This window comes from Bacillus sp. Au-Bac7 (assembly GCF_021341655.1).
Lineage (GTDB): Bacteria > Bacillota > Bacilli > Bacillales > Cytobacillaceae > Niallia.
In genome coordinates, this window is record NZ_JAJTTG010000007.1 from 1 (window position 1) to 57671 (window position 57671).

Annotated in this window: 57 protein-coding genes, 7 tRNA genes, 1 riboswitch and 1 other annotated feature (1 of these 66 running past the window's edge); of the genes, 54 read left to right on the forward strand and 10 right to left on the reverse strand. The window is 39.5% G+C overall.

Translation table 11 applies throughout. The annotated features are described in order from the left end of the window. Nucleotides 1-28 precede the first annotated feature (28 nt). The 7 genes from LXM54_RS18915 to LXM54_RS18945 all read left to right on the forward strand — a co-directional run bounded on the left by LXM54_RS18915 (nt 29) and on the right by LXM54_RS18945 (nt 672). Nucleotides 29-101, forward strand: a tRNA-Thr gene (locus tag LXM54_RS18915). A 14-nt stretch (nt 102-115) separates the two neighbouring features. Then, nucleotides 116-190: transfer RNA gene (locus LXM54_RS18920), tRNA-Glu, on the forward strand. Nucleotides 191-193: 3 nt separating this feature from the next. Next, nucleotides 194-269, forward strand: a tRNA-Val gene (locus LXM54_RS18925). Nucleotides 270-299: 30 nt separating this feature from the next. Further along, nucleotides 300-375, forward strand: a tRNA-Thr gene (locus LXM54_RS18930). 28 nt (nt 376-403) lie between these two features. Next, nucleotides 404-487: transfer RNA gene (locus tag LXM54_RS18935), tRNA-Tyr, on the forward strand. Nucleotides 488-523: 36 nt separating this feature from the next. Next, nucleotides 524-598, forward strand: a tRNA-Gln gene (locus tag LXM54_RS18940). Between the two features lies 1 nt (nt 599). Next, a tRNA-Lys gene (locus tag LXM54_RS18945) sits at nt 600-672 on the forward strand. Nucleotides 673-787: 115 nt separating this feature from the next. On the opposite strand, the gene LXM54_RS18950 is transcribed toward LXM54_RS18945, so the two are convergent. Continuing rightward, nucleotides 788-961 carry an aspartyl-phosphate phosphatase Spo0E family protein gene (locus LXM54_RS18950; RefSeq protein ID WP_192486552.1) on the reverse strand — a complete coding sequence of 58 codons (174 nt, stop codon included), beginning with the start codon at nt 959-961 and terminating at the stop codon, nt 788-790. Nucleotides 962-1366: 405 nt separating this feature from the next. Here LXM54_RS18950 and sigW point away from each other — a divergent pair, with 405 nt between their 5' ends. From sigW to LXM54_RS19020, 14 genes are all read left to right on the forward strand, one after another. Further along, a complete protein-coding gene (gene sigW, locus LXM54_RS18955) occupies nt 1367-1930 on the forward strand; it encodes an RNA polymerase sigma factor SigW (protein ID WP_192486551.1) in 564 nt (187 codons plus the stop codon). Between the two features lie 17 nt (nt 1931-1947). Then, a complete protein-coding gene (locus LXM54_RS18960) occupies nt 1948-2592 on the forward strand; it encodes an anti-sigma factor family protein (protein ID WP_192486550.1) in 645 nt (214 codons plus the stop codon). Nucleotides 2593-2810: 218 nt separating this feature from the next. Continuing rightward, entirely contained in the window at nt 2811-3632 is an 822-nt protein-coding gene (gene cdaA / locus LXM54_RS18965) for a diadenylate cyclase CdaA (RefSeq protein ID WP_192486549.1), read from the forward strand. Further along, a complete protein-coding gene (locus tag LXM54_RS18970; protein WP_233316813.1) occupies nt 3629-4948 on the forward strand; it encodes a CdaR family protein in 1320 nt (439 codons plus the stop codon). Before cdaA ends, LXM54_RS18970 begins: the two co-directional genes overlap by 4 nt. A gap of 42 nt (nt 4949-4990) precedes the next feature. Next, nucleotides 4991-6343 carry a phosphoglucosamine mutase gene (glmM, locus tag LXM54_RS18975; RefSeq protein WP_233316814.1) on the forward strand — a complete coding sequence of 451 codons (1353 nt, stop codon included), beginning with the start codon at nt 4991-4993 and terminating at the stop codon, nt 6341-6343. Between the two features lie 460 nt (nt 6344-6803). Then, the gene (glmS, locus tag LXM54_RS18980; protein WP_233316815.1) at nt 6804-8606 is read left to right on the forward strand and encodes a glutamine--fructose-6-phosphate transaminase (isomerizing); all 1803 of its coding nucleotides are present in this window, start codon (nt 6804-6806) and stop codon (nt 8604-8606) included. Nucleotides 8607-8848: 242 nt separating this feature from the next. Next, the gene (locus LXM54_RS18985) at nt 8849-9901 is read left to right on the forward strand and encodes an iron-siderophore ABC transporter substrate-binding protein (protein WP_233316816.1); all 1053 of its coding nucleotides are present in this window, start codon (nt 8849-8851) and stop codon (nt 9899-9901) included. After that, nucleotides 9894-10934: a FecCD family ABC transporter permease gene (locus tag LXM54_RS18990; RefSeq protein WP_233316817.1), complete on the forward strand. Its 1041-nt coding sequence runs from the start codon at nt 9894-9896 to the stop codon at nt 10932-10934. The genes LXM54_RS18985 and LXM54_RS18990 overlap by 8 nt, the downstream gene beginning before the upstream one ends. Continuing rightward, a complete protein-coding gene (locus LXM54_RS18995; RefSeq protein WP_233316818.1) occupies nt 10931-11968 on the forward strand; it encodes a FecCD family ABC transporter permease in 1038 nt (345 codons plus the stop codon). The genes LXM54_RS18990 and LXM54_RS18995 overlap by 4 nt, the downstream gene beginning before the upstream one ends. Next, a complete protein-coding gene (locus LXM54_RS19000; protein ID WP_233316819.1) occupies nt 11968-12771 on the forward strand; it encodes an ABC transporter ATP-binding protein in 804 nt (267 codons plus the stop codon). Before LXM54_RS18995 ends, LXM54_RS19000 begins: the two co-directional genes overlap by 1 nt. 171 nt (nt 12772-12942) lie before the next feature. Beyond that, nucleotides 12943-13626 (forward strand): DUF2278 family protein, encoded by a 684-nt coding sequence (locus LXM54_RS19005; RefSeq protein ID WP_233316820.1) that lies wholly within the window; start codon nt 12943-12945, stop codon nt 13624-13626. 12 nt (nt 13627-13638) lie between these two features. After that, on the forward strand, nt 13639-14520 hold the full coding sequence (locus tag LXM54_RS19010) for an aminoglycoside 6-adenylyltransferase (protein WP_233316932.1): 882 nt from the start codon (nt 13639-13641) through the stop codon (nt 14518-14520). 109 nt (nt 14521-14629) lie between these two features. Next, a complete protein-coding gene (locus tag LXM54_RS19015; RefSeq protein WP_233316821.1) occupies nt 14630-15328 on the forward strand; it encodes a YjjG family noncanonical pyrimidine nucleotidase in 699 nt (232 codons plus the stop codon). Between the two features lie 128 nt (nt 15329-15456). Then, nucleotides 15457-16104 (forward strand): SDR family oxidoreductase, encoded by a 648-nt coding sequence (locus tag LXM54_RS19020; RefSeq protein ID WP_233316822.1) that lies wholly within the window; start codon nt 15457-15459, stop codon nt 16102-16104. 38 nt (nt 16105-16142) lie between these two features. On the opposite strand, the gene cysI is transcribed toward LXM54_RS19020, so the two are convergent. Continuing rightward, nucleotides 16143-17867 carry an assimilatory sulfite reductase (NADPH) hemoprotein subunit gene (cysI, locus tag LXM54_RS19025; protein ID WP_233316823.1) on the reverse strand — a complete coding sequence of 575 codons (1725 nt, stop codon included), beginning with the start codon at nt 17865-17867 and terminating at the stop codon, nt 16143-16145. A 22-nt stretch (nt 17868-17889) separates the two neighbouring features. Beyond that, nucleotides 17890-19707 (reverse strand): assimilatory sulfite reductase (NADPH) flavoprotein subunit, encoded by a 1818-nt coding sequence (locus LXM54_RS19030; RefSeq protein WP_233316824.1) that lies wholly within the window; start codon nt 19705-19707, stop codon nt 17890-17892. Between the two features lie 291 nt (nt 19708-19998). On the opposite strand from LXM54_RS19030, the gene LXM54_RS19035 reads away from it, so the two are divergent. The 11 genes from LXM54_RS19035 to LXM54_RS19085 all read left to right on the forward strand — a co-directional run bounded on the left by LXM54_RS19035 (nt 19999) and on the right by LXM54_RS19085 (nt 28691). Continuing rightward, a complete protein-coding gene (locus LXM54_RS19035) occupies nt 19999-20907 on the forward strand; it encodes a LysR family transcriptional regulator (protein ID WP_233316825.1) in 909 nt (302 codons plus the stop codon). 134 nt (nt 20908-21041) lie between these two features. After that, a complete protein-coding gene (locus LXM54_RS19040) occupies nt 21042-21629 on the forward strand; it encodes an ECF transporter S component (protein ID WP_233316826.1) in 588 nt (195 codons plus the stop codon). 91 nt (nt 21630-21720) lie between these two features. After that, entirely contained in the window at nt 21721-22143 is a 423-nt protein-coding gene (locus LXM54_RS19045) for a CBS domain-containing protein (RefSeq protein WP_233316827.1), read from the forward strand. Between the two features lie 194 nt (nt 22144-22337). After that, nucleotides 22338-22451: riboswitch (SAM riboswitch) on the forward strand. A gap of 93 nt (nt 22452-22544) precedes the next feature. Further along, a complete protein-coding gene (locus tag LXM54_RS19050; protein ID WP_233316828.1) occupies nt 22545-22694 on the forward strand; it encodes a YezD family protein in 150 nt (49 codons plus the stop codon). 100 nt (nt 22695-22794) lie between these two features. Continuing rightward, nucleotides 22795-23511, forward strand: a complete 717-nt coding sequence (locus tag LXM54_RS19055) for a phosphoadenylyl-sulfate reductase (protein ID WP_233316829.1) — start codon at nt 22795-22797, stop codon at nt 23509-23511. Nucleotides 23512-23529: 18 nt separating this feature from the next. Further along, nucleotides 23530-24606, forward strand: a complete 1077-nt coding sequence (locus LXM54_RS19060; protein ID WP_396953819.1) for an inorganic phosphate transporter — start codon at nt 23530-23532, stop codon at nt 24604-24606. Between the two features lie 78 nt (nt 24607-24684). Continuing rightward, nucleotides 24685-25833, forward strand: coding sequence for a sulfate adenylyltransferase (gene sat / locus LXM54_RS19065; protein WP_233316830.1), 1149 nt, complete (start codon nt 24685-24687; stop codon nt 25831-25833). Nucleotides 25834-25850: 17 nt separating this feature from the next. Then, nucleotides 25851-26462: an adenylyl-sulfate kinase gene (cysC, locus tag LXM54_RS19070; RefSeq protein WP_233316831.1), complete on the forward strand. Its 612-nt coding sequence runs from the start codon at nt 25851-25853 to the stop codon at nt 26460-26462. A 111-nt stretch (nt 26463-26573) separates the two neighbouring features. Further along, nucleotides 26574-27347 carry a uroporphyrinogen-III C-methyltransferase gene (gene cobA, locus LXM54_RS19075; protein WP_233316832.1) on the forward strand — a complete coding sequence of 258 codons (774 nt, stop codon included), beginning with the start codon at nt 26574-26576 and terminating at the stop codon, nt 27345-27347. After that, nucleotides 27347-28105, forward strand: a complete 759-nt coding sequence (locus tag LXM54_RS19080) for a sirohydrochlorin chelatase (protein ID WP_233316833.1) — start codon at nt 27347-27349, stop codon at nt 28103-28105. Before cobA ends, LXM54_RS19080 begins: the two co-directional genes overlap by 1 nt. Beyond that, a complete protein-coding gene (locus LXM54_RS19085) occupies nt 28086-28691 on the forward strand; it encodes an NAD(P)-dependent oxidoreductase (RefSeq protein WP_233316834.1) in 606 nt (201 codons plus the stop codon). Before LXM54_RS19080 ends, LXM54_RS19085 begins: the two co-directional genes overlap by 20 nt. 69 nt (nt 28692-28760) lie before the next feature. On the opposite strand, the gene LXM54_RS19090 is transcribed toward LXM54_RS19085, so the two are convergent. The 3 genes from LXM54_RS19090 to LXM54_RS19100 all read right to left on the reverse strand — a co-directional run bounded on the left by LXM54_RS19090 (nt 28761) and on the right by LXM54_RS19100 (nt 35463). Continuing rightward, nucleotides 28761-29942, reverse strand: a complete 1182-nt coding sequence (locus tag LXM54_RS19090) for a DHH family phosphoesterase (protein ID WP_233316835.1) — start codon at nt 29940-29942, stop codon at nt 28761-28763. 123 nt (nt 29943-30065) lie between these two features. After that, the gene (ileS, locus tag LXM54_RS19095; protein ID WP_442780512.1) at nt 30066-33155 is read right to left on the reverse strand and encodes an isoleucine--tRNA ligase; all 3090 of its coding nucleotides are present in this window, start codon (nt 33153-33155) and stop codon (nt 30066-30068) included. An 83-nt stretch (nt 33156-33238) separates the two neighbouring features. Further along, nucleotides 33239-33484, reverse strand: a binding site (T-box leader). An 86-nt stretch (nt 33485-33570) separates the two neighbouring features. Further along, a complete protein-coding gene (locus LXM54_RS19100; RefSeq protein ID WP_396953817.1) occupies nt 33571-35463 on the reverse strand; it encodes a terpene cyclase/mutase family protein in 1893 nt (630 codons plus the stop codon). Between the two features lie 148 nt (nt 35464-35611). Here LXM54_RS19100 and LXM54_RS19105 point away from each other — a divergent pair, with 148 nt between their 5' ends. After that, on the forward strand, nt 35612-36493 hold the full coding sequence (locus LXM54_RS19105; RefSeq protein WP_233316838.1) for an SMP-30/gluconolactonase/LRE family protein: 882 nt from the start codon (nt 35612-35614) through the stop codon (nt 36491-36493). 34 nt (nt 36494-36527) lie between these two features. On the opposite strand, the gene LXM54_RS19110 is transcribed toward LXM54_RS19105, so the two are convergent. Further along, complete coding sequence (locus LXM54_RS19110) at nt 36528-37991, reverse strand: SulP family inorganic anion transporter (protein WP_233316839.1); 1464 nt, start codon at nt 37989-37991, stop codon at nt 36528-36530. Nucleotides 37992-38143: 152 nt separating this feature from the next. Here LXM54_RS19110 and LXM54_RS19115 point away from each other — a divergent pair, with 152 nt between their 5' ends. From LXM54_RS19115 to LXM54_RS19125, 3 genes are all read left to right on the forward strand, one after another. Then, entirely contained in the window at nt 38144-38683 is a 540-nt protein-coding gene (locus LXM54_RS19115; RefSeq protein WP_233316840.1) for a recombinase family protein, read from the forward strand. 22 nt (nt 38684-38705) lie between these two features. Next, nucleotides 38706-39242 (forward strand): GrpB family protein, encoded by a 537-nt coding sequence (locus LXM54_RS19120; protein ID WP_233316841.1) that lies wholly within the window; start codon nt 38706-38708, stop codon nt 39240-39242. Between the two features lie 111 nt (nt 39243-39353). Continuing rightward, nucleotides 39354-40379 (forward strand): DUF3231 family protein, encoded by a 1026-nt coding sequence (locus LXM54_RS19125; RefSeq protein ID WP_233316842.1) that lies wholly within the window; start codon nt 39354-39356, stop codon nt 40377-40379. Between the two features lie 45 nt (nt 40380-40424). On the opposite strand, the gene LXM54_RS19130 is transcribed toward LXM54_RS19125, so the two are convergent. After that, nucleotides 40425-41162 (reverse strand): MurR/RpiR family transcriptional regulator, encoded by a 738-nt coding sequence (locus LXM54_RS19130; RefSeq protein ID WP_233316934.1) that lies wholly within the window; start codon nt 41160-41162, stop codon nt 40425-40427. Nucleotides 41163-41389: 227 nt separating this feature from the next. On the opposite strand from LXM54_RS19130, the gene LXM54_RS19135 reads away from it, so the two are divergent. The 3 genes from LXM54_RS19135 (at nt 41390) to LXM54_RS19145 (ending at nt 43410) form a co-directional block, all read left to right on the forward strand. Then, entirely contained in the window at nt 41390-41689 is a 300-nt protein-coding gene (locus LXM54_RS19135; protein ID WP_233316843.1) for a PTS sugar transporter subunit IIB, read from the forward strand. Nucleotides 41690-41819: 130 nt separating this feature from the next. Then, nucleotides 41820-43160 (forward strand): PTS sugar transporter subunit IIC, encoded by a 1341-nt coding sequence (locus LXM54_RS19140; protein WP_233316844.1) that lies wholly within the window; start codon nt 41820-41822, stop codon nt 43158-43160. A gap of 4 nt (nt 43161-43164) precedes the next feature. Next, nucleotides 43165-43410, forward strand: coding sequence for a hypothetical protein (locus tag LXM54_RS19145; RefSeq protein ID WP_233316845.1), 246 nt, complete (start codon nt 43165-43167; stop codon nt 43408-43410). 102 nt (nt 43411-43512) lie between these two features. Here the strand turns inward: LXM54_RS19145 and LXM54_RS19150 are convergent, their stop codons facing one another. Next, the gene (locus tag LXM54_RS19150; protein ID WP_233316846.1) at nt 43513-43983 is read right to left on the reverse strand and encodes an Lrp/AsnC family transcriptional regulator; all 471 of its coding nucleotides are present in this window, start codon (nt 43981-43983) and stop codon (nt 43513-43515) included. Between the two features lie 198 nt (nt 43984-44181). Between LXM54_RS19150 and LXM54_RS19155 the strand changes: the two genes are divergently transcribed. Both LXM54_RS19155 and trhO read left to right on the forward strand, forming a co-directional pair. Continuing rightward, complete coding sequence (locus tag LXM54_RS19155; protein WP_233316847.1) at nt 44182-45120, forward strand: DMT family transporter; 939 nt, start codon at nt 44182-44184, stop codon at nt 45118-45120. A 202-nt stretch (nt 45121-45322) separates the two neighbouring features. Continuing rightward, nucleotides 45323-46303, forward strand: coding sequence for an oxygen-dependent tRNA uridine(34) hydroxylase TrhO (gene trhO / locus LXM54_RS19160; RefSeq protein ID WP_233316848.1), 981 nt, complete (start codon nt 45323-45325; stop codon nt 46301-46303). Nucleotides 46304-46342: 39 nt separating this feature from the next. Here the strand turns inward: trhO and LXM54_RS19165 are convergent, their stop codons facing one another. Beyond that, on the reverse strand, nt 46343-47032 hold the full coding sequence (locus LXM54_RS19165) for a metal-dependent hydrolase (RefSeq protein WP_442780513.1): 690 nt from the start codon (nt 47030-47032) through the stop codon (nt 46343-46345). Between the two features lie 412 nt (nt 47033-47444). On the opposite strand from LXM54_RS19165, the gene LXM54_RS19170 reads away from it, so the two are divergent. From LXM54_RS19170 to tuaE, 13 genes are all read left to right on the forward strand, one after another. After that, nucleotides 47445-47891 (forward strand): hypothetical protein, encoded by a 447-nt coding sequence (locus LXM54_RS19170; protein ID WP_233316850.1) that lies wholly within the window; start codon nt 47445-47447, stop codon nt 47889-47891. A gap of 181 nt (nt 47892-48072) precedes the next feature. After that, nucleotides 48073-48681, forward strand: coding sequence for a sigma factor-like helix-turn-helix DNA-binding protein (locus tag LXM54_RS19175; RefSeq protein WP_233316851.1), 609 nt, complete (start codon nt 48073-48075; stop codon nt 48679-48681). Continuing rightward, the gene (locus LXM54_RS19180) at nt 48678-48836 is read left to right on the forward strand and encodes a YvrJ family protein (RefSeq protein WP_233316852.1); all 159 of its coding nucleotides are present in this window, start codon (nt 48678-48680) and stop codon (nt 48834-48836) included. The genes LXM54_RS19175 and LXM54_RS19180 overlap by 4 nt, the downstream gene beginning before the upstream one ends. Beyond that, nucleotides 48833-49072, forward strand: coding sequence for a helix-turn-helix domain-containing protein (locus LXM54_RS19185; protein WP_233316853.1), 240 nt, complete (start codon nt 48833-48835; stop codon nt 49070-49072). The genes LXM54_RS19180 and LXM54_RS19185 overlap by 4 nt, the downstream gene beginning before the upstream one ends. Before the next feature lie 157 nt (nt 49073-49229). Next, on the forward strand, nt 49230-49553 hold the full coding sequence (locus tag LXM54_RS19190) for a PadR family transcriptional regulator (protein ID WP_233316854.1): 324 nt from the start codon (nt 49230-49232) through the stop codon (nt 49551-49553). Then, entirely contained in the window at nt 49546-50097 is a 552-nt protein-coding gene (locus tag LXM54_RS19195; protein ID WP_233316855.1) for an HAAS signaling domain-containing protein, read from the forward strand. Before LXM54_RS19190 ends, LXM54_RS19195 begins: the two co-directional genes overlap by 8 nt. Further along, a complete protein-coding gene (locus LXM54_RS19200) occupies nt 50097-50897 on the forward strand; it encodes a DUF4097 family beta strand repeat-containing protein (RefSeq protein WP_233316856.1) in 801 nt (266 codons plus the stop codon). The genes LXM54_RS19195 and LXM54_RS19200 overlap by 1 nt, the downstream gene beginning before the upstream one ends. A 141-nt stretch (nt 50898-51038) precedes the next feature. Beyond that, nucleotides 51039-51614 (forward strand): TetR/AcrR family transcriptional regulator, encoded by a 576-nt coding sequence (locus LXM54_RS19205; protein ID WP_233316857.1) that lies wholly within the window; start codon nt 51039-51041, stop codon nt 51612-51614. 58 nt (nt 51615-51672) lie between these two features. Beyond that, nucleotides 51673-53100 (forward strand): lincomycin efflux MFS transporter Lmr(B), encoded by a 1428-nt coding sequence (gene lmr(B) / locus LXM54_RS19210; protein WP_233316935.1) that lies wholly within the window; start codon nt 51673-51675, stop codon nt 53098-53100. A gap of 292 nt (nt 53101-53392) precedes the next feature. Beyond that, entirely contained in the window at nt 53393-54049 is a 657-nt protein-coding gene (locus tag LXM54_RS19215) for a sugar transferase (RefSeq protein ID WP_233316858.1), read from the forward strand. A 256-nt stretch (nt 54050-54305) separates the two neighbouring features. Beyond that, on the forward strand, nt 54306-55514 hold the full coding sequence (gene tuaC, locus LXM54_RS19220; RefSeq protein WP_233316859.1) for a teichuronic acid biosynthesis protein TuaC: 1209 nt from the start codon (nt 54306-54308) through the stop codon (nt 55512-55514). Nucleotides 55515-55516: 2 nt separating this feature from the next. Further along, complete coding sequence (locus tag LXM54_RS19225) at nt 55517-56452, forward strand: NAD-dependent epimerase/dehydratase family protein (RefSeq protein ID WP_233316860.1); 936 nt, start codon at nt 55517-55519, stop codon at nt 56450-56452. A gap of 29 nt (nt 56453-56481) precedes the next feature. Next, a protein-coding gene (tuaE, locus tag LXM54_RS19230) for a teichuronic acid biosynthesis protein TuaE (RefSeq protein ID WP_233316861.1) crosses the window boundary here: on the forward strand, nt 56482-57671 show its 5' portion. 277 nt of this gene lie beyond the right edge of the window; the window shows 1190 of its 1467 coding nt (coding positions 1-1190); its start codon is at nt 56482-56484; its stop codon lies off the right edge, out of view.

The window sequence follows — 57671 nt, forward strand, 5'->3', positions numbered from 1 at the left end:
ATGATTTTGAGTTATATGTTAGCAATTTGCTTCCATAGCTCAGCAGGTAGAGCACTTCCATGGTAAGGAAGAGGTCACCGGTTCGAGCCCGGTTGGAAGCTTAAAAAACAATAAAGGCCCATTGGTCAAGCGGTTAAGACACCGCCCTTTCACGGCGGTAACACGGGTTCGAATCCCGTATGGGTCACCAAATGGAGGATTAGCTCAGCTGGGAGAGCATCTGCCTTACAAGCAGAGGGTCGGCGGTTCGATCCCGTCATCCTCCACCATTTATAATATAATACAAGATTAAGATATGTGCCGATGTAGCTCAATTGGTAGAGCAACTGACTTGTAATCAGTAGGTTGGGGGTTCAAGTCCTCTCGTCGGCACCATTTATGAAACAATTCTTTCCAATATTACGGAGGGGTAGCGAAGTGGCTAAACGCGGCGGACTGTAAATCCGCTCCTTCGGGTTCGGCGGTTCGAATCCGTCCCCCTCCACCATTTTACAATTGGACATTAAGTCCTTTTATTTATTTTTGGGCTATAGCCAAGCGGTAAGGCAACGGACTTTGACTCCGTCACTCGTTGGTTCGAATCCAGCTAGCCCAGCCAAGAGCCATTAGCTCAGTTGGTAGAGCATCTGACTTTTAATCAGAGGGTCGCAGGTTCGAATCCTGCATGGCTCATCTGTAAAAACCAAGCATAAATTGCTTGGTTTTTTTTATGTTTTCTTATTTCAAAAAAATATGTAAGACATCAATTATGAGTAACTGTAATATGCTGTATAATGATTAAATTTCATTAATAATTTTCTTTCCAACTTGCTTTCATAAAGCTGTCGTACTTGTTTAACAACACGTCTAATTTAGCGCTTAAATCAATCACTTTAGGGTGCGAAAAAGAAGTGCGAGTTGCTAAATTAATCATCTGTTCACGATGTTCCTCAATATCTTTTAACAACTTTTGCTCACACATTGGCTTCACCCTCATTCATTAGTTAGTCTTCATTTTATCTGAAAAGAATAATATTGTCATGATTTTAACATAATATACCTAATTTTTATAACCAAATAACAAAAATTTTAAACATAACTTGTCATAATTTGTTAAAATAGTAGTAAAGTCATTCAAAAGTAGTAAATATACATATTATAAAAAAATGTGAAAAATAAATCTCCTGATAGTTGGACGGTTAAGCCTTTAGATAGACAACTTGACTATAATTATAAGTAGAAGTCACTAAACTCTTTTTTTTTGTACACAAATATGAGCACAGATTTATTTTAAGCAGATTTAGGAGGAATTTTTTAAAAAAATGAAACCTTATTCGCTATCGATACGTATTAATCGATTAGCCGCATTTAGAGCGGAGGTAAATAGATGGAAGCATTAGTTAAAAAGAGAATTAAGCAAGTAATAAAAGGGGATCAAAATGCCTTCGGTGACATAATTGACATCTACAAAGATAAGGTGTTCCAAATATGTTATCGGATGCTGGGGAATAGACATGAAGCGGAGGATATTTCACAAGAAGCCTTTCTTCGAGCATATGTTAATATAAACAGATTTAACATGGACTTGAAGTTTTCCACATGGCTTTATCGCATTGCAACTAATTTGTGTATTGACAGGATCAGAAAGAAAAAGCCAGATTATTATTTGGATGCTGAGGTACCTGGTACAGATGGTTTGAACATGTACTCGCAAATCTCTTCAGATTCGAGATTGCCAGAAGAAGATGTTGAAAGTCTTGAATTGCAAGCTTCAATACAACGTGAAATATCAAAACTGCCAGAGAAGTATCGTTCTGTAATTGTGCTAAAATACATTGAAGAACTGTCTCTGAATGAGATTAGCGAAATTCTAGAACTTCCTCTGGGAACGGTAAAAACTCGCATCCATAGGGGTAGAGAGGCTTTAAGAAAGCAATTACGGCATGTCTAATAAGAAGGTGAAATAATATGACTTGTTCATCAAAGGTTATAGAATATATGCATGAATATCTTGATGAGGAAATATCAGAACAAGATAAGCATCAGTTAAAAAAACACTTGGATGAATGTGAAGATTGTGCAATTCATTTTCATGAATTGAAAAAGACAATTGCACTTGTACAAAGCACATCTCATATACAGGCTCCAGTTAATTTTACGGAGAATGTGCTGGCACTGCTGCCGAAGGAAAAGAAGCAGGCTGTCTTTAAAAGATGGGTGCGTAATCATCCCATGTTTGCTGCAGCATCTTTATTTATTGTATTAATGATTTCAAGTCTCCTTTCCGCTTGGAATGAAAACCATGAATTTTCTGTTTCAAAACAGCCTAATTTGGTTGTTGAAAATGATACGGTTATTGTTCCTAAAGGAGAGGTAGTTGAGGGAGATATCGTAGTCCGAAATGGAAATATTAAGATAGAAGGACAAGTGAAAGGCGATGTCACCGTTATAAATGGAGAGAAGTATATGGCTTCTGCGAACCAGGTTACAGGTGAGATTGAGGAAGTTAATGAAGTCTTTGATTGGCTTTGGTACTACATCAAGTCAACATTCGATGATATCACGGACATATTTAAAGGTGAAGAAGCAAAGAATAGCCTCCCTGCATATTAATTGCAGGGATTTTTCATTCCTAACACTGATAAAAACGGAAGAAGCATCATATAATAAAACCAAGAATTTTCCAATGGTTTATAGAAACATCCTCCTGTTTTTTAAAATTAGTATGTCCTGATTGGTATTAAACACAAATGTGATATAATATGATAATTGTAGGTAAATAAAACAAGCAGCGATTGCTTATGAAATATATATGCTTTGGAGGAAGGAAAATGTCGTTTGCAGATTTCCCTTTTTTAAAATATTTAGCGAATACCGTAGACATTCTCCTTGTGTGGTATGTCATCTATAAAATCCTTATGATAGTAAAGGGTACAAAAGCTGTCCAATTATTAAAAGGAATCTTTGTTATCCTAATCGTGAAGCTGCTGAGTGATTATTTCAACTTGCAGACAATGGGAACAATGATGGAGCAAGTGATTCAGTGGGGAGCACTAGGGCTCATCATCATTTTCCAAGGAGAACTGAGAAGGGCACTCGAACAGCTTGGTAGAGGAAAGTTCTTTTCGCGAAGCGGAATACCGGAAGACCAAGCACAGCAACATGTGGTCGAATCCATTGTAAAAGCTGTTGATTATATGGCAAAACGGAGAATTGGTGCGCTTATCTCCATTGAAAGAGAGACAGGCATGAATGACTATATTGAAACGGGGATTTCATTAGATTCCAAAATATCTTCTGAGCTTTTGATTAACATCTTTATCCCAAACACTCCTCTGCACGACGGTGCCGTTATTTTGCAAAAAAATAATATAGCTGCAGCTGCCTGTTATCTTCCTTTGTCTGAGAGTCCTTTCATATCAAAGGAGCTGGGCACAAGGCATAGAGCTGCACTTGGCATCAGTGAGGTAACGGACAGCATTACTATTGTTGTTTCTGAAGAAACTGGAGCTATTTCTATTACCAAAAATGGCGACCTCCATCGAGATCTTAAATTGGAAGCATTTAAAGAACTATTGTCCAGTGCATTAATTGCACCTTCTGCCAAACATGCTTCCTCTGTTAAGTGGAGCTGGAAGGGGAAGAATAAATGAATAAGTTATTTGACAGAATCGGAGAAAGCAATTGGTTTATGAAGGTAATTGCCTTCGCTCTTGCGTTGCTATTGTTTTTATATGTATATGATGGAAATGATAACTCTAATGATGTGAATGTCCCAGGAACAGAGGATACTGGAGTAGTAAAGGATATGCCTGTAAAGGTCTACTATGATACAGAGAATCTTATCGTATCCGGAGTGCCGGAAACAGTGGATGTTACGCTGACAGGACCCACAGTCCATTTACAATCGGCAAGACTGCAAAAGAATTTTGAAGTGTATGTTGATTTGACTGATGCAGAAATTGGCACGAAAAAGGTTACCCTTCAGGTCAAAGATCTTTCTGATAAACTGAAAGCCGATATTGATCCTGACACTATTGAGGTAACTTTAAAAGAGAAAGTAACAAAAGAAGTAAGCGTAGAAGCTGAGTATAACAGCAGCTTGATTGCTAAGGGGTATTCAACTGGCTCGGCAACTGTCAGTCCTTCGACTGTAAAGGTTACAGGAGCTAAGGATGAAATTGAGAAGATAGCCTATGTCAAAGCAAATGTAGAGCTGGAAGAAGGAACTAGTAAGGATATAAGCCAAAAGGCCAAAGTATCTGTTTTAGATAGCAGTTTAAATAAATTGGATGTCGAAGTGGAACCAGAAACGGTGGATGTGAATATCCCTGTAACAAGAACAAGTAAAACAGTTCCAATCAATATTGTAGAAAAAGGTGATCCGCCATCCAATATTACCATTGACTCTATTACTTTAAACAAAACGGAAGCGACAATTTCCGGTCCAGAAGATATACTAAAAGAAGTGGACAGTACAAGAGTTGAAGTGGACTTAAGTGATATAGATAAGGATTCAAATATTGAACTTCCTGTAATTATTTCAAATGGCGTGACGGCTGTAGAACCGGAGCTTGTAACGGCCACTGTTAAAGTGACAGTTGGGAAGGATAGTGCAGATTCAGAGCAATCTTCCTCCTCAAGCGAAGATGATTCAGATGAAACAGCATCTGCAGAAGAACCGAGCACAAAAACAATCAGCGGTATACCTATTAACATACAAGGTCTGGGTGATGAGCTTGTGGCAGAAATAACAGACCCTGCTGATAAAAGCGCAAGTCTCGATGTAACTGGAGCAGATGAGATTGTTAAAGGCTTAGCAGCATCAGATTTTTCTCTGTATCTAGATCTGACCGGGATGTCTGCTGGTGAACATGAAGTACAGATAACGGTTGAAGGTCCTGATGAGATCAGCTGGGAGCTGGCAAAAGAGACAGCAAGTGTATCAATAACGGAAAAAGACGCTTAACATGGATAAAGATTTATATTAGTTAGAAGGAGCGATTTAGGAATGGGTAAATATTTCGGTACGGACGGAGTACGAGGAGTAGCAAATAGCGAACTGACACCTGAAATAGCATTTAAGCTTGGGAGATTCGGTGGTTTCGTCCTGACAAAAGATCAAGATCGGCCTAAAGTACTGATTGGCCGTGATACTCGTATTTCAGGCCATATGCTGGAAGGAGCCCTAGTAGCAGGATTGCTTTCCATCGGTGCGGAAGTAATGCGCTTAGGTGTTATTTCTACACCTGGGGTATCCTATTTGACAAAAGTTCTGGGAGCACAGGCCGGTGTAATGATATCCGCTTCCCATAACCCTGTTGCCGATAATGGCATTAAGTTTTTCGGTCCAGATGGCTTTAAACTTTCAGATGAACAAGAATTAGAAATAGAAGCATTGATTGATCAAGGTGTTGACTCATTGCCAAGACCAACTGGAGCAGATCTTGGACAAGTTAATGATTATTTTGAAGGTGGGCAAAAATACCTGCAGTTCCTGAAGCAAACTGTTGATGAAGAGTTTGACGGCATTCATGTTGCGCTTGACTGTGCACACGGAGCAACATCTGCTCTTGCTATGCATCTTTTTGCTGATTTGGATGCTGACATTTCAACAATGGGAGCATCTCCAAATGGATTAAATATAAATGACGGGGTAGGCTCTACTCATCCAGAAACTTTGGCGGAATTTGTGAAGGAAAAACAAGCGGATGTTGGTTTAGCTTTTGATGGGGATGGCGATCGCCTAATAGCTGTTGATGAAAAAGGTGAGATCGTTGATGGCGATCAAATCATGTATATTTGTGCTAAATATCTGAAAGAAACTGGCCGCCTTAAACAAGATACAGTCGTATCGACTGTAATGAGCAATTTAGGCTTTTATAAGGCGCTGGAGCAGCATGGAATTAATAGCATACCTACAGCTGTCGGTGACCGCTATGTAGTGGAGGAAATGCGTAAAAATGGTTATAATCTTGGCGGAGAACAGTCAGGCCATATTATTTTCCTTGATTTTAATACAACTGGTGATGGTCTGTTGACAGGTCTTCAACTTGTAAACATTATGAAGGCAACGAAAAAGCCGTTATCAGAGTTGGCAGGAGAAATGAAGAAGTTCCCGCAAAAGTTAGTGAACATTAGGGTGACTGACAAGTACCATGTGACAGATAATGAGCAGGTGAAGGAAGTCATCAGTAAAGTGGAAGAGGACATGAATGGCAACGGCAGAATTTTAGTTCGTCCTTCTGGAACGGAACCGCTTGTCCGCGTAATGGCAGAGGCTCCAACAAGCGAATTATGTGATGCATATGTTAATATCATTGCTGAAGTAGTAGAGAAGGAAATGGGCTTGAAAGAGCAGTAAGCAAGGTATTGTCACATTTTTTTAAATACTGAATAGGATAGAGGGTAAAGAAAATTCACTGGTTGAATCTTTCTTTATCCTCTTTTTTCATAAAAGTAAAATACCTTAACTATTAGTATTTGACGGATTATTTGAAAGTAAGGTATGATTAACTTGCTTTTGTGAAAAAAAGCAATATAAGAAAAGGGAGGGAGAAAAAGAAAGTAAAATTTCATAAAGCGCCTGAACTAGCAGTGGACGAAACTTATGCTAGTTGACGAGGAGGAGGTTTATCGATATTTCGGCGGATGCCTCCCGGTTATAGCAAATCGTGAGCTTTATTTTAAAACATTAAGGTAACTTAATGGACAAAGAATAGGGCATGCTAACATAAAGATTAATTATAAACATTACAGAGATAGGGGAGCAAGTTTGTCCCCTAAGAAGACTTCTTGCTCCCCTAGAACGGAGGAAAAGAAGTATGTGTGGAATAGTTGGTATTATTGGAAACCAGGATGCAAAAGAGATTTTATTAAAAGGGCTTGAAAAGCTTGAATATAGAGGATATGATTCTGCAGGTATTGCCTTAAGCAATGCGGACGGAGTACAGGTATTTAAAGAAAAAGGCAGAATTGCAGATTTGCGCAGCATTGTGGATGAAACAGTGTTTGCTGATACAGGAATCGGCCATACACGCTGGGCAACACATGGTGTGCCAAGCAGATTGAATGCACATCCGCATAAAAGTGCGTCTGGTCGTTTTACCATTGTTCATAATGGAGTAATTGAGAACTACGATCTGTTAAAAAAGGAATACTTGCCAGAAGTTGAAATGAAAAGTGATACAGATACAGAAGTAGTTATTCAATTAATTGAACAAATTGTTGAGAGCGGCAAAGATGTTAAAGCAGCATTTGTGCAAACGTTGAAGATGCTAAAAGGTTCTTATGCTTTTGCTCTATTGGATGAGCAAAACAAAGATGTAATTTATGTTGCTAAAAACAAAAGTCCCCTTTTAGTCGGATTGGGAGAAGACTTCAACGTAGTAGCGAGCGATGCAATGGCAATGCTGCAAGTGACAGACCAATATGTTGAACTAATGGATAAAGAAATTGTTCTAGTTTCAAAGGACAGAGTAGTAATTGAGACTTTAAACGGAGAAGTTATTTCCCGGGAAGCTTATACAGCTGAATTGGACGCAAGTGACATTGAAAAAGGAACTTATCCTCATTACATGTTGAAGGAAATTGACGAGCAGCCGCTTGCTATTCGTAAAATCATTCAACAATACAGAGATGAAGATGGGAAGCTTACAATTGATCCTGCTATAATAGATGCAGTAAAAGCAGCAGATCGCCTATATATCATTGCAGCAGGAACTTCTTATCATGCAGGTCTGCTAGGCAAACAATTTATTGAAAGCTTAGCTAAGATTCCGGTAGAGGTTCATGTAGCTAGTGAATTCGGATACAATATGCCATTGCTTTCTGAAAAACCATTGTTCATTTTCATTACGCAAAGTGGTGAAACAGCTGATAGCAGAGCTGTGCTTGTGCAAGTGAAGGAGCTTGGTTATCCAGCAATCACTATCACAAATGTTCCTGGTTCTACACTGTCTCGTGAAGCAGACCACACATTGCTGCTGCATGCAGGTCCTGAAATCGCGGTTGCTTCCACAAAGGCATATACTGCGCAGATGGCAGTATTGTCTATACTTGCTGAAGTAACAGGCAGAAGCAAGGGCTATGACAGCAGCTTTGACTTAGTGCATGAGCTAGGCATCATTGCAAATGCAATGGAAGTTGTCTTTGAGCAAAAAGACGAACTTGAAACGATTGCTAGAGAATATCTATCTACAACAAGAAATGCATTCTTTATTGGCCGCGGAATTGATTATTATGTTGGTCTAGAAGGTGCGCTTAAGCTTAAAGAAATCTCTTACATCCAGGCAGAAGGCTTTGCAGGCGGGGAATTAAAGCATGGTACGATTGCTTTAATTGAAGAAGGAACGCCAATCATTGCTTTAGCAACACAGGAAAGTGTTAACTTGAGCATACGCGGAAATGTTAAAGAAGTGGTAGCACGCGGTGCTAATCCGTGCATCATCTCCATGAAAGGCTTGGAGATGGACGGCGACCGTTTTATCGTTCCGGCTGTGCATGAGTTATTGACACCCCTTATCTCTGTATTACCGCTGCAGCTTATTTCTTATTATGCAGCACTTCATAGAGACTGTGATGTTGATAAGCCGCGTAACTTGGCTAAATCTGTTACAGTTGAATAAATAGATAAAAGTAAACCCTATAGACTAATTTGTCTATAGGGTTTATTTATTTTAAAAATCTAGTAAAAGGGCCTGCTTGAATTTGGTTCAAAAAGAAACAATTGACAGAAAAATAAAAAAGAATTATTATTATTGAGAATGATAATCATTGTAAAATGTGATGAATATGACTTTTTCAATAATTCTTGATCACTTTTTGCTCTATTAAACTTTCATAATACATAATAAGAGGGGACCTAGATATGCATATAAAACGCAATAAGTCATTTCTTCAGTTACTATTATTTTCAATTATTGCAATCTTAGTATTAGCAGGTTGTTCTAATTCATCATCAAATGATTCTGATAATGAGGAATCTGCTTCTTCCGATTCAGATTCCCAATATCCGATTACAATAAAACATGCTTTAGGTGAAGCAGTTATTGAAAAAAAACCAGAACGTGTTGTTACTATTCAATGGGGAAATCAAGATGTTGCTTTAGCTCTTGGTGTAGTGCCTGCAGGATTCTCAGCAGCAAACTTTGGGGTACAGGATGACAGTGGTCTGCTTCCATGGACTGCAGAGAAGCTAGAAGAGCTTAATGCAGAAAACCCTAATGTTTTCCAAGATACTGACGGTCTTGATTTTGAGGCTATTTCAGATGCAAAACCAGACGTTATTCTTGCTGCTTACTCTGGTATTACGCAAGAAGATTATGATACCCTTTCTGAAATCGCTCCCGTTGTTGCATACCCAAAAGCAGCTTGGGCTACAACATGGCGTGAACAAGTGGAACTGAATGCAACAGGTATGGGAATGAAAGAAGAAGGCGAACAGCTTATTACAGATGTTGAGGATATGATTAAAGAGAAATTGACTAAATACCCTCAAATTGAAGGTAAAAAAGTAGTTTGGGTAAACTTCTCAGCTGATGACTTATCTAAGCTTCATTTATATACACCGGTTGACTCCCGTGTTGCTTTCTTGAAAGAACTTGGACTTGATTATCCAGACAGTGTTAAAGATTTAATTACAGACCCTAACAGTTATTCTCTAGAGTTAAGTGCGGAAAATGTAGAAGCACTTAATGATGCTGATGTAATTGTAGGTTACGGTAACGACGATTTATATAACGCAATTAAGGCAGACCCATTACTTGGAAACATCCCTGCTGTAAAAAGAGGTTCAGTAGCATTTATTGCAAGTGATACACCATTGGTTGCAGCGGGAACACCAACTCCGCTTTCAATCGAATACACTATTGATGAGTATTTAGAGCTAATTGGCGGAGCTATCGATAAGATCAATGAATAGTTTCTCCGCTTCAAAAGTTAAACAGATGGACCTGCATGTTCCCAGAAACTTTAAGCTAGTTATTGTTTTGTCCATTATATTATTAATCGCCAGTATTATTGCTTCTCTCTCCTTTGGGGCTCGTGTGGTCAGCTTTCAAGACATAATGGACGGATTGTTTAGTCAGAATAAAGATTCCTTTGCGGCAAATATTGTGCGTAAGCGTCTGTCCAGAACGATTTTTAGTTTATTATGCGGAGCTGCATTAGGAGTATCTGGAGCGCTAATGCAAGCTATTACGCGCAATCCGCTTGCAGATCCTAGCATACTTGGAGTAAATACTGGAGCAGCATTATTTGTTGTTTGTGGACTGGCATTCTTTAATATTAGTACAGCAAATCAATATATATGGTTTGCTTTAATAGGAGCAGCATTAACAGCAGCATTTGTTTTTGGAATTGGTTCAATGGGACGAGGGGGAGCAACACCAATAAAGCTTGTATTGGCGGGAGCTGCAACAACTGCAGCTCTCTCTTCCCTTGTAACGGCTATTTTGATACCTAATTCTTATGCTATGGATCAATTCAGATTCTGGCAAGTAGGCAGTGTTGGTTCAGGAACTTGGGATTCTATTACAACATTTCTTCCTTTTCTGGCAATTGGTCTAATCATCGCCTTTATTTCGGCACCAGCATTGAATGCTCTTGCACTAGGAGACGATGTTGCATCAGGACTTGGCGTCAGACCAGGACTTTTACGTCTTGGGGCGGCTGTTGGCGGTGTGATATTATGTGGAGCAGCTACTGCGTTAGCAGGTCCAATTGGCTTTATTGGACTTTTATCTACACATGTTATGCGGCTAATACTTGGTCCAGATGTACGATTTACCATTCCGATGTCCGCAATTGCAGGGGCAATTATATTAACGTTCTCTGATGTAATTGGACGTCTTGTTGCCAGTCCTGGAGAACTAGAAGTTGGTGTTGTCACTGCATTTATAGGGGCACCAATACTCATCATATTAGCAAAGAAATCGAAAGTGCGGTCATTATGAAAAATCAATCTAGTGAAGTTAACTTTATTATGACAGGCATCCGCAAAAGACGGCGTCGATGGATACAAGTTACTAGCTTACTGCTTCTGCTGACTTGTATTCTTTGCTGCGCAATGCTTTTATTGGGTAACACAATCTATCCCATCCAAGAAGTTATTCGAACACTTTCAGGGGAAAAAATTGCAGGTGTTTCTTTTGCAGTCAATACGATACGTTTACCAAGAATGGTTGCAGGTCTTTTTGCAGGCTTTGCCTTTGGTGTTGCTGGCTATATATTTCAAACAATGCTGCGCAATCCACTTGCAAACCCAAATGTTCTAGGAATAACATCTGGCTCAAGTGCTGCAGCTGTTCTGTGTATCACTATGTTTCATACGAGCAATGCAGTTGTGTCTATTGCTTCTGTTATTGCAGGTCTTGTAACTGTTATTTTTATGTACGTATTATCCCGAGGGAAATCTTTCTCTATTGGACGCTTAATTCTTATTGGAATAGGAATACAGGCTATACTTGATGCCGTAATATCTTATCTTTTGTTAATCAGTTCGCAGCAGGATATTCCAGCAGCACTTAGGTGGCTTAATGGAAGTTTGAATGGCTCTCGGATGGAAGAGCTGCCGCCGCTGATAATTACGGTCATTCTATTTACGCCAATTGTTCTATTGTTAGGCAGACACTTGAATATTTTAGAACTTGGTGAGCAAATGGCAACTTCCCTTGGTGTTGCTGCTGGTAAGACAAGGGTTTTACTTATTGTAAGTTCTGTTTTTATGATTGCTATTGCGACATCAACGACAGGTCCGATTGCATTTGTCTCCTTTCTTGCAGGTCCGATTGCTAATAGATTAGTAGGCGCGAGTTTCTCTAATATTTTACCAGCAGGTCTTGTAGGAGCCAGCTTAGTGTTAGCGGCAGATTTAATTGGCCAATTTGCTTTTGAGTATCGGTTCCCGGTAGGGGTAATAACTGGATTGCTAGGAGCGCCGTATTTAATCTTGCTGTTAATCCGAATGAATCGAAAGGGAGAATTGTAATGGAAACAATACATGATTTTCGGGCGGAAAAGTTAATAGCAGGCTATGAAAATAAAATGATTTTAAACGAGATAGAGCTGAAGATTCCGAGCAACAAAATCAGCGTTATAATCGGAGCTAACGGCTGCGGAAAATCGACTCTTCTAAAAACTCTTGCCAAGTTGATAAAACCTTCATCTGGTCAAATTACGCTTGATGGGAAAGCAATCAGCAAAATTCCACCAAAGCAATTAGCGAGAGTTTTAGGTATCTTACCGCAATCTCCTGTAGTCCCAGAAGGTATTACAGTAGCAGATTTAATCGGTCGTGGACGGTTTCCGCACCAATCCTTGCTAAGCGGCTGGTCGAAGAAGGACTATGAAGCAGTTGCAGAAGCAATGGAAATTATGAATATAACAGAATTTGCAAATCATGATATTGATGAACTTTCAGGCGGTCAAAGGCAGCGAGTTTGGATTGCGATGGCGCTGGCACAGCAAACGGATATATTATTTCTTGATGAGCCGACCACTTTTTTAGATATTACGTATCAAGTAGAAATCTTAGATTTGTTAACAGACCTTAATCGTAAGTACGGGACGACAATTGTAATGGTTCTTCATGATATAAACCTGTCAGCTCGTTATGCAGATTATATTTTTGCCCTTGAAAAAGGAAAGCTGGTAGGAGAAGGCAAGCCTTCCGAGATAATTACTAGTACATTAGTGAAAGATATATTTGGACTCAATTGTACAGTAATTAGTGATCCAGTTTCCGCTACTCCTTTAGTTGTGCCTAAAGGCAGATACCATGTTAAGGAATAATAATTTTAAAAAGCCCTCAAGTTTATAATAAAACTTGAGGTTTTTTTTCAGCAGTTAATGCTCTTAGGGCTTGCTGCTTATTTTAATCGTAAAGAAATATTTTAAGAGGATATTCGCATTGCGTAGCGAAAATGTTGATAGGAAAACATCTTTAAAAGAGGAGGAATAGGAATGTCTTTAAACAAATACGGTGTGCTAAAGGGGAAGGTTATAAACACGATGTTGGGAAGCGGTGATTCTCCTCATTATCAGATTCATATAAAGGATGATGAAGGTGTTGATTACCGGATTGCTGTTAATATTAAGTCACAAGCGTATCCTTCAGAAGTACTTTTTTATGTGGGAGAGGACTTTAATTCTGACGATATCTCCAAGCTGCCTGCGCTTAAGTCTGGTTTTACACTTATAAAAAATAATGAACCTGATCTTGCGCTTGATTATGTTAGAGGCAATCTATTTGATCCTAAAAAAATGGTTCCCCTTCCAGCAGATCTTGATGGGGAAGATAATGACCTCAATGAGAAGATGCAGCGTTATGTGAAAGAGGCGCTGGAGAAGGAGGCTGTCATTTATGCTTTTGGGGAAAGATGGGGCCCAGAGGAGAATAAAGCAGATCAGTACTTTAAATTTAAGCCGGGAAACGGCATTCATGATATTCATATGAATCAAGGTAATGTTGGAAGATGGAAAAAGGATAATGGAGCATGGCAGGACGGTGGCATCCTTATCCATTTTGAAAAAGAAAATCGTTGGGCAGCTATCTTCCTTGCCTTTCAATCACAGTCATGGTGTACAGATGATAACGGACATGCGCTTAAGCCTGTGGAGGAATGCAGTTATTTATCGGTAAAATAGGGGGCGGCACAAATCAGAACAGAACAGGAAATGCTTGAGCTTATCCTTGGATATGCTAAAAGGGATGATAGAATTAGAGCAGTGTATATGAACGGCTCCAGAACAAATCCAAATGTGAAAAAGGATATCCTGCAGGATTATGATTTCGTTTATGTTGTCACAGAAACAGGCTCCTTTCTTTCGGATGAGTGCTGGATACAGGTGTTTGGCAATCTTATTATGCTTCAGGAGCCTGATAAAATGGATTTGGCTGCTGGACGTAAGGCTGACGTCAGCCAATCATACGGATATTTAATGTTGTTTACCGACGGCAATCGGATTGATCTTCATCTTGAAACAAAAGAGTCGATGCAAAAACATTACGGGTCTGATTCTCTCACTGTGCCCTTATTGGATAAGGACGGCATCCTTCCGAAAATTAATTCTGCTTCTGACAGGAGCTATCATGTAAAGGCACCGTCAGATATTCAATATCAGCATGTATGCAATGAATTTTGGTGGTGCCAACAGAATGTTGCAAAGGGAATATGGCGGAAGGAGCTGCCATATGCAAAAAACATGGCAGAAACAATTGTGAGACCAATGCTTGATGAAATGATTTCCTGGTGGATTGGTATTCACCATGATTTCAGAGTGTCGACAGGAAAGATGGGGAAATATTTTGGAGAATATTTGCCAGAGGAATATTGGCGTATGTATAAACAAACTTATACAGACAGTAATGATGAGAGCTTGTGGCAAGCCTTGTTTATGATGAGTGATTTATTCAGGCATCTTGGAGCAGCTGTGGCCACACACTTACATTATCGTTATCCTCTTGAAGAAGATCAAGCGATGACAAAATACTTGGAGCGCATCAGAAGCATGGCAGCAGATGCTAAGCATATATTTTAGCTGTTGATTGGACTTCCTTTTTGATTTCCATTTCTATATAGTTAAGTATAAAAAGAGGTGCGCACAGGTATAAAAGGGCTAGCTTCTGTGTTGTAGGGGGAATACTATCATGAGAAAATACAGGACATTGCTGTTTGATATTGATGACACATTATTGGATTTTGCAGCGGCAGAGCAAGAATCATTGCGCATGTTGCTGGAAAGCCAAGGTATTCAATATAGTACAGATAACCATAACAAATATTCACAAATTAACCGCCGCTTATGGGCAGCCTTTGAGGACGGCAAGATTTCGCGAGAGGAATTATTCAGTACACGATTCAGCCTGCTGTTTAAAGAGCTGGGGAAAGTGGTGGATGGCATGCAGCTGGAAGAGCATTACCGCAGAGGTCTTAGTGAGGGACATCAGCTTATTGCTGGTGCACTGGAGCTTATTCAGGAGCTGCAGAATGAATTTGACTTGTATATTGTTACAAACGGTATTTCCAAAACACAGGATAGACGTTTAAAGCTGTCAGGCTTGTTCTCATCCTTTAAAGCTGTATTTGTATCTGAGGATACAGGATATCAGAAGCCGATGAAGGAGTTTTTTGATTTCGTATTTGAGCGCATACAAAATTTGACATTAAATGAAACGTTGATTATCGGTGATTCTTTAAGTGCAGATATTAAGGGCGGCATTTTAGCTGGTATTGATACATGTTGGGTTAATCCGAAGGGGATTGCAAATACTACGGAGTGGAAGCCTACTTATGAGATTAAGAGTCTTTCTGAGCTGTATAACATACTTGAGGTTAACAGAAAATAAAATCAGTACAAAATTTGGGAAGTCATCTAAAGTGCAGATGACTTCTTTTCTATAATCAAACTATTTGAAGTTATGATAAGGAGAATGAGACAATCTATATAAGGTATAAAAAAGGAGGAGCTAAAATAGTGAAAGTGTTAGTTGTAGGAGCAAATGGAAAAATAGGCAAACAGCTTGTAGACTTGTTGCAGAATGAGAACAAACATGCCGTGCGGGCTATGGTCCGTTCTGAGGAGCAAAGTGAGGCATATGCCAACAAAGGCATTGAAACAGTTTTAGCTAATCTTGAGGGAAGCGTGGATGAGCTGGCCGAAGCTATGAAAGGCTGTGATGCCATCGTGTTTACAGCTGGTTCAGGTGGAAGCACTGGGGCGGATAAAACATTGTTAATCGATTTAGATGGTGCAGTGAAAACTGTGGAAGCAGCCGAAAAGGTGGGAATTGACCGCTTTATCATGGTTAGTGCCTTACAGGCTCATAAGAGAGAAAATTGGAATGAGCATATTTTACCTTATTACGTTGCAAAGCATTATGCAGACCGCATGCTGCTCGCCAGCAATCTCAATTACACAATCATTCGGCCTGGAGGACTTACGGATGAGACTGCAACAGGAAGGATACAGCTTGGGGAAAATTTAACTAGAGGCTTTATTCCAAGGGGAGATGTCGCAAAAGTTATCGCCGCGTCTCTTGATGATTCAAGAACATATAAGCGTTCCTTTGATTTAGTTTCAGGTGAAGAGCAATTGCCGGAAGCCTTTAATCAACTAGCATGAAAAAAACCGAGATAGGAACAACCTATCTCGGTTTTTGCTTATACTGCATGGAAGTTTGTTCCGTCTGTCACTGCTTTAACAACACCAGCACGAATGACGAAGTCACCAAAGTGTTCGCCTTCTAATCTTTCTTTTGCGTAGCGCGGCAGAAGAACACCAAGCTCGCTTAAAATATCTTCTTCTCCGACATTTTCACGATAAAGCTTGCTCAATCTGCTTCCGTTAAAGGCTGCGCCAAGATACATGTTATATTTGCCAGGACCTCTTCCGATAAATGCGATTTCAGCGATTGTGTGTCGAGCACATCCATTAGGGCAGCCTGTCATGCGAATAGTAATTTCTTTATCATGTAAGCCATTCGCATCGACGATTTCTTCAATCTTATCGATTAGGCGCGGCAAGTAGCGCTCAGCCTCTGCCATTGCAAGACCGCATGTCGGCAAAGAAACACAAGCAAGAGAGTTTCTGCGCAATGCAGAGAAATGCTTGCCATCTAATAGACCATACTGTTCGATTAGTTCTGTAATTTTTTTCTTATTTTTCGTTGATATATTAGCAATGATTAAGTTTTGGTTAGCTGTAAGACGGAAATCACCTGTATGGATTTTCGCAATTTCACGCAAGCCTGTCATCAGCTTGTAGTCATCAAAGTCTTTAATACGTCCGCCTTCTACAAACAGGGTGAAATGCCATTTCCCTTTAACACCTTTTTCCCAGCCATATCTGTCGCCATTATGATCAAAATGGAATTCCCTTGTTTCCTGTAAATCCCAGCCGAGGCGATACTCTAATTCTGCTTTAACATTTTCTAAGCCGAGGCGATCGACAGTATATTTAAAACGGGCATTTTTACGCACAGAGCGGTTTCCGTAGTCACGCTGGATGGTAATTACTTTTTCTGCAACTTCTAAAACTTGCTCAGGCTCACAGAAGCCAATAACCTTCCCGAGCTGTGGATACGTTTCTGTATCTCCATGTGTCATACCCATGCCGCCGCCGATGGAAATATTGAAACCAACCAATTTCCCTTCTTCAACAATCGCGATAAAGCCAAGATCTTGTGAGTATACATCCACATCATTAGAAGGAGGGACAGCTACCCCGATTTTAAACTTTCTTGGCAAGTAAACAGGACCGTACATTGGCTCTATTTCTTCATCCACTGTTGGAGAAGAAGCGACTTTTTCTTCATCAAGCCAGATTTCATGATAGGCACGAGTCCGAGGAAGAAGGTAATCGCTCAATCTCTGTGACCAGTTGAATACCTCTTCGTGAACTTCCGACTGATAGGGATTTGGATTACACATAACGTTACGGTTAACGTCACCGCAAGCTGCTATTGTATCAAGCATCGATTGGTGAATTTCCTGGATAGTGCTCTTCATATTCCACTTCAGAATACCATGCATTTGAAATGCCTGACGCGTTGTAAGCTTCAATGTTTGGTTACCATAACGCTGGGCAAGGTCATCCATTTTCAGCCATTGCTCAGGTGTTGCGATACCTCCAGGAGTTCGAACGCGAAGCATGAATTGATAAGCAGGCTCTAATTTTTGCTTTTGACGTTCATTCCGAAGGTCGCGATCATCCTGCAGATAACTTCCATGGAATTTCATTAGCACGTTATCATCATGTGGAATCCCTGATGTCAGAGGTTCCTGCATCGTGTCTGCTAAGCTTCCGCGCAAATAGTTACTGTCTATTTTTAGTTGCTCATTTGGAGAGGGTGGTCCTTCTGGTGCTGTTAATACTGGTCTAGCCATTAGAAAAACTCCTTTCAATTACTTAATAGACATCACGCTGGTAGCGTTTGTCCTGCTGCATTGCTGCAAGATATTTTTCGGCATCTTCACGGTTTAGATTGCCTTCTTTTTCAATGATGCTGATTAATGTTTCGTGTACATCATGGGCCATATGCTTTTCATCGCCGCAAACATAAACAGCGGCACCTTCCTGCAGCCATTCGAATAATTCTTTGCTGTGCTCAAGCATACGATGCTGTACATAAACTTTCTCGGCAGTGTCGCGGGAGAATGCGACGTTCATTTTTGTTAATACCCCGCTTTTGAGGTAATTTTGCCATTCTGTTTGATAAAGGAAGTCTGTTACAAAATGCTGATCACCAAAGAACAGCCATGATTTACCTTCAGCACCGATTTCTTCACGTTCTTGGATAAAGGAACGGAATGGTGCAATACCTGTGCCTGGCCCAATCATAATGACAGGGGTATCAGGATTTTCAGGCAGCTTAAAGTTTTCATTCTGCTGGATAAATACTGGAATTTTATCACCTGGATTAAGACGCTCCGCACATAGTATCGAGCAAACACCTTTGCGTTCACGGTCATGGGCATTATAGCGGACTGCTCCAATTGTCAAATGAACTTCCTCAGGATTTGCTGTATAGCTGCTTGCAATAGAGTAAAGGCGCGCAGGCAATTTACGTAATTGCGAGATAAAGTTTTGAGCTGTAAAATTCCAAGGACCAAATTCACTTACTAAATCAAGCAAGTCCCTTCCGTCTATATAGGCTTTCAATTGTTCTTGATTCTTGAGAAGATTTTGAAGCGCTTCGTTTGTCGAATACGCTGCTAACTTTTCTAATAAAGGTTTTGTTAAAACGGTTATTTCAAATTCGGAAAGAAGTGCTTCCTTAATGGAACGAATCTCACCTTTTTTATTAATAGAGACTGTTTCTTCTGGATTAAAGGACAGTTTATTAAGCAGCAGTTCAACAAGCTCTGGGTCATTCTTCGGATAAATTCCAAGGCTGTCTCCAGGTTTATATGTCAATCCAGATTCCTCAAGAGATAGCTCAATATGAAGCGTCTCTTTATTGGAGCCTCGGCCGTTTAAGTTTTGGATGTCCAGTACTTCAGCGAGGAAAGGGTTTGATCTAGAATATTCTGTTTCTGCCGTTGTTGCTGTATTTGGAGTTGCTGTGCTTTGAGCAGCTGCTGCGCTTGTATTACCAAGCTCTGCAAGCACACCTTCGAGCCATTCATTTGCCGGCTCTTCAAAATCTAAGTCACAGTCAACGCGTGGAAATAGGCGCTTACCGCCAATTTCTTCTAAGCGTTCATCAAATTCTTTACCAGTCTGGCAGAAGAATTCATAGGAGCTGTCACCAAGTGCCAATACAGAGAAGCTCAAATCATCCAATTTAGGCGCTCTTTTACCATGAAGAAACTCATGGAATGTTAAGGCAGTATCAGGTGGATCTCCTTCCCCATGTGTGCTGACAATAATAAGCAAGTTTTTAACTTTCTTAATATTATTTGGCTTAAAGTCGCTCATTGATAATGTTGTAACATGGAAGCCTTTATCTGTCAGAGTTTTTGCACTCTTTTTGGCAAGGTTTTGTGCATTTCCTGTTTGAGATCCAAATAGGATTGTGACATCTTTAGAGACTGGTTCGGCAGGTGCAGGAGCAGAAGACGGGACTTCTGCTGCCAGTCCAGCGGGACTTACCGTTGTTGCTGCTGTTGCAGAAAGATAGCCGTTAAGCCATACCTTTTGTGTTTCTGATAAAGTCGGCAAAAGCCGGTTTAAAAGCTCTGTCTGTTCCTGGTTAAAAGGACTGTTCGTTACTAGTAATTGCAAAAGTATTCACCTCACATAAAAATCCGTTGCTTTTTCAAATGTCAAAGTTCATTAATTAACAAAACGTTTTTAAGAAGTTGATTCTAACTAATTAATCCAATAAGACAAATCGGATTTTAGACAGATTCTTTTTTCAAATTGTTTCATGCATATATAATTGTACTTTACTGGAAGTCAAAGAATTAGTAAAATACATTTAACTTATTGGAGCTATTAATAATCTTAATAATTAAACAAATAGCTGTTTGGAATTTACATGTAAGATTCAAAAAGTCGAAAGGAGTGTTTTTGTTGCAGTATGATGCGTTAAAAACATTTGTCACCCTTGTAGAAGTGAAAAATTTCACTAAAACAGCTGAAATTCTGCTGATGTCTCAGCCAAGTGTAAGCCTCCATATTAAAAACTTAGAAAAGGAATTTCAAACGAAGCTGTTTGAACGTTCTCCAAAATATTTAAAAGTAACTCCTACAGGGGAAATTCTCTATGATTGTGCAGTACAAATGATTACTATATATGAACAGACAAGGCAAAATATATTAGACCACCATCATTCCATCAAAGGAGATTTAAAAATAGGCGCAAGCTTCACGATAGGAGAATATATACTGCCCCCATTATTGCTGGAACTTCAGAAAACCCATCCCGATTTGGCACTCCAAGTAACAATTGGTAACACAGAAGAGGTAGTCGAGTCAGTCAGACGTTATCAAGTGGATATCGGTTTAATTGAAGGACAAACTAATGATAAGGAAATTTCTGTCCATCCATTTATGGAAGACGAACTGTTTGTTGTTGCATCTGCTAAACACCCGCTTGCTAGTAAGGAAATGGTTCCTATAAAGGAATTGCAAAACCAAGCGTGGATTACCCGGGAAATCGGATCAGGGACGAGGGAATACTTGGATCATGTCATCCGTTCAAACGGATTGAAGATGAACACACTTCTGACAATCAGCAGCAACCAGGCGATTAAAGAAACGGTCATAAGCGGCCTAGGGTTAACCCTTTTGTCTAAATGTGTAATAGAAAGGGACCTGCAGGCAGGAAATCTTTCGACCATCTCCCTTGATAAAGAAGTATTTAAAAGGACACTCTCCTATGTATACTCGCCTGTTATGAAGGAAAAGCAGAATGTAAAAACATTTATTCAGGCATTAAACAGCAAGTATCCATACCAGGAAGAGGAACATAGAAATTAAGATAAACATGCATAAAGAAATAATAAACCGCAACTACCTAGAAAGGAAGCTTTTATAGTCGTTCGCCTATTGCCTCTTTTGGATTTTGTAGTATGATAACGAAGGAGATTTTTTTCGTTAAAAGGAGTATTGTTATGAAAAAAAACAATAAGACATTTCGGATTGTCCTATTAGGGATGCTTTCTGCTATCATCATTATTCAAACGACAATCCCGTTTTTAGGATATATCCCGATTGGACCGCTTAGCTTGACGATTATTCAAGTAACAGTCATTATTGCAGCGATTGTTCTTGGCCCGAGGGAAGGAGCAATAGTCGGCGGTATATGGGGAATCATTACCTTTATCAGGGCATTTGTTGCACCGACAAGTCCAATTGCCCCGATTGTATTTACGAATCCCCTTGTCTCTGTTCTGCCCCGAATATTAATAGGTGTTGTAGCAGCATATGTATTTCATAAGCTGCTCAAAGACAAGCTTAATGAAACAGTTAGAATGAGTGTAGCTGGTGTGCTTGGATCTTTAACAAATACTGTTTTAGTGCTGGGATTGATTTATTTATTTTACCAGGAACCGTATGCGAATTTTCTAGAAATGAATATGGATCAGCTTTTGCCTGCGCTATTGACCATAATAGCTACTAATGGGGTTACCGAAGCAATTCTTTCAGGTATATTAGCCCCGATTATTTCAAAACCATTATTAAGAATTAGAAAAAAATAGCAGCTTAGGCTGCTTTTTTTTACGCCGTTTGCTGACATAATAATCTTTTAAAACGGCACAATATAAGAGATTAATTTTGGAGGTGAGTTTTTTGACAACTGTTAAAGATATAATGACAACGGATGTAAAGGTATGTCAGCCCCATGATTCTCTTGTGGAAGCGGCAAAAATAATGCGTGATGTTAACGTTGGGATTGTTCCTGTATGTGAAGGAAAAAAGGTTATTGGCATGATTACTGACCGTGATATTGTTATCAATGCAATCGCTGATGGCAAAGACGGAAATACGGTTCACTGTCATGATGTGATGACAGCGGATGTAACTACATGTACGCCAGATACAGATGTTCATGAATGTGCAAACATCATGTCAGAGAATCAGATTCGCCGCCTGCCTGTAGTTGAGAACGGCGAACTTGTCGGAATATGCGCAATTGGTGACCTTGCAAGAATCAATATTCATATGGATGAAGCAGGGCAAGCTTTGAGCGATATATCTGAACCACTTCATTAATTCTGTAAGCAAAAAAACCCGCTTTTTAAAAAGTGGGTTTTTTTGGCATGGACTTGCTGCTTATTTTTTATATATGCATATGTTAAAATAAGGTTATCAAAAAATTGTAAATGTTAGATGATTTAATTCCGACTAAACAACTAGAAAAACTTGTTGACAATATAATCAATTGTGATAAAATTTAGAAAAAACATTGCTTATCCAGAGCGACAGAGGGAATTGGCCCTATGATGTCCAGCAACCTGCATTTGTAACCAAGAGCAAGGTGCTAAATCCAACAAAATGGTCTCCATTTTGAAAGATAAGGTAGTTATATTACCTTGTGTCTTTCCGAATTGGGAAGATTTTTTTATTGCTATGATCATCGGTAACAGTTTTTTGTTTGTAGGAGGGATTTGTTAATGGGGGAAAAAACAAATCAACTGGACAAAATAAAAGATCAGTTGGAAGAAATGTTGAAAAATATGAAATTTGGCTCCATTACCTTAATTGTTCAGGATGGAAAAGTCATTCAAATCGAAAAAAGCGAAAAGATTAGACTTGGAAAATAAATTGCTGACTAGAGAAACTAGAGGCAGTTTTAACACAGGAATTGTGTTAAAGCTGTCTTTTTTGCATGTAAAGCAATTTATCTGGAGAGGAGTAGGCAACTTGAGTGAACTATTAACTTATGAAAATCTTGATCGTTATACATTGCCAGCATTCCCGAGCGACACAGAAACAAAAGGAGCTTTGGAAGTACTGGAATGGGCATATGAGACATATGAAGAGGAAATTGTATATGCCTGCAGCTTTGGTATAGAAGGAATTGTACTTATCGACTTAATTTCAAAAGTGAAGGAAGACGCCAAAATCGTCTTTTTAGATACAGATGTGCATTTTAAAGAAACATATGAATTGATAGAAAAAGTGAAAAAAAAATATCCGCTACTGCAAATTGAAATGAAAAAACCAGAATTAACATTGGCAGAGCAAGCAGAACAGTATGGGGATGAGCTATGGACATCTAATCCAAATAAGTGCTGTGAAATTAGAAAAGTTATTCCATTAAATTCTGTTCTTTCAGGTTCAACTGCTTGGATATCTGGATTAAGAAGAGAACAGGGCGGAGCAAGGGCGAATACGGAATATATCAATCTAGACAATAAATTCAAAAGTATTAAAGTATGCCCGCTTATTCACTGGACTTGGAAGGATGTTTGGAGATACGCACACAAGAATCAGCTTGACTATAATGTCCTTCATGATAACGGCTATCCGAGTATTGGCTGCAGAACATGCACACAGCCTGCTTTCACAATGGAAGATATGCGCTCTGGAAGATGGTCTGGCAAAGGAAAAACAGAATGCGGGCTACATTTACAATAACTTAAAGGAAACTAAATGATGATGATAATTCTTGCAGGCATAATGTCTTTATTCTTTGCCATGAACATAGGCGCAAGTGGTGCTGCGGCAAGCCTTGGCGTTGCCTATGGTTCAGGTGCGATTCCAAGCAAAAGGCATGCCCTCCTTTTATGCGGTGTTGCGATTTTTTTAGGGGCCTTTTTAGGAGGCAGTGAAGTAGTTAAAACGATAGGGGAAGATCTCATTCCAAGCAGCTTGCTTAATGCAAAAATCGTGTTAATTATTCTGTCATCTGCCGCCATTTCCCTGTTTATCGCAAATTTAATGGGGATTCCGTTATCAACTAGCGAAATCACTGTTGGCAGCGTTGTTGGTGTTGGCGTAGCATATAAAAGCCTTTTTATTGGACATATTTTATGGATTGTATTCTTTTGGATTTTTATTCCCTTCGTTTCCTTTGGAATTGCTTTGGCAGCAGGGAAGCTAATCATGCGAGCTGAGAGGAAGTACACTTGGCTGAAAGCGAGCAAATCACAGCGTTACTTATCCGTTTTCGTAATTGTTGTTGGTTTTTTTGAAGCCTTTTCGGCAGGAATGAATAATGTAGCTAATGCTGTTGGTCCGATGGTTGGAGCCAATCTCATCTCGATGAGCAGCGGAATATTAATAGGCGGTTTGGCTATCAGTATTGGAGCTATTTTGCTGGGTGGAAGGGTATTGCAGACAAATGGGAAGAAAATCGTCCAATTCAGCAAGCTGGAAGGCGGAATTATTTCTGGTATCGGAGCAACCTTAGTTACAATTGCTTCCATTTTCGGACTTCCTGTGCCGTTGACTCAAGTAACAAGCACAGCGATTATTGGCATCGGTGTTGCGAAGAATGGTGTAGGACTTTTCAAAAAGCAGATGATTCATCGAATTATAAAGGTATGGATTGTTTCACCAGTCTTGTCTCTTGTTATTTCCTACTGTCTTGTACAACTATTTGTTAAAAATGATTTCTACAATGTCATTGTGCTGTCGAGTGTATGTATCGCCACATTAGGCATCTTAAGCCTCGTGAAATCAATCAAAGAAGATAATCGCTCTATATATGAGGACGGAGGCGGCATTTGATATATGCAAATCCGTTTCTATTAAATATAAATAATAATATAACTAGATGTTAAATTAGGAAGGATAGGTGCAAAGATTATGGCATTAAGCAAACCTCATGGAGGAACACTAATTAATTTATGGGAACCAAATTATGATGTGAGCGGCATTACACAAGAGCTTGAAATTGATGGCGTTGCGCTAAGTGATTTAGAATTAATCGGAAATGGAGCTTTCAGCCCACTAACTGGGTTTTTGACACAGAAAGACTATGAATCTGTTGTAGAGAACATGAGGCTTGCTTCAGGGCAAATTTGGAGTATTCCAATTACACTTCCTGTATCACAAGAGCAAGCAGACAAATTAGAAGTGAATGACATAGTGAAGCTTGTACATGACGGTGATGTGTATGGTGTGCTTACTGTTGAAGATAAATTTAAACCAAATAAAGAAAAAGAAGCAGAAGCTGTTTACCGCACTGCAGATTTGGCTCATCCTGGAGTAAAGAAGGTTTTTGAAAGAGGAAATGTGTATATTGGTGGTTCTATTAAACTGCTGAAAAAATTAAAAAGAACTAAATTTGAAAGTTTCTACCTAGATCCTAAAGATACTAGAGAAGTGTTCCAAGAGAAGGGCTGGAAGACTGTTGTCGGTTTCCAAACTAGAAACCCTGTGCACCGTGCTCATGAATATATTCAGAAGACGGCTTTAGAAACAGTGGATGGATTATTCTTGAACCCGCTTGTTGGTGAAACAAAATCAGATGACATTCCTGCAGATGTACGAATGGAAAGCTACCAAGTACTATTGAAAAACTATTACCCAGAAGACCGTGTATATCTTGCTGTTTTCCCTGCTGCAATGCGTTATGCTGGACCGAGAGAAGCAGTATTCCATGCACTTGTAAGGAAAAACTACGGCTGCACACACTTTATTGTGGGACGAGATCATGCAGGTGTGGGCAATTATTATGGCACATATGATGCGCAAAGGATTTTTGATCAATTTGAATCAGAAGAACTTGGTATTAATCTGTTGTTCTTTGAACACAGCTTCTATTGCAAAAAGTGTGAAAACATGGCGTCTACAAAAACTTGCCCTCATGACAAGGAATATCATGAAATCTTATCTGGAACAAAGGTGCGCGAGCTTCTAAGAAATGGTGAAATTCCGCCAAGCACGTTCAGCCGCAAAGAAGTAGTGGAAGTGCTGATAAAAGGCTTGAAAAACCAAGAGATCCATTCATAATACAGGGGGAAAAGTAAATGAGCGGCAAAAGTACAAATATCACATGGCATGAACAAACTGTTTCAAAAGAACGCAGAAGAGAGAAAAATAAACATCACAGCTATGTATTGTGGTTTACTGGTCTTTCCGGTTCAGGGAAATCATCTGTAGCTAACGCAGTTGCAGAGAGGCTGTTCCAAGATGATACGCTCACATATGTGCTGGATGGTGATAATATCCGTTTCGGAATCAATAAAGATCTTGGCTTCTCTGAAGAAGACAGGAAGGAAAACATTCGCAGAATTGGCGAAGTCAGCAAGCTGTTTGTAGACAGTGGGCAAGTGGTGCTGACTGCCTTTATCTCTCCGTTCCGCAATGATCGAGAAGGAGTCAGAGAATTGCTGGAGGGCAATGAGTTTGTTGAAGTATATGTGAAATGTTCATTGGAAGCTTGTGAAGCTAGAGATCCTAAAGGTCTTTATGAGAAGGCAAGGCAAGGAATCATCAAGGACTTCACAGGAATCAGCTCTCCTTATGAAGAGCCGGTTAATCCGGAGATTGTGATTGACTCGGAAAAAAATTCCATTGAAGAATGTGTGGAGCAAATTGTTCAATTTTTGAAAGAAAAAGGCTATTATAGAAATATATAAATATAGAAAGAAAGGAATTATAGTGTCTCTAGTTTTGAGAGAATCCTATAATTCCTTTCTGTTAATATGCCAAAGCTTAGGATTATGCAGCAACAGAGGAAGGTGAAAGATGTGGGGAAAGTTTATTTGGTAGGAGCAGGGCCTGGAGATCCTGATTTAATTACTGTTAAAGGGCTGAATTGCATTAAAAATGCTGATGTTATCGTATATGACCGACTTGTTAACAAAGAGCTGCTGCATTACGCAAAGCCGAAGGCAGAATTGGTATATTGCGGAAAGCTGCCGCATCATCATGTAATGAAACAGGAATTGATTAATCAGACGCTCGTCAAGCATGCTAAAAGAGGAAAGATAGTGACAAGATTAAAAGGGGGAGACCCTTTTGTATTTGGCAGGGGCGGAGAAGAAGCAGAAGAATTGGCTAAAAATCAGATTCCGTTTGAAATTGTGCCAGGCATCACTGCGGGTATTGCTGCACCGAGCTATGCAGGAATCCCCGTTACACACAGAGATTATGGTTCATCCTTTGCTTTTGTAACAGGACATATGAAGAATGGGGAAGAAGACAGCATCAAGTGGGAGGCATTATGCCATATAGATACACTTGCCATCTATATGGGAGTTAAAAACTTACCGAATATCAGGGAGAAGCTGCTTTCCTATCAAAAAAGCGGGGATACTCCTGTTGCCTTGATTAATTGGGGAACTACGAGCAGCCAGCGAACGATTGTAACAACATTAGATAAAGCTGTAGAGGATGCGCAAAACGGGCAGATTGAAAATCCGTGCATGATTATTATCGGTGAGGTTGTCCGCATGCGTGAAAAAATTAAATGGTTTGAAAACTCATTTGAAGATCCATTGGCGAAAGAAGTGGTTTTATAATGAAAGCAGTTTTGTATATATGCCATGGCAGCAGGGTAAAGGAAGCGAGTGACCAGGCAATATCCTTTGTAAAGGAATGCATGAAAGAGAATGATTACCCCATTCAGGAGTATTGCTTTTTAGAGCTCTCAGAGCCAAGCATTGAGGAAGGCTTTAAGACATGTGTAGCAAAAGGCGCAACAACGATAATAGCTGTTCCTGTCTTGTTGCTGACAGCAGCTCATGCAAAGATTGATATTCCTGAAGTCCTCGACGAACTCGTTAAAGCATATCCAGACGTAGCATTACATTATGGACGCCCGATTGGTGTACATGAGAAGATGGCAGAGATTGTCATAGCTAAAATTAAACAGTCTGAATTGTATGTTAAAAACAAGTCACTTGTTCTGCTTGTTGGCAGGGGCAGTAGTGATCCGGATGTAAAGCGGGATTTACGGGAAATTAGTGACTTGGTAGAGCGGTCGCTGGACGGTGTTAAAGTGGAGGACTGTTATTTGACAGCAGCATCTCCTAGCTTTGAAGCTGCCCTTCAGGCTGCAAGCAACTCTCAGTACGAAAATATCATCGTCATTCCATATTTGCTGTTTACAGGTATACTGATGAACACGATGCGCAAGACAATCAACGGATTATCAAATTCAAATAAAAACTATGAGCTTTGCAACTACTTAGGATACCAGCCTGCTATTGCTAGTATTCTGAAGGATCGAATTGATGAAGCAGCTGGGGCTAAACTGTATGTTCCCATTAATGGTTAATATGCAGAATAAGAAATGTATCGTTGCAGGTGGAGGCAAGGTTGCCTTAAGGAAAGTAAAAGCACTAATTGCAGAAGGTGCAAACATTACAGTTATTAGTCCTGTACTATGTCCTGAGCTTGAGGAGCTCGAGCAAGCGGGAGCAATCGCTGCAGTTAGAAAAAAAGCAGCAGAAAGTGATTGTAAGGATGCTTTTTTTGTAGTTACAGCAACGAATGACGATAAAGCAAACCAAAGATTAGCGAACAGGCTGAAGCACCGTATGCTAGTTAATAATGCTAGCTCTGCTGATAATGGAAACTGTCATATACCGGCAAGTTTGCAAAGAGGCAGGCTTATCTTAAGTGTGTCGACAATGGGTGCAAGCCCAATCCTCGCAAGAAAAATCAAGGATGAATGGGCACAGGAATACCCTGATGGTTTGGAGGATTATTTCGATTTTTTATTTAATGCCCGGGAAATGATTAAAAGAGCTAATCTAAATTCTGTTGATAAGAAGGGCTTGTTAGAGGAGATAACGGACAATAAATACAAGCAATCTCCACAATTGAGAGATGATTTTTATAAGCTGCTCCAAAACTTCTAACGAGGAATGTTAGAGGTTTTTTTGTGAGAAAAAATGCCTGCTGATCTTTCCAGACAGCAGGCATTCGTCTTAATTTTTTGTTTTTACATATTCCATCACATACCGAACGTACTTGTCGTCCTTACACATCCAGGCTCCGTGATTTCTCTTTAAAAAGTTTTCTCCTTCTTGGAAGGAAGAAAAAGTTTCAGGCAGCTTTGTTTTCTTTTTGTTGATAACCCATTGCTGCTTGCCAGTCGGATATAGATAAAATATATCATCATGTTTATTCTCATAAAGTGTGCCTAATGGAGAATTCTTCTTATTATATTCATTCTTTTTAGGATCTTCCCTTAATGCTTCAAGCGGGAATGTATCTGTTACGAAGTTTTTATATGCTTCACTCGTCATTGTGCAGCCAGACGCTTTCACATGTCCGCCTCCACCATATGTACCGGCAACTTTGGAGACATCGACGTGGTCATGAATGGTTCGGAAACCGACCCTCTTGCCGCCAATATTAAGGATTGCTATATAATCGAGATGCGGGTATTCTTTGCCTAGCTCATTGCCTAGTTCTGAGTGATATGATTCGGCATAAACAACACCTGCATAAAGACCGTCGATTTGTGTTTGAACAAGCTCCCGCCGTTTGCGGCGAATATATCGTTCAATTTTTTTCTCTTCCAAATCAAGAATTTGCTGCTCTACTTCATCAAAGAAGAAGTGGTTGTTATTCTCAAGACGCGCAACCATTTTTTCTACAAATTCGTCAAATGATATTAAATAGAAAAGTGCATTCAGCTTTTGGGCATCAAAGTTTTCATTCTTTTCCCAATCCCATGTATCGTACTGTCTGACAAGCTCTACAAACTCAAGCACACTGTCAGAGGGAGTGAGATGCCCGTTTTTAACAAGGTACTCATATAATAATGAAGTAGCACAGGTGGAAATTCCTTCTTCATCTTCTACTACTACATGTCCCCATTCAAAATCATTTAAATGTAAGGCTGTTTTATGATGATCTATCAGTTGGACCTTGCCGCCCTTCTTATAGTAATCATCCAGCCTGATAGCATTCTCTTCACTTACAGAAAGGTCTGTAACGATAAGGAATGTATCCTCAGGCTTTTGGTCAAGGAATCTTTCTACCTCAAGATTCAGGCTGGAAACAGAATTATAGCGGATTTCCACATCTTCTCCAAAGGCAAGCTTTGCGATGATTCCACAGCCGACCCCATCAAGGTCATTATGCGACAATAATTTATACATTTTTTTCACCCCTGCCCAATAGTATAATCTAATATGGAAAAAATAGAACATGTTTCTTTTGAAAAGGACATATAAACGAGAAAGACCTAAGGTAATATGTACTTAGGTCTGACTCTTATGGACTTATTCAAAAGCAACAAAAACCTGGTAGCTGCCTATACGCAATTCAGTCATGCTTTCTGACACTGTGTAACGAATGCTATTTAAAAGGACACCTTTATTAATCAGATTCTCATACTCCTGTGCCAAGGAAATAAATTCTTTTGATCCGCCAAGCTTCAAAGTAATCCGCTGCTCGACAGGCAAATTCTTTTGTTTTCTCAAGTCTTGAACAGAGCGGATAAAATCCCTTACTAATCCTTCTTTTGCTAATTCGTCTGTGATGCTAGTATCTATTATAACAGTAAAGTTCCTGTTTGACGCCTCGCTGTAGCCTGACATAGATGCAGTTTTCTGGACAAGCACATCCTCTTTAAAGAGTTCAACCTGCTGTTCGTCTGCTGTGATGGTTAACTTTCCATCGTAAAGAAACTGTTCTATCTCTTCTTTTGTGAGATGGCCGAGAGCTTTATGAACGGGATTTGCCTTTTTACCGAGACGCTTGCCGGCATTTTTGAAGTCGAGCTTGAGGCTGTATTGTACATAGCCTTTACTTGACTCAGTCCAGTCTACCGTTTTTACATTCAGCTCACTTTTAATGATTTGGCTGAAAGATTGCAATGCCGAAGGCGGAGTGTCATTTGAGACTATAGCCATCATGGCAAGCGGCTGTTTCGTCTTGATTTGGCTTTGATGCCGTATGTTTCTTCCCAGTTCCACAATTTCTCTTACACCGCTCATTTTCTTTTCAAGCTCTATGTTGATGTTCGCTTCTTCACCAGCTGGGAAATCTTCTAAATGAACGCTTTTTCCAGTCAGCTTATAATGAATATCTTCAGCAGTAAAAGGTGTGAACGGTGCGAGCAGCTTAGAGATATGAACAAGCAGGCTGTAAAGAGTATGGTAAGCACAAGCTTTATCCTCAGACATGCCTTCACTCCAAAACCGTTCTCTGTTTCTTCTGATATACCAATTACTTACGTCTTCTAAAAGAGTGCCAATATGTCTTGCTGCATTTGTCAGCTGGAAGCTTTCCATTTCTTTGCGGACTTGCGAGACAGTTGAAGCAAGCCGGGAAAGAGCCCATTTATCCATCAAGGTTAAGGAAAGACTAGCTGGCGTTGAATTCGGATCAAATCCATCGATATCAGCATACATTTTGTAGAAATGATGAAGACTTGTTAGAGTATCGACTAGCTTTGACTTAGCTTCCTGTACATTTTTGACAGAAAATCGCTTCTGGTTCCAAGGTGCGCTGTCCTCTATCAATGCCCATCTTAGCGAATCGGCGCCAAACTTGTGGATCAGCTCTACTGGGTCAAGGGCGTTGCCTTTGCTTTTTGACATTTTTTGTCCTGCCTCATCAAGAACGTGGCCAGTCGCCAGTACATTCTTATACGGCAGCTCGCCTTTATAAAGAGTGGAGACAGCCAATAAGGAGTAGAACCAGCCTCTTGTCTGGTCAATTCCCTCAACTATCACATCGGCTGGGAATTGCCTTTGCCATAACTCCTCATTCTCAAAAGGGGTATGATATTGGGCGAATGGCATAGACCCGCTATCGAACCAGACATCGATTACTTCAGGTGTGCGCACCATCATTGTGCTGCAGGAAGGACAAGGGAATGTCACCTCATCGACATATGGTTTATGAAGCTCAAGCTCAGCAAGATTGCTGCCGGTTAATGCTGCTAATTCTGCTATTGATTTGGGAGCCTCCTGATGGTTACAGGAAGGACATTCCCATACATTTAAAGGTGTACCCCAATAGCGGCTCCGGCTTATATTCCAATCTACCATTCCCTCAAGAAATTTCCCGAAACGCCCGTCCTTGATAGTGTCTGGATGCCAGTTTACCTGCTGGTTATTAAGTAGCATTGCCTCCTTGACAGCTGTTGTTCGGATGAACCAGCTCTCTAGTGCATAATAAAGCAGGGAAGAATCACAACGCCAGCAGTGCGGGTAAGAATGTTCGTATCTTTCTTTATGGAACAATAGCCCTTTCTCATGAAGGAGCTTGATGATGTCGACATCACAATCCTTAACGAATCTGCCTGTCAAAGGTGTGACCGCTTCTGTATATTTGCCCTGTTCATCCACGACTTGAACAAAGGAAAGGTTATTTTCTTGTACAAGACGATAATCGTCCTCCCCATATGCTGGAGCAATATGAACAATGCCAGTTCCGCTGTCTGCAGTCACAAAGTCGCCATGAACAACATAATGGCCTTTTGCGACTTTGATAAAGGAGAATGGCGGTTCGTAACTGAGACCGAGCAATGCAGACCCCTTCACTGTCTCTAAGAGGACGCTGTCAGGAGACATTAATGTAGGAGCCAAATCCTTTGCTACGATATATACTTCGTCTCCAGTCTGTATTCGAACGTAGTCTAACTTTTCATTCACTGCAAGAGCAACGTTTGCAGGCAGTGTCCAAGGTGTTGTCGTCCAGCCGAGGATAAACTCATTGTCCTTATTCTTTAGTTTAAACCTTACAGTTGCGCTCAAGTCCTTTACATCTTTATAGCCTTGCGCGACCTCATGAGAGCTTAATGATGTCTGACAGCTCGGGCAGTAAGGGGAAACTCTGTGACCTTTATAAAGCAGGCCTTTTTCATGGATGGTTCCGAGTATGTGCCATACCGATTCAATATACTCATTGCTCATTGTCATATAAGGGTTCTCCATGTCGACCCAGTATCCTAGTTCCTTTGTAAAGTCTCTCCATTGCTTTTCATAGGAGAAGACGCTCGCCTTGCATTTTTGAATAAATGCCTCTACTCCATATTCTTCAATGGCCTGCTTTCCGGATATGCCAAGCTCTTTTTCCACACCAAGCTCTACAGGCAGACCGTGCGTGTCCCAGCCAGCCTTTCGGATTACCTGCTTGCCTGCCATTGTCTGGTAACGTGCTATGATGTCTTTGATTGTGCGCCCAAGAGCATGGCCAACATGGGGTAAGCCATTTGCAGTAGGCGGTCCCTCGTAGAAAACAAAGGATTCCTGATTTTTTCTTGCCTCAACTGATTTTTCAAAAATATGATTGTGCTCCCAAAGAGCAAGGATTCTTTTTTCTCTTTCTGCTTGTGTTTCTTGCTGGCTATTTTTCATGATAAAATCCTCCTTGGATTTAATAGTTACCAGAAAATACCGGAACATGACAGAGTCGGAGTAAACAAAAAACACTCGTCCCTATAAATAGGGACGAGTGTATATACCCGCGTTACCACCCAAATTCTGCTGCAAAAAGCAGTCAGCGCTTAGTCAACGTACTATCATACGCGTTCCTTTTTAACGGGGGAAATCCCGTCAAGGCTTACTTTAAATATTCAGCCTTGCATCTCAGAGATGATTTTTCCGTCAGAATCCCTTGCCGGCTTCCACCAGTTCCGGCTCGCTTATAAGTTCATGCATGACGTACTTGTTCTCTTCATCGATTTATAAGTTTCTGGAATGTTTTGTATATAATATCACTTATTATACCTTAATTCAAGGTAATTGATTCTTGATATTTTAGTATATGAGCGGTTTAGGATTTAGTTGCTTGCAAGTAATGAGAAATGGCTAGCAGGGGGAAGATTTTGCTGTAGCTATAATAATCAATATAGAATTGCCCAGGCAAACCTATACCTGTAGGGTAGGTGAGGCTGCGTTCATCCTTCATGCCCTTTAAGAGAAATTCTATCCCTTTTGTTACAGCCTTGCTTTTCCACTCTCCTGCAGCAATTAACGCGTCAAGTGCCCATGCTGTCTGGGAATCTGTACTAAAGGGAAGAGGGATATAATGGCGCTTTTCGCAGCTATGACAAGATTCACCCCAACCTCCATCCTCTCTTTGAATAGTTTTCAGCCATTTGATGCCTTTCTTTATGCTCTGGTCGCTTGCTGCTGTTCCGGTTGCCCTTAAACCAGTGATAGCAGCCCATGTTCCATATATATAACAGACACCCCAGCGGCCATACCAAGAACCATCTTTTTCTTGATTGTCTATTAGCCATCGCGCAGCTGACTTAATATGAGGGTGTTTCTGTTGAAGTTTGGCAAAACGACCTAAATATTCAAGTACTCTGCCCGTCAAATCTGGTGTAGACGGGTCAACAGCAGCGTCCTTTGCATTCTCAATAGGAACATGCTGAAGAATCTCCCAATCAGTGTTTTTTTCAAATGCACCCCAGCCTCCATCGCTGTTTTGCATGGAAAGGAGATAGTTAGTTCCGCGCTGCCAAGAGCTATGAACGTTCGTATTTAGAAGAGCTGTTCTAGTTAAAGCTCGCAAAGCGGCCGATGTATCGTCATTGTCTGGATTGTTTGTATTAATATCTGAAAAGCCCCAGCCTCCAGGCGTTGTATCTGGATTATGGACTTTCCAGTCTCCCGCTGCTGTATGCTGTTTTTTAAGGAGATAGTTAATAGACTTCCTAATAACAGGACTGTCAGGCAAGCAGCCTGCTTCTTGGAGACTGTAGCTTGTTAATGCTGTGTCCCAGACGGTGCTTGTTGAGTTTTCCAAGTGGGCGTTTTCTCCTTTTTTGTCAATCAGGGAGGATAATCCTGATATTGCCTTTTTAATAACCGGCGAATCCTTGCGATAGCCAATGGAAAGCAGGCCGTAAATCATAAAAAAAGTTGCACTTGCATAGCTGTAAAGTGTACCATCCTCTTCAAGCCGATCAAGTATATATTTTTCCGCATAATAATATCCGAGCTGATGGAGGTAAGCAGGCCATCTTCCAATTTGTTTTATTTCTTTCCAAACAAATGACAGTGGTGATCTTTCAGCCTCCAAATGAGCAATCGGGTTGAACATTTCCTCGCTTCTTCCGTACAGGTCGCTTAAATCAGGCTTGTTTTTAGTGTGGACGGCAAATTTTTTATTGGATGCAAGCAGCATAGGGATGAAATGAATGCGAGCATAGGCACTGAACTGAAAGAAATTAACAGGCTGGTAGGAAGGCAAAAGTAAAAAGGTCATTGGAACATAAACCATTCGGGACCATGGATACAGTCCGTTGGCAGAGAGCATCCATCTAATCATAAAATGGGCTTTGGAAATCCCTCCGTTTTGAACAATAAAGGACTTTGCCTTTATCATATTGTCGTCTGTCTGCTTAGCGTAACCAGAGTATAAAAGGGCCGTATACGCAATGATTGTCGCAGATAAATGCCCATTCGGTGCATCTATGTATGCTTTCCAATAGCCTTCTTTATGCTGGGAATTTTTTAAGGATGTGGCAAGAAGCTTAATATTATCTTCCTCCGTACTAATTTCCAACGCTCTGCATGTAATGATAAAGAAAGCATCTGTCATTAAACTGCCTTGAAAGCGAAAGCGGAAAGACCCGTCGCTATGCTGTAGCTTTACAAACTCATCAATTCTGTGTTTTTTTTCGTTTTCAATATCTGCTATTTTCAAGTTAATCACCTCAAATCTTGATTATCTATACATAAGGTATGCATCTCATCCCCAGTATCGTGAATACAAAGGCAAAAAGAATAGATGAAAGCAGTTTCTAGACAAAGGAATCGAGGTATAGGAAAAGAAAATACGAAGTTAGAAAGTAGGGAATTGTATGGTACATCATTTAAAGCTTGCAGTAGATGCAAATGCTGCCTTAGGAGAGGGACCGTTTTGGGATCAAAAGGAAAATGTGCTTTATTGGGTTGATATTAATAACAAAAAAATCTGCATGTATAATCCAGCTGACAATGAAAATAAGGAATTAGAGCTTCCTGAGAAGGTCAGTGCTGTCATTCCGGTGAACAGCGGAAAGGGAGCAATAGCTGCTTTGGAAAATGGCTTTCATTATGTCGATCTTACAAACGGTGAGATTCAACCGATTTTTGATCCAGAAGAGCATTTGTCTAATAACAGGTTTAATGATGGAAAATGTGACGCACAAGGTCGATTTTGGGCAGGTACGATGAGCACAAAGGACGAGATGGAGCAAGGCGCGTTATATTGTTTGGATAAGGATGGCACGATTACAAAAAAGCTTGATAAGTTAAGCACATCTAATGGATTGGCTTGGTCATTGGATAACAAGTACCTATACTTGATTGATACCCCTGTGCAAAAGGTATACCGATTCGATTATGAAGTTCATTCAGGCAATATTGACAATAGCGTGGCTATTATTGATTTTTCAAATGAAGAAGGGTTTCCTGATGGTATGACAATAGATGAAGAGGGGATGCTGTGGATTGCTCATTGGGGTGGCGCGCGTGTATCAAGGTGGAATCCTCATAGTGGCGAAAAAATAGATGAAATTAAAGTGCCAGCCCAAAACGTTACCTCCTGTGTATTTGGAGGAGAAGAATTAAATGAGCTTTATATTACAACAGCGCAAGAAGGAATGACTTCAGAGGAGTTGGAAAAATACCCGCTGTCAGGGGCACTTTTCACATGCAAAATGGACATAAAAGGTCTGCCTGGTAATTATTACGGCGGATAATGAAAAAGATTCATGGCAATTGCCATGAATCTTTTTAATGACCTGAAGGATTAGCATCAGGGTTTTGGAAAATGGCCAGCTTATCGACGAGTTTCTTACTGGCCGAATCAAGGCCGCTAATGCTGACTGTATTATTATTTTCTTTAAGTTTAAGGACTACTTTATCAATTGCTCCTACAGCAGAATCATCCCAAACACGAGCTGAAGAGAAATCAATGGAAATTTGCTTGTTCTGCTCAGATGTATCGAATGCTGCAATAAAGCTGTCAACAGAAGCAAAAAATAATTGTCCTTGCACAAAATATTTATACTCATTTTCTGTTTGCTCTTTGTTTATTTTCAGATGAGATATTTTTGCAGCAAAGAACACCGCGCTCAAGATAACACCTGCAATTACTCCTTTTGACAAGTCATGTGTTGCAACGACTATAACTACTGTAACAACCATAACAATTGCGTCTGTTCGAGGAGCTCTTACTACATATTTAAAGGAAGACCAGTCAAATGTACCGATGCAGACCATAATCATAATGCCAACAAGTACAGGCATTGGTATTTGGACAACTAGATCTCCCAGCACAATAATCAAGAACATTAAAAATGCACCAGCAACAAAGGTCGAAAGTCTGCCCCTGCCTCCTGATCTTACGTTGATTCCAGACTGTCCAATCATAGCGCAGCCAGCCATACCGCCAAAAAAGCCAGTGATAAAATTGGCAATTCCTTGTCCTCTAGCTTCTCTGTTCTTATCGCTGTCTGTATCTGTTGCATCATCTAGAATGCTTGCAGTAAGAAGTGATTCTAGTAAACCTACAATCGCCATAGCAATACTGAATGGAAAAATAATAGCTAAAGTTTCAAATGAAAATGGTACATCGGGAATCAAGAAGGACGGCAAGGTTTGCGTAATATTTCCTAAATCGCCAACTGTTTCAACATGGATATGACCAAAAATTGCTACTGCTGTCAAAACGATGATTGCAATTAACGGTGCCGGCACTGCCTTGACATATCGAGGCAATATATAAACGATTAATAATGTTATGCCGACAAAAAGATAAGTCATATTAGAGATCCCAATAAAATGAGGAACTTGTGCCATAAAAATTAGGATGGCAAGGGAATTAACAAATCCAATCATAACCGCTCTCGGAATGAATTTCATCAGCTTAGCAATTTTAAATACTCCAAAAAGCACCTGAAATACTCCTGTCAAAATAGTTGCAGCAAAGAGGTACTGCAGACCGTAATCCCTTACTAGCGGTCCCATCAGCAATGCCATTGCCCCTGTTGCTGCGGAAATCATCGCAGGTCTACCGCCTGCAAAGGAGATGATGATTGCAATACAGAAGGAAGCATACAACCCTACCATCGGGTCGACTCCTGCAATAATCGAGAAAGCGATTGCCTCAGGAATAAGGGCCAACGCAACGACGATGCCTGAAAGAATATCAGCTCGTACATTGAAGAACCACTCTCGTTTTATTTTTTCTATCAAAATGTTCACCTCAATTTTTTATCGCAGTAGTTCAATAAGGAGAAGTGTAACAGAATTATTCCCAAAAGGGAATATATATTGGGAAGTTTTTTACAAAACTCATTTTCCTATCTATAATGGTTAGTAGCAGAAATGACAAGGGAGCGAAAAAGATGATAATAGGTTATATGAGGCCATCTCAGGAAGATGAAGATTGTCAGCAGCAGGAGCAAATGCTTAAGGACATCTGCGGTAGTATAGTCCGGGAGGAGCATTCATCTGCTAAAAAAAGAGCGGTGCTTACTCAGATGCTGGAGCAAATAAATGAAGGGGACAAGATTGTTGTATCCAGATTATTTACGCTAGCTGATTCTAGCAGGCATCTATTTGAGCTGCTGGAAATACTAGAACAAAAAGGTGTCTACCTGCAAGCAATATATGAGGAAATTGACACAGAAGCAAAGAAGGAATACTCCCTAAGGAAAATGGTCGGCTATTTAGTGGAATTTCAAAATGAAATTATCAGTGAACGGACAAAAAAAGGAATGGAATATGCAAAACAAAAAGGCATCTCCACAGGACGGCCAAGAAAAGCAGATGAAAATGTAAAAAAGGCCATAAAAATGTATCAAAGCAAAAAATATAGTCTAAAGGAAATAAAAGAATCTACAGGCATAAGTAAATCAACTCTATACCGCTATCTAGAAAATTAGTGCGAAGAAGGGAGCTTGATGTATGAGGAAAGTGGAAGTGTGCCCATACAGCAATGAGTGGCGTGTTTTATTTGAAACAGAGAAAAAACTTCTTCAGCATATATTTGAAGCAGAGTTGCTGGAAATCCACCATATAGGGAGCACAAGCATACGAGGTATGAAGGCTAAACCAATCATTGACATTATGCCCATTGTAATAAATATACATAATATTGACAGCTATAATGGGAAAATGATTGAAATCGGCTATGAAGCAAAGGGAGAAAACGGAATTTCTGGCAGGCGATATTTTCAAAAAGGCGGCGATGAAAGGACACATCATGTTCATATTTATGAAGCTGGCAGTCCAGAGATTTTCCGTCATCTAGCATTTAGGGATTTTTTGCGTGCTAACAAGGAGGAAGCCGAGAAGTACGGTGATTTAAAAGAAAAACTCTCCCAAAAATATCCTGCTGATATACAGGCATATATAAACGGCAAACATGATGCTGCAGCATCTTTGGAACAAAAGGCTTTAAAATGGGCAAACCTCAGAAAATCAAACCTCCATTTCCAGTAACAATTTTATTCGTTAGGCACAAATTCCTCACAAGTATTTATCTGACAATTGCTGATAAAAACAAATAAAAAGGAGAATATAAGGAATATCAACATTCGTGGGAGGACCATCATGCCAGAACAGAATATTGAGCTTACTTCAACAGAGATTGCTTCGTTATGGACTTCTTATATGAATAACACCATGTCCAAGTGTGTGCTTAGCCATATGAGTAACTCCATAACCGATCAAACGATTGCAGATGCGATAGACAAAGCACTTGTTATCTCTGTCAAGGAGGTAGAGAAGCTTGAACAAATCTTTCAGGAAGAAAATTTTGCACAGCCGTATGGGTTTACAGACAAAGATGTGAATTTAGCAGCTCCTGCTTTGTTTACGGACACTTTCTCCCTTCAATATATTAATCATATGGCAAAAGCAGGTATGCTTGCATACAGCGGATTCACTGCAATGAGTTTTCGGGAAGATATCATCCAGCACTTTACAACAACCTTAAGCGAAACTGCCAAGCTTTATAACCAAACGAATAATGCATTAAAGGAAAAAGGGATGCTGGTTCGCTCACCTTACATAATCCCGCCTTCAGAAAATGATTATATTGACAGTAACAGCTACTTAAGCGGTTTGAATCTTTTTCATAAAAAACGCCCTTTGAATGCCATTGAGATTTCACATTTGTTTCTGAATACCCAAACGAATAATATCGGTTATAAAATCAGCCTTGCATTCGGACAAACATCTAATGACAAAGATGTTCAGGATTATATGATGCGAGGAAAGGATATCTCGCAAAAACATGTGAAAATCTTTGCTGATACGTTAATTGAGGGGAATATACAGAGTCCTATGTCTTCCGATATTGGGATTACGGAGTCCACAAACAAGACATTTTCTGATAAGTTAATGATGTTTCATATGTCTCTACTAAGTGCTTCTGGAATCGGTAACTATGCAGCAGCAGCTGGCGCCAGCCAAAGGAGCGATCTTGCCGTTAATTATGAGCGGCTTTCCTTTGAAATAGCACAGTATGCAAAAGCAGGAGCTAATATCATGATTAAAAACGCTTGGCTGGAGCAGCCTCCAGCAACAGCTGATCGTGAAAACCTCATTAAAAACAAAAAATCAGAACAGAGATGAAGGATAGAAGACAGAGCTATACAAAAAGCTCTGTCTTTTATCATATTAAGGCGCAGGTTTCTTTAAATTTTTTTGAATAATGTGAGCGCTTTCTTCTAATATGTACATAACCGGCATCTGGGATGTAATATTCGAATCCCCGAGAAATACTTCTGTCACATAATAGGCAATATTTATATCTGATATCCTGGCAAGCTGGCAGTTTTTACTATTAGTAATACTGACAATATTGGAACCTTCTACTTTCAGTTGATTTGCCAAGTTAAGAGTGAAGTCAGTTTCCCCAGAAACGGAAAGAATAATGGATGTACTGTTTTTTAAATCCTTGCTGTTTATTGGATAAAATGGATCTTTAATAAAGGAGGAGAATTTTCCAAGACTGGAAAAATACCTTGCACCATATTCGGCTAAAATGCCTGAACTTCCTGTACCTACAAAAATAATCTTATCAGTCCGCAACACGAGTTCTGCCATTTTTTGAATATCGGACTCAAGATTTCCTTTTAGCGTTCGTTCTAAAAACTCGGAGAGATAGTATTGAGTAGACTTCAGATTTTCTTGTTCATTTCTGTCCAAATATAGCTTGAGCTTTACTTTAAATTCTGAGAAGCCATCACAGTTAAGCTTCCTGCAGAAACGCAAGATGCTGGAAGTGGATACATGGGTTTGATCGGACAGCTCTCTAATCCGCATATAAATGACTTTATCGCTGTTTTTCGTAATGAAGTTATAAAGAATCATTTCCAATTCATTGAATGTATGGACCATTTCTTTTGTAAACAGGTTAATCTCCTCCTAATAGGATCTGTTTTTATTCCAGCAATGATTTCAATCCACAATATAAATATAAAACAACATGTGCCATAATTGAAACAATTTCCACAAATTGAAACAAAAATCTAAGTATCTAAATTATATTGATTAATAAATGAAAGCGTATACAATACAATTTAAGGAGGAGTTAACAAAACCTAGATAGGTTAAAGAAAAAATATCTGGAGGGGTTCATAATGAAAAAACTGTTATTAGTTTGTGCAGCAGGGATGTCTACAAGTCTCTTAGTCAATAAAATGAAGGATGCAGCAGAGGAAAAAGGGGTAAGTATCGAGATATTTGCATTGCCTGTTTCAGAATGCCAAAGCGTAGCAGATCAGGTTGATGTGGTGCTGCTTGGCCCGCAGGTAAGATACCAGAAACCGCAGGTGGAATCCATTATCGCAGGCAGAGTTCCCGTCGAGGTAATTGACATGCGAGCATATGGAACGATGAATGGGAAAGCCGTTTTAGAAAGAGCACTTGAGCTGCTGTAATCAGCAGCTTACAAAGAGAAAAAGATCAGGCAAGACCTCCTGTACAGCATGAATTTACACCCATTGCCTAATCAAACAAATTCTTCATCTAAAGGGTGGAAGAATTATATATTAATAGGGGGAGTAACTTATGGGTTTTATGGCTAATTTTGAAAAATTTGCTGAGAAGGCTTTGGTGCCAGTTGCCTCTAAACTGAACTCACAGCGACATATTGTAGCAATTCGCGATGCATTCATTTTATCATTTCCGATTACGTTAGCTGGTTCACTTATCGTTTTGCTCAATTTCGCTGTATTGGCGCCAGATGGGTTTATTGCAAAAATACTGTTTCTTCACAAGCTGTTCCCTGGCTTAGCAGATTTACAAGCAGTCTTTTCCCCTGTCCTAAATGGATCGACGAATATTCTTTCTATGTTTATCGTCTTTCTAGTGGCAAGGAATATGGCAATTTCGCTTAAAGCAGATGAACTGCTGAGCGGCTTGACGGCATTATCTACATTCTTTATTATTTATCCGCCATATACGGCTGTTGAAGGAACTAACTTCCTGACTACACAGTGGGTAGGGGCCCAAGGTCTTTTCGTTGCCATTATAGTTGGTTTGATTGTCGGTGAGTTTTTCAGTGTGCTTTCCAAGTCAAAGAAATTGCAGATTAATATGCCAGCATCTGTCCCGCCTGCTGTTGCCAGGTCCTTTAAGGTGCTGTTCCCGATCATTATTATTACTGTAGTGTTCGCAGTTGGGAACGCTATCATCAATGCCTTTTATCCGAAAGGCCTGCATGAGTTCATTTATGCAGTAATTCAAACACCGCTAAAGCATTTGGGCACTAATATTTTCTCACTTGTTATTTTGGCAATTGTCTCTAACCTTTTATGGGTATTTGGGATTCATGGTCCAAACACGATTGCTGCTATTCGTGAGGCTATGTTTGCAGAAGCAGGTCTAGAGAACTTGAACTATGTGGCAGAACATGGTTCGGCATGGGGAGCACCATATCCTGTTACTTGGGCAATAAATGATGCCTTTGCTAACTATGGTGGTTCAGGGATGACATTAGGTTTATTGATTGCGATATTTATCGTCGCTAAACGGAAGGATTACCGAGATATCGGCAAGCTATCGATTGCTCCAGGATTATTCAATATTAATGAACCTGTCATTTTCGGTTTACCGGTCGTGTTAAACCCGATTTTGATTTTGCCATTCATATTGGTTCCTGCCGTGAACATTATCATAGGCTATGCTGCTATTGTGACTGGCTTAATTCCGCCAATTGCGTACTCTGTGCCATGGACGACTCCAGGTCCGCTGATCGCATTCTTAGGCACAGGAGGAAACTGGCTTGCATTAGTTATCGGCTTTGTTTGCCTGGCTGTCTCAACACTTATTTATATTCCATTTGTAATGGCAGCAAACAAAGCAGCTGCTGATAACAATGTCTCTAGCGATTCGGAGAAGTCCGCGTAAGAAAATGAACGAATATACAATTGAGTTCTACTGTGGGCAGATTAAATTTATAAAGGATTTTTTTGAGGGCTACCAAGACAGCAGGGTGTCCACATATGTGGAGCAATCAAGCAGAATAAAGGCTGACGTCAAGGTGCATACATTGCTGCCAATCCATGAAACAAAGAAGCATTTAGAGAATGTTTTTAAGCAGTCCAAATATGGATGCGCCCTCCATTTTACAGTTAAGGCAATAGATGAACCCTTTTAATAAATAAGCAAAGAAACCTCTATTTATAATAGAGGTTTCTTTTTTTATAACAATATTTGCTTCATTAAACAACTAAAGGCACAGAGTGTCTCTGAAGCTTTATCAAATCGGCAGGACCGTAGAGGATTTTATTTCTCTTAGGGCAAGGCTGGTATTTATTTTGGAGATGCCAAGTTTATTCAGCTTCTTGATAAAGCTCTCTAATCCACCTGTATCTTTATTGGCAACCTTCAACAAATAGTCGTACTCTCCTGTTAAACAATGACATTCCAATATTTCCTCCATACTGCTTAACACACCTTCAAGCTCTGCAATAGCTTCCTCTTGGTGGATATTAGTCGAAATGAAAATATAGCATAACAAATCAAACCCTAATTTTTTATGATTCAAGATTGCCACATGCCTCTCGATAAATCCCTCCTTTTCAAGTCGCTTAATGCGGGCATGTGTGGCTGGAGGAGATAAATTAACGAGTTTAGCAAGCTCGGCGTTGGAAATAGCGGCGTTTTTTTGCAATAAATCTAATAAAGTAATATCAACCGAATCAAGCACTTTATGAACAATGGATTCCATAAATGTAACCTGCCTTTCTTTTATTCTGATTCTGCTGCAAAAATCAGTACACTTCTTTATAAAATTCGGTAAAATCACAAAATAAATATGAAAGTTTTGTATTTATTGCATTATACAGAATTTTATATCGTTTTAAAAGGTACGGTGATACGATATTAACAAGAAATTTCTAACTTTGTGCTTGAAGGAGTTGTTTGTATGCCGTATGTGTTTCTGTTGATCACAAGCTTTTTATTTGGAGGGAATTTTGTTTTAGGCAAATTTCTTGTTGGGCATGCTTCGCCTGCAACACTGACAAGCTTAAGGTGGGCGCTTGCTGTTATCTGTCTGTTGCCGATTATTTGGAAACGAGAACAAAGATTGATTCCGCCAAAAGCTGCATTGCTGCCTTTATTCCTTATGGGTCTGACAGGAGTAGCTGCTTTTAATCTATTGCAATTTCAGGCATTAGAATATACTTCAGCCAGCAATGTAGGTTTAATCTCAACATTAAATACAATATCCATTGCGCTGTTTTCCTTTCTTTTATTGAAGGAAAAAATCAATAGCTGGCAAATGGCTGCCATGCTTTTGTCCTTCTCTGGAGTTCTTGTTGTACTAACAGAGGGTTCTTTAAGTCAGTTATTAGATTTACGCTTTAACAAAGGAGATTTATATATGATGGGAGCGGTATGCATTTGGGGGCTTTACTCTGTGTGCAGCAGGTGGGCAATGCAAAAAACATCACCGCTGATGGCCACCTTTTTTTCTGGAGCAATCGGTGTTGTTCTGCTCTTGCCATTTAATGCAGCTGATTTTTCAATCACAGAATTCAATGTTTCCTTCATGGTATCCATCCTTTATACCGGTGTTGTTTCAACAGTCATTTGTATGGTGCTTTGGAATATCGGCGTACAAAAACTCGGTGCTACAGAAGCAGGGCTGTTCCTTAATTTCAACCCAATCTTTACGGCTGTGCTGGCGTCTGTATTTTTGCATGAGAAATGGAGCTGGATGCAGGTTATAGGAAGCCTTGTCGTTATCCTGGGCTGTATTCTTTTTACGAAGCTTAAAAAGCCTCCACAGCTTACTTTAAAAAAGAGTGCGATAGTAATTAATGAAGAGAAATCGACAAATTTCGTCCATGGAAAAAAGTAGCCCTTTCTATTTTAGTTGAAATTTACTATAATAATAAGTACACATAAGCAAGAGGGGATTTCATAATTGGAGTCTCCTTTTGTTTGTTCTAAAATTCTTCATAGTGGATTTAGCAAGTGAGCAATGAGTTTTTACTGTTTTCACTTTTATTGTATAGTTAAATATATGTTAATAAATTTGTATAGAACAGGATGTTGAAATAATGAGCGAAAAACCATATAGAGTACTTCTTTACTATAAATATGCAACTATTGAGAACCCAGAAGAATTCACTAGCGAACATTTAGCTTTTTGTAAGGAGCTAGGTTTGTTGGGACGTATTCTTGTATCATCAGAAGGAATTAATGGTACGGTATCTGGTACAGTTGAACAGACTGATAAGTATATCGAGGCAATGAGAAAAGACCCTCGTTTTGCAGACACTGTCTTTAAAATAGACGAAGAAGAGGGACATGCTTTCAAGAAAATGCATGTGCGTCATAAAAAAGAATTGGTAAACTTAAGTCTTGAAGATGATGTTAATCCGTTGGAGTTAACTGGAAACCATCTAAAACCAGCTGAGTGGCTGGAACAAATGCAGGATCCTAATGCCGTAATTATTGATGCCCGCAATGACTATGAGTTTGACTTAGGTCATTTCAGAGGAGCAATTAAACCTGAAATTGAAACATTCCGGGAATTACCTCAATGGATTCAAGACAACCGTGAAATGCTAGAAGGAAAGAAAATCCTGACTTATTGCACAGGCGGCGTGCGTTGTGAGAAATTCTCAGGCTGGCTTAAGCGCGAAGGCTTTGATGATGTATCACAGCTTGACGGTGGTATCGTAACATACGGTAAAGATCCAGAGGTGCAAGGTAAGCTTTGGGATGGCCAATGCTATGTATTCGACCAACGAATTAGTGTTCCAGTTAACAGAGTCGAGAATGTAGTAGTAGGTAAAGACTACTTTACTGGTGAACCATGTGAGCGTTATGTGAACTGTGCAAACCCAGAATGCAACAGAAAAATTCTTTGCTCACCTGAAAATGAAGAGAAGTTCATGAAGAGCTGCAGTCATGAGTGCCGTACACATTCAAGAAACCTTTATGTAAAAGCACATGACCTTACACCAGAACAAGTGGAAGCAAGAGTGAAAGAAATTGCTGAGTGGGAAGCAAACCATGCTGGCAATTTAGCTTAATGAAAAGAGGATGTCTTAAGGACATCCTCTTTTTGTATTTTACAATTCGATGCTTTCACCAATCTGAAGGACTTTGCCTTTAATACCGCGGTCTTTTAGCGCCTTTACGAAGGCATCTCCATCTTGTTCGATAGCTGGGAAAGTATTGTAATGGATAGGTATGATTAAATCCGCCTTATACCATTCTGCAGCCAGCACAGCATCTTCAGGTCCCATTGTATAGTGATCGCCAATTGGGAGGAATGCGATATCGATATCATGTCTGTCGCCAATAATCTTCATGTCTCCAAAAAGGCCTGTGTCACCAGCATGAAGAATCGTTTTTCCTTCTGCCTCAATGACGAATCCAGCAGGCATGCCGCCATAAAGAATATTTTTGTTTTCTTCATCAATGATACCAGAGCTGTGAAATGCATGTGTCATCTTCGCTTTGGCAAACTGTAAATCTAATGTGCCGCCAATATTCATTCCGATTGTCTCGGCGCCTTGCCAGGACATGTATGCAGCCAATTCAGGTATAGCAACAATTGGTGCATTATTTGCTTTGGAGATTGGTGCTGCATCTAGAATATGATCTCCATGAGCATGTGTTAATAGCACAGCATCAACCTTAATATCATCCACTTTCACTTTAGCTGCTGGGTTTCCACTGATGAAAGGATCAATAATAAGTGATTTTCCATTTGCTTCAATTACAATAGTTGATTGTCCGTGATAGGTAATCTTCATCATACCATCTCCCTTTTTTTTCTTTCCAATAATGACGCTTTGATTTTCACTACTTAGATTAGAATAGTTTAGCCGATTTTGCCAAGCAATATGCTTGTTAGCAGCTAGACTGTTTTTCTTTTGTCAGGAATATATTATAATAAGCCGTTAATCTGAGGAAATTGATGCACTAAATAATTAACGTATCTGTTTCTTAAGAAAATCATGTTCTTGGCAGATTTGTATGTGAACAAATTTTTTTCTACATAATGGGTAGCTTCTTGTTGGCTGACCAATCGGGTATTCAATGCAAGGCTAAAAGAAATAAAGTGTTTAAACACTATCATTTCAACTCCTGACAAGAATATTTTATAATTAGTGTAGTGGAAAAATTAGAATATAACTATTTTTCAGAATAAGGGGGATTCGGGAAATGGCGGAGAAGGTGGCTTTAAATTACGCATTAATGATTGAACAGGTCAAAAGCAGAGGATACAGCAATGAGGAAATACTTGAGGCTCTAAATAAGGGGAATATTGATTTCTTTCGAGAGTTTGGCAAGGGACTTCCAGATTGGGAAACGCTTTTCTCTTATTTTCATGATAAAAAGGAAAAAGTGGAACAGCTGCTTAGAGGCAATTATGAAATTGCATTTTTAACAAAAGGGACATTAAAAAGATACTTGCTGTTTAAATTTGGTTTGGCTGAGGGCAAAGATTTTAAGGATAAGGGAGAAGTGCTTGGAGTATTTATGCTATCACGTGAAGACTACCAGACTTTATCGAAAAATATAGCAAAAAACTGGATTATCACTAATGTAGAAGAGGATAAGAATAATGTACAATTTACAATTGAATTACAATTTAAACCAGTCCTCTAATAAAATTTTTATAAATAGGTTGTTATTTTTTCAAGAAATCTTTCTTTATTATATAGAGGAGGAAAGATTGATGAAATTCGTTCATGGAAGGATATGTTATAATAAGAAAGTGGCTAATGCGAGTTAGTCCCTTTTTTTACACTAAAAACAGAACATACGTTCCTTTCAGGAGGTGCTAATCATGTGTGAGGAATCTGTTAATGGATTGAAAAGGTTTATAGAAGAGAACAAAGAATTTATGGGAAATACAATTGTACAAGGTTTTTTACGGGAAAAGGGTCATTTTAAGCTGTTTGCCGACGCTGTTTGTTATCCTTCTAAAGAAAACAAAGAAAATTTAGATGAAGCGTTTAAAAAGTATTATTTTACGATCCGGTTCACGTCCTATATCTCCTCTTCCATACATTTTAGCACATTAAATTTTCATAGGAAGCAAAGGCTCTATGCAAACAGATATCCTTTGTTATTGGACGCTGAAACAGAAGATGGTAGGACGCATAAAGACAGAATGGAAGATAGGAATGCAAATTTGGAAGCATATGCAGAAAGGGAGGGAATTCGGGAAAGCATTTCTGAATATATAGCTGATCCTTTACTTTATGATGCAATACAATCACTGTCTGACTCCCAAAAGACCGTTCTCTATTTTGCTTATATTAAGAAGCTCAATGATACAGAGATAGCGGAGGTGATCCAAAAAAGCCAGCAATATGTGTCGAAGTGCCATCAAAAAGCTTTGCAAAGGATATACAGCTATATGGCCCAAAAAAAGGAGGATTATAGACGATGAGTATTGGAGACTTGACGCAATGGATGACAATTGTAAGCAATTACGCATTTCCGGTGAGTGTTTCTATATATCTGTTATTAAGAATTGATAAAAAGCTTGAACGGTTGGGAAAAGAGCTGACAAAAAGGACGGAAGAAGGAAAGGAAAATGGATGATGGCCACATTATATTCATTAGTAAAAGAGTCGAAGATTAACAAGGATGCATTAGAAGAAGTGATAGAGATGTTTGAACCAAAGTTGAACAAAGCAGTCCAATATACTTCCCCTAATGAACAAGATGATCTCTCACAAGAATTGAAAATGCTGTTAATGAAATGCATTCAGCTATATGATTTAGATAATATCCCAGGCTTCTGGGAATTTAGAGACAAAATCAATAAAATCAAATAATAAGATAAAAGGCTCCTTTCGCCAGATGGCAAAGGAGCACTTTTTTTAAAAAAAAAGTATTAATCAGTACCTTGCATTGAACAGTAGATGGTGTTATATTATTAATCAAAGACCAGTACTGTTCATTGTATAGTACTAAAAGAAAGGAGATCTGTAATTGAACGTCCAATTTAAAAAGGGAGTCCTTGAGCTTTGTGTTCTTGTTCTGCTTGATAAACAAGACAGGTACGGATATGAGCTTGTTCAAAAAATTTCTGATCAGATCGAAATATCAGAAGGCTCTGTTTACCCGCTGTTAAGAAGGTTGACGAAAGAAGAATACTTTTCAACCTACCTCCAAGAATCTACAGAAGGCCCTCCAAGAAAATATTACAAGCTTACTGAAAAAGGCAGGGAATATCTCCAAACATTACTTAGTGAATGGCAACAATTCAGAGACGGTGTTGATACTTTAATTAAAGAAGGTGCTAGTGATGAATAAAGATCAATTTATAAAGGAACTGTCTGTGTTACTGAAGGATTTAAATGGTAAGGAAAAACAAGAGATATTGCATGATTACGAGGAGCATTTCCAATTTGGAATCGAAGAAGGCAAAGCAGAGAACGAGATTGCTGCTTCTTTAGGATCACCAAAATTGCTGGCAAAAGAAATACTTGCCAATTACCACCTTGAAAATGCTAAGGGTGCTCAAACAGCTGGAAATGTTATGCGGGCAGTATGGGCGGTGATTGGGTTGAGCTTCTTTAATATCATCATTGTGTTAGGTCCGTTTATTGCGCTTGTTGGTGTTATATTAGCTGGCTGGGCTGTTAGCATTGCCGGCATCAGTACTCCGCTTCTCGTTCTTCTTAACAATCTTTTTGGAAGTTCCTTTGATCTTTTTGAATGGTTTTTATCCTTTGTCTACTGTGGAGCTGGTTTATTGCTATTTGTAGGGATGCAATGGATAACAAAATGGTTTATGCACGGCTTTGTCCGTTATATTTCATTCAATACAGCATTAGTTAAAGGAGGCATCAAGTAATGAACAAACGAAAGTTACTGTGGGCTGGAGCAGTTTTGCTTGTGATTGGACTGATTGGCAGTCTAGCCACCTATAAACAAAGTGCAGAAAAATTTGATTTGAATGAAAGAAAAGTAATAGAAAGCAATAACTTTGAGCATGTGGAAATTTCAGCGGATAACGCTGCAATTGAAATTCATCCAATACAAGAGTCTTCAGCTTATGTTCAGCTATCGGGAACAAAAAGAGGAAATAGAGAATTGAATTATTCAGCAGAAGTTGAAAGCAATAAACTTAAAGTGATATTAAAGGAAAAAGGACATCAGCTTATTCCAATGAGCTTATTTGGGGACAGTGAGCTTAGCTTAGATTTGTACTTGCCGGAGAAACAATATGCCAGCATGATAGCAGATATTAAAAACGGCAGGATAAAAATGACAGATTTGTCTTCAAGAGAAGTTGTGCTCCATACAGCAAACGGCCGTCTGGAATTGGCAAATATAACTGCAGAAACAGTTAAGGCAGACTCTTCTAATGGAAGAATTCAGTTGGATAATGTCTCAGGGGAAATCGATGGAAAAACAATCAATGGAAGAATTGAATTGAACGCAAGCGCATTAAATCAGGATATACAATTACAAACAAACAACGGCGAAATCTCCATAACAGCAGAGAAGGAACCAGAAAATGCTAACATAAGTGCAGAAACAGATAATGGGGATATTGAAATTTTTAAGCAAGCCAATTCTAATGTAATCTTCGGTTATGGTGAGTATAAGATAAGATTAAAAACAAATAATGGAGATATAGAGGTAAATTAAAAGAGTAGCCCTTTTTTCAGGAAAAAAGGGCTTATTTTTTTATGTGATTTTTTATTTAAAAAAGCAGTTGACAAGTAACCGTTTACAGAATTACCTTTATATAGACCAATCGTTATAATTTTTCCTAAGGAGGATATGAGCTTGGGTGAAAAGGGGAACACTCGTGAGTTGATCCTAGAGACTGCCTCTCGCTTATTCCAGATTCAAGGCTATTATGGAACTGGCTTGAATCAGATTATTGCAGAGAGCAATACACCAAAGGGATCACTTTATTACTATTTCCCTAGTGGTAAAGAGGAATTAGCAATAGAGGCAATAAAATATACAGAAAATGTGCTGTTGCAGAAGACAAAGGATATTCTGTTTTCCGTCAACGACGCAATAACAGCATTTCAATTGCATATCAATGAAATCGCTGCTGATTTTGACAAGAAGGAAAGCATACACGGAATGCCAATCGGACTTATAGCGTCAGAAACAGCGTCGACATGTGAGCCAATTAGAAAGACTTGCTTAGTGACTTTCGAGAAATGGCAAGCTGTATATGCAGAAAAGCTTAAGGAAAGCGGATTTTCTGCTGAAGAGGCTGCAGATTTAAGTATACTTATCAATTCTATGATAGAAGGAGCCATCGTCCTGTGCTTAACAAAGCAATCAGGAAAGCCGATGAGAATTGTTGCAGATAAGCTTCCAAAGCTGCTGTCACAAGAATGTTAAGAAAGATGAAAGGGGATTTTTTATGGAAATGAATATGGACGCGGTAAAGGGGAAGGGAATGGAAGGAAGGCAATTTAAGACATTGCCTATCGTAACTTCTTTCTTGATTGCCGGTTTTATAGGTATGTTCAGTGAAACTGCCTTAAATATGGCATTGAATGATTTAATTGTTATTTTTAATATTGAGCCGACAACAGTTCAATGGCTGACAACAGGCTTTTTGCTTACATTGGGTATTTTAGTCCCAATTTCAGGATTATTGCTGCAATGGTTTAAAACTAGACAGCTTTTCTTTGCATCATTAAGTTTCTCTATATTAGGAACACTAATTGCTGCACTTGCACCAACCTTTGAATTTTTATTAGTGGCAAGAATTGTGCAGGCTGTCGGAACAGCGTTGCTGCTGCCGCTAATGTTTAACACGATTTTGCTGATTTTCCCTCCTGAGAAAAGGGGAGGAGCAATGGGAATGATCGGGCTTGTTATTATGTTTGCTCCAGCTACTGGGCCAACAATTTCTGGTTTGATTATTGAAAATCTGACATGGCATTGGATTTTCTGGATTTCCTTGCCGTTTCTAGTATTTGCTTTATTGTTCGGTATTCGTTATATGGAAAATGTCTCAACTGTAACAAAACCGAAAATTGATATAGTATCGATTATCTTGTCTACATTAGGCTTCGGCGGAATTGTATTTGGCTTCAGCAGTGCTGGAGAAGGCGGAGACCATTCAGGCGGCTGGGAAAGCCCAGTTGTAATTGTCTCTCTAATCGTAGGTGTAGTTTCACTTATTCTTTTCTCCATTCGTCAGTTTAAAATGGAACAGCCAATGATTAATCTTCGAGCATTTAAATACCCGATGTTCGTCTTAGGACTTATCTTAGTCTTCATGTCTATGATGCTTATTCTGTCTACGATGCTTCTTCTTCCAATGTATCTGCAAGGCGGTTTAGGTTTAACAAGCTTTACAGCAGGACTACTGTTGTTGCCTGGAGGTTTAATTAACGGATTCCTTTCACCAGTGATGGGAAGATTGTTTGATAAATATGGACCAAAATGGCTCGTCATTCCAGGTCTTGCCCTATGTTCAGTTGTTCTATGGTTCTTTACAGGAATTACAACAACATCAACAGTTGCGCTGATTATCGTGCTGCACAGCTGTTTAATGATTGGTGTATCCATGATTATGATGCCAGCACAAACAAATGGTTTAAACCAGCTGCCACCTCAATTATATCCTGATGGTACAGCGATTATGAACACATTACAGCAAGTTGCAGGAGCGATTGGTACAGCAGTTGGTGTATCTATATTGGCTTCTGGTCAGAAGAACTTCCTGGCAGGGGTAAGCAACCCTATGGACCCTGCTAATATTCCTGCTGCATTAACTTCAGGTGTACAAAGTGCCTTTACTTTTGCACTGATTGTAGCAATAATCGGATTTATTTGCAGTCTCGTAATAAAAAGAGTAAATCCAAAACATTAATCATAAAAAACAGTCTGTATGAAAAATGCAGGCTGTTTTTTTGTGCTTAGAATTTCGAGAATATTGAAGAACTTTGGCGAAATACCGCGCTAGCATCCGTCAACAAATCCTCTAAAGCTGCTATTTTGCTAAGCAGCATCAAAGCAAGAGCATTTTTTCTCCTAAATATTAAAACTGTCTTTACAAAGATTTACCAATATTTAATTTTCCCTAAACGATTACCATACAATCTCATTCTATACTTGACACAAAGGTTCAAAATACACATAAACAGTCTACGAGGTGACAATATATGCGTGAAAAGAGCTTTAATATCTACCACGATTACACCATTGTCGAGGGGGAAAAGTTCTCTGTACCAAAGGAAGCAGAATACTACTTGTATACAAAAAGGTGTTTGGATCTGCTGCTGGCAAGCGTTGGGCTAATTTTAGCAATACCGATTATTGCTGTCTTCGCAATTCTAGTTGTGTTAGAGAGCCCAGGCTCCCCATTTTATATACAGCAGCGCGTTGGAAAAAACGGAAATTACTTTAATTTAATAAAGCTTCGCTCTATGCACAATGATGCCGAAAAGGAAGGCGCTAAATGGGCCGAAGCAAATGACCCGCGTGTTACGAAAGTTGGTCATTTCATGAGAAAAACTAGAATAGACGAGCTTCCTCAGCTGTTATCTGTTTTAAAAGGAGATATGTCTATTGTTGGTCCGCGTCCGGAAAGACCAGTCTTTACTGCACAGTTTGACAGTGAAATTCCTGGTTTTGCGAAAAGGCTAGCAGTAAGACCTGGTTTGACTGGACTTGCTCAGGTAAGCGGAGGATATGAAATTACTCCTCGTGAAAAACTTCAGTATGATCTTGAGTACATTTCAAATTTGACGTTTAAGCTTGAACTGAAGATTATGCTGAAAACAGTAAAGGTATTGGTTACAGGTGAAGGCGCGCGCTAATTGACCGTATCTAAAGAGTTAAGCATAGGAATGAGCAGATTTTAACATTGCCATAGTTTTAAGCGAAGTTGGACCAACAGTCCCAGCTTAAAGCATTGTGTCTGCTGTTCCTGCTTTTTAGTATGTTTCTAATGCTAGTTTTTGCCTACCAGGTTTTTTGAGCTGGATTCAGATGAAAGTGTAGTGATTATGAGTCTAATGCTCGTTAATATACTTTATTTCCAGTTAGCTAAATAAATGTAAAAGGAAGAGAAGCATGAAGATTCTGTGGATTACGAGTGTATATCCGAGTAAAGAACAGCCTGGCAATGGGGTATTCCATGAAACACAGGTTCAAGCTTTGAAAAAACGAGGGTTAGAGATAACGGTAATCTGCCCAACACCGCAAAACCCTGCCGTTTTAAGAGCGCTAAAGAAAACATATAAGCGCAAAACTTTGCCGTTTTATGAAGTACGAGAGGGAGTGAAGGTTTATAGGCCGATTTATAGAGCACTTCCAGGGCAGCTCAGATGGGCACAGCCGGACAAGAGAATTGCTAAGGCAATTCTAAAGACGATCCAAGTCAAAAGTCTGCAATTTGATATGATCCATGCACATTTTGCGATGCCGTCAGGAGGCGCTGCTCATATTATTTCAAAAGAGCTGCAGAAACCATGGCTTTTAACACTGCATGGAAGTGATGTGCATATTTATCCTGCTTTTAGCAGAAGTGCCAACAAAGCATTTCAGCGCTCTGTTCACTCTGCCGATGAAGTGATATCAATCGGAAGACATCTTGCTCTAGCAGCAAAGGAAAAGACAGGCAGGGATAGCTTTGTTCTCCCTATTGGGATAAACCTTTCTAGATTTCAGGCTGCAGCATTGCCGAAGGAGAACGTAAGAAAAGAGCTTAAGCTGCCTTCTGACAAACAGCTGATTACCTTTATTGGAAGGCTTGTAAAGGAGAAAGGCGTGTATGAACTTGCTGAAAGTCTTAACCGACTGCCAAAAAATATGGCAGTTGTCTTAGTCGGAGATGGCCCTGCAATGGATGATTTAAAAAAGCATGAGCAATATGGAAAAAGGCTGTTTCTTCCTGGCCAAATTAGCAATGATAAAGTGAAGGATTACTTGCAGGCAAGTGATATATTCGCATTGCCTTCTTATTCGGAAGGGATGCCGACTGTTGTCATAGAGGCAATATCTATGAAAGTGCCAGTTATTTGTACAGCAGTAGGCGGGATACCCGACTTGTTCGGCGAGTTCAATCATTTGCTTATTAAGCCAAAGTCCGTTGACAGCATTGTTGAAAGAGTATTGGACTATCATTCAGAAAAATATGACCTTCCTATTATTAAGGATCAATTGCTTCAATATGTACAAGACAACTTCCATGTGGGCAGAAATGCTGAAGTCTTGGAAAAACGCTATCGGAAACTGGCATGGAATGAAGGCAAAGCTTCATTAAGCATTAAGGGGGATTAAGGATGAGCAGAGTAGTTGTAACAGGTGGAGCAGGATTCATTGGTTCCCATATTGTCGAAGAATTATTAGCAAATAATTATGAAGTGATTGTAGTTGATAATTTCACTACAGGTCATTATCGAAATATTAGCCATCTTCCTATTAAAATCTATGACTATGATATTACCGATCCTTCCTGCATTGATTTTATATCATCATTAAATCCGGAATATATTATCCATCAGGCTGCCCAAGTAAGTGTAGCTGAATCAGTACATGATATATTGCACGATGAAAATGTTAATGTAAAGGGTTCACTGCACGTCATTAAAGCAGGCATTAAAGCATCCATAAAAAAAATAGTATTCGCTTCATCGGCTGCTGTTTATGGAAATCCGCATTTTCTGCCTGTTACGACAGATCACCCTACAATGCCTGAGTCTCCGTATGGGTTAACAAAGCTGACTGTTGAGCGCTACTTGCAAATGGCGTATAAGTTTTACCAGTTGCCATACAGCATCCTTCGGTACAGCAATGTTTATGGTCCAAGACAAGACGCGAAAGGAGAAGGCGGGGTTGTCTCTATATTTGCTGACAAGATAGCTGAAGGAAAAGCACCTGTTATATTTGGAGACGGCGAACAAACAAGGGACTTCATTTATGTAAAGGATGTAGCAAAGGCTAATGTTAAAGCGATGGAGGCGCAAGGGAATATTTGTGTAAATATCTCCACTCAAACCAAAATTACGGTCAATGAATTATGGGAGACAATGGTCAAGGCTGGTGACATCCAATTAAAAGCAGAGCATCAAGCTGCAAGGCCAGGGGATATTCTGCACAGCACTCTTTGCAATCAAAAAACATTGGATGTATTAAATTGGATCCCGCAAACAAGCTTGGAAACGGGGTTAAAGGAAACGCTAGTTTTTACAAGGAGTATGCTCCAAGGAACAAAATGACTAATGGAAAGAAAGGGTCTGAACAGTAAATGGAAAGCAAGCAACTAGTTCGTCAGACAATTGGAGCGCTAATTGTTGTCATGGCATTACTCTCCCTTTTATATGCGATCCAAAATTTTGATATGAAGCTGCTGCTTCTTCTCCTCGGGGGCTTTGGGGGACTGCTCCTTTTTTTATACTTAAAATCGACTATTGGGCTGGAGGATATGGTGAGAGGGGCAGTTTATGCCCTTCTCATCACTACGTTTTTGAATCAGTCTATTATCAACATTAATATTGGTTTTTTTAGCTTGTTTTTGTATAGAATTCTGCTTATTGCTGCAGTATTTATTTATTTTATGTATGCCATTTCAGACAAGGGCTTAAAAAAAGACTTTGATGGTTTATCTGTTAAAGGTATCTGGCTGTTTTTAGCAATATGGCTTGTGTATGGAACAGTATCCATGCTTTGGGCAAGATCGATTATCGAAACATTCAAGTACATGTCGCTTATGTGGATGGGCTTGTTGTTCGTCTACTTAGCAAATGTCACATTTACTAGAGTATCCCGTCTGATAATCTTTTATGTCATTTGGATGGGAATGACGCTTCTTTTAATGGCCATTGGATTGGTGAACCATTATCTGCATATTCAACTGCCAACCTCGAGCCTTTATGGTGCTGGCGAATACAGAATCGGCTATCCGACAGCAGTGTTTTTTAACCAAAATGACTTTGCTGCATTTTTGAGTATTTCTTTCTTTTTCTATTTAGCAGCAGCAAAAAACGGCAGCAGTATAAAGGTCCGAATTCCTGCTCTTGTTTTGAGTGTTTTATCCTTTTATGTCATCTATTTGACACAATCTCGCGCAGGTATCCTTTCCGTATTAATCGGGCTGTGTTTTTATGTTTTCCTGCTGGTCAATGATAAGCTGAAAAAGCTGCTTTTAATCGGTGCTTTTTCAGCCGCAGGGATTGCAGTCCTCTTGTTTTCAGGAAGATTAATAGGGAAATTCCAGCATGCTTTCACACAAGCAAACCTTTATGGAGCAGATGAGACGATGCCCTCCAATTTGGCAAGAATAAATCTGCTACGAAATATACAGCAGTATATTATTGATACATTTGGTATTGGTGTAGGAGCAGGGAATATTCCTTATTACTTAAAAAACCATCCTGTATTTTCTACGGGAGGTGTGCAGCAGGCGCATAATTGGCTGGCTGAAATAGCAGGCAACTT

Bases quoted from the DNA above. Each gene is read 5' to 3' on its own strand.
- LXM54_RS19015 (WP_233316821.1), top strand. From the start codon at position 14,630: ATGAGAAAATACAGGACATTGCTGTTTGATATTGATGACACATTATTG.
- LXM54_RS19000 (WP_233316819.1), top strand. From the start codon at position 11,968: ATGGAAACAATACATGATTTTCGGGCGGAAAAGTTAATAGCAGGCTAT.
- LXM54_RS19120 (WP_233316841.1), top strand. From the start codon at position 38,706: ATGAGGAAAGTGGAAGTGTGCCCATACAGCAATGAGTGGCGTGTTTTA.
- LXM54_RS19185 (WP_233316853.1), top strand. From the start codon at position 48,833: ATGATGGCCACATTATATTCATTAGTAAAAGAGTCGAAGATTAACAAG.
- LXM54_RS19125 (WP_233316842.1), top strand. From the start codon at position 39,354: ATGCCAGAACAGAATATTGAGCTTACTTCAACAGAGATTGCTTCGTTA.
- cdaA (WP_192486549.1), top strand. From the start codon at position 2,811: ATGTCGTTTGCAGATTTCCCTTTTTTAAAATATTTAGCGAATACCGTA.
- cysC (WP_233316831.1), top strand. From the start codon at position 25,851: ATGAGCGGCAAAAGTACAAATATCACATGGCATGAACAAACTGTTTCA.
- LXM54_RS19085 (WP_233316834.1), top strand. From the start codon at position 28,086: ATGTTCCCATTAATGGTTAATATGCAGAATAAGAAATGTATCGTTGCA.
- LXM54_RS19225 (WP_233316860.1), top strand. From the start codon at position 55,517: ATGAGCAGAGTAGTTGTAACAGGTGGAGCAGGATTCATTGGTTCCCAT.
- LXM54_RS19165 (WP_442780513.1), bottom strand. From the start codon at position 47,032: ATGAAGATTACCTATCACGGACAATCAACTATTGTAATTGAAGCAAAT.
- LXM54_RS19105 (WP_233316838.1), top strand. From the start codon at position 35,612: ATGGTACATCATTTAAAGCTTGCAGTAGATGCAAATGCTGCCTTAGGA.
- LXM54_RS18960 (WP_192486550.1), top strand. From the start codon at position 1,948: ATGACTTGTTCATCAAAGGTTATAGAATATATGCATGAATATCTTGAT.
- LXM54_RS19215 (WP_233316858.1), top strand. From the start codon at position 53,393: ATGCGTGAAAAGAGCTTTAATATCTACCACGATTACACCATTGTCGAG.
- LXM54_RS19155 (WP_233316847.1), top strand. From the start codon at position 44,182: ATGCCGTATGTGTTTCTGTTGATCACAAGCTTTTTATTTGGAGGGAAT.
- sigW (WP_192486551.1), top strand. From the start codon at position 1,367: ATGGAAGCATTAGTTAAAAAGAGAATTAAGCAAGTAATAAAAGGGGAT.
- LXM54_RS19140 (WP_233316844.1), top strand. From the start codon at position 41,820: ATGGGTTTTATGGCTAATTTTGAAAAATTTGCTGAGAAGGCTTTGGTG.
- LXM54_RS19175 (WP_233316851.1), top strand. From the start codon at position 48,073: ATGTGTGAGGAATCTGTTAATGGATTGAAAAGGTTTATAGAAGAGAAC.
- trhO (WP_233316848.1), top strand. From the start codon at position 45,323: ATGAGCGAAAAACCATATAGAGTACTTCTTTACTATAAATATGCAACT.
- LXM54_RS19145 (WP_233316845.1), top strand. From the start codon at position 43,165: ATGAACGAATATACAATTGAGTTCTACTGTGGGCAGATTAAATTTATA.
- LXM54_RS19080 (WP_233316833.1), top strand. From the start codon at position 27,347: ATGAAAGCAGTTTTGTATATATGCCATGGCAGCAGGGTAAAGGAAGCG.
- LXM54_RS19195 (WP_233316855.1), top strand. From the start codon at position 49,546: ATGAATAAAGATCAATTTATAAAGGAACTGTCTGTGTTACTGAAGGAT.
- LXM54_RS19040 (WP_233316826.1), top strand. From the start codon at position 21,042: ATGAAAAAAAACAATAAGACATTTCGGATTGTCCTATTAGGGATGCTT.
- LXM54_RS19135 (WP_233316843.1), top strand. From the start codon at position 41,390: ATGAAAAAACTGTTATTAGTTTGTGCAGCAGGGATGTCTACAAGTCTC.
- LXM54_RS19090 (WP_233316835.1), bottom strand. From the start codon at position 29,942: ATGTATAAATTATTGTCGCATAATGACCTTGATGGGGTCGGCTGTGGA.
- LXM54_RS19170 (WP_233316850.1), top strand. From the start codon at position 47,445: ATGGCGGAGAAGGTGGCTTTAAATTACGCATTAATGATTGAACAGGTC.
- LXM54_RS18990 (WP_233316817.1), top strand. From the start codon at position 9,894: ATGAATAGTTTCTCCGCTTCAAAAGTTAAACAGATGGACCTGCATGTT.
- glmM (WP_233316814.1), top strand. From the start codon at position 4,991: ATGGGTAAATATTTCGGTACGGACGGAGTACGAGGAGTAGCAAATAGC.
- LXM54_RS18995 (WP_233316818.1), top strand. From the start codon at position 10,931: ATGAAAAATCAATCTAGTGAAGTTAACTTTATTATGACAGGCATCCGC.
- cysI (WP_233316823.1), bottom strand. From the start codon at position 17,867: ATGGCTAGACCAGTATTAACAGCACCAGAAGGACCACCCTCTCCAAAT.
- sat (WP_233316830.1), top strand. From the start codon at position 24,685: ATGGCATTAAGCAAACCTCATGGAGGAACACTAATTAATTTATGGGAA.
- LXM54_RS18985 (WP_233316816.1), top strand. From the start codon at position 8,849: ATGCATATAAAACGCAATAAGTCATTTCTTCAGTTACTATTATTTTCA.
- LXM54_RS18970 (WP_233316813.1), top strand. From the start codon at position 3,629: ATGAATAAGTTATTTGACAGAATCGGAGAAAGCAATTGGTTTATGAAG.
- LXM54_RS19060 (WP_396953819.1), top strand. From the start codon at position 23,530: ATGATGATAATTCTTGCAGGCATAATGTCTTTATTCTTTGCCATGAAC.
- LXM54_RS19115 (WP_233316840.1), top strand. From the start codon at position 38,144: ATGATAATAGGTTATATGAGGCCATCTCAGGAAGATGAAGATTGTCAG.
- LXM54_RS19050 (WP_233316828.1), top strand. From the start codon at position 22,545: ATGGGGGAAAAAACAAATCAACTGGACAAAATAAAAGATCAGTTGGAA.
- LXM54_RS19200 (WP_233316856.1), top strand. From the start codon at position 50,097: ATGAACAAACGAAAGTTACTGTGGGCTGGAGCAGTTTTGCTTGTGATT.
- tuaC (WP_233316859.1), top strand. From the start codon at position 54,306: ATGAAGATTCTGTGGATTACGAGTGTATATCCGAGTAAAGAACAGCCT.
- LXM54_RS19150 (WP_233316846.1), bottom strand. From the start codon at position 43,983: ATGGAATCCATTGTTCATAAAGTGCTTGATTCGGTTGATATTACTTTA.
- LXM54_RS19005 (WP_233316820.1), top strand. From the start codon at position 12,943: ATGTCTTTAAACAAATACGGTGTGCTAAAGGGGAAGGTTATAAACACG.
- glmS (WP_233316815.1), top strand. From the start codon at position 6,804: ATGTGTGGAATAGTTGGTATTATTGGAAACCAGGATGCAAAAGAGATT.
- LXM54_RS19180 (WP_233316852.1), top strand. From the start codon at position 48,678: ATGAGTATTGGAGACTTGACGCAATGGATGACAATTGTAAGCAATTAC.
- LXM54_RS18950 (WP_192486552.1), bottom strand. From the start codon at position 961: ATGTGTGAGCAAAAGTTGTTAAAAGATATTGAGGAACATCGTGAACAG.